Below are 41329 nucleotides of genomic sequence, written 5' to 3'. Positions count from 1 at the left end.
TCAATCATCTGTACTCCAATGACTAGTCTAAAAACTAGTATTAAGACTATCACTTATTTAAGTGATACTGGTTGTCTGGAGATTCAGGGGGCCAGTCTACGCGCCTGCTGCCAGAACTGTTTACAATATGGGCAGAACGGATCGGCGAAGACGTAGACAATGACCGGCGCATCTTTTTTACCGTCGAGGAGCCAGTGGGATTGTTCCATCCGTTGCCACATTTCGCGTCCGGCTGGTGCGTAAATTTCTTTTTCGATAAGTGTGTTACTCAGGTTTTCACCTTTCTCGTTGTACATGTAACCAGAGATAGCGTGCTTACCATCTGGAGTCAGGTAGATGGTGACGCCCATATCCTGATACTTTCCGAGATAACCTTTCATTCCTCCGGGGGCATCGAACGTTTTGATGATTGTAATGCCCTGTTTTTCAATCGCTTTTACTGGAGCAGGAAGTTCCTCTGCGAAGGCGATTGCAGGAAGCAGAGCCAGTAAAAGTATCTTTTTTAACATTAATTTGTCCTTTTCAGTCAGTGCAAAAGTCGAGTAAAAGGCATAACCTATCACTGTCATAGGTAAGAGCTTAGATCAGGTGATTGCCCTTTGTTTATGAGGGTGTTGTAATCCATGTCGTTGTTGCATTTGTAAGGGCAACGCCTCAGCCTGCAGGCAGGCGCTGAAGATACCAAAGGGTAGTTCAGATTACACGGTCACCTGGAAAGGGGGCCATTTTACTTTTTATCGCCGCTGGCGGTGCAAAGTTCACAAAGTTGTCTTACGAAGGTTGTAAGGTAAAACTTATCGATTTGATAATGGAAACGCATTAGCCGAATCGGCAAAAATTGGTTACCTTACATCTCATCGAAAACACGGAGGAAGTATAGATGTCCTTGATTAACACCAAAATTAAACCTTTTAAAAACCAGGCATTCAAAAACGGCGAATTCATCGAAATCACCGAAAAAGATACCGAAGGCCGCTGGAGCGTCTTCTTCTTCTACCCGGCTGACTTTACTTTCGTATGCCCGACCGAACTGGGTGACGTTGCTGACCACTACGAAGAACTGCAGAAACTGGGCGTAGACGTATACGCAGTATCTACCGATACTCACTTCACCCACAAAGCATGGCACAGCAGCTCTGAAACCATCGCTAAAATCAAATATGCGATGATCGGCGACCCGACTGGCGCCCTGACCCGTAACTTCGACAACATGCGTGAAGATGAAGGTCTGGCTGACCGTGCGACCTTCGTTGTTGACCCGCAGGGTATCATCCAGGCAATCGAAGTTACCGCTGAAGGCATTGGCCGTGACGCGTCTGACCTGCTGCGTAAAATCAAAGCAGCACAGTACGTAGCTTCTCACCCAGGTGAAGTTTGCCCGGCTAAATGGAAAGAAGGTGAAGCAACTCTGGCTCCGTCTCTGGACCTGGTTGGTAAAATCTAAATTTCCTTCGTCTTTCGCGCTACCAACTCCGGCGCGAAATACTTCGGAAATTCACCTAATTCTTCGGGTGCTGCGGCACCCGATTTTCTTCCCCGCACTATGATGCAAGCTGCATCCAGGTAGCCGTAGAGGCCGCTTGCATGATGATGTTTAAAGCCCAGGAGATAAACATGCTCGACACAAATATGAAAACTCAACTCAAGGCTTACCTTGAGAAATTGACCAAGCCTGTTGAGTTAATTGCCACGCTGGATGACAGCGCTAAATCGGCAGAAATCAAGGAACTGTTGGCTGAAATCGCAGAACTGTCAGACAAAGTCACCTTTAAAGAAGATAACAGCTTGCCGGTGCGTAAGCCGTCTTTCCTGATCACCAACCCAGGTTCCAACCAGGGGCCACGTTTTGCAGGCTCCCCGCTGGGCCACGAGTTCACCTCGCTGGTACTGGCGTTGCTGTGGACCGGTGGTCATCCGTCGAAAGAAGCGCAGTCTCTGCTGGAGCAGATTCGCCATATTGACGGTGATTTTGAATTCGAAACCTATTACTCGCTCTCTTGCCATAACTGCCCGGACGTGGTGCAGGCGCTGAACCTGATGAGCGTACTGAACCCGCGCATCAAGCACACTGCAATTGACGGCGGCACCTTCCAGAACGAAATCACCGATCGCAACGTGATGGGCGTTCCGGCAGTGTTCGTAAACGGGAAAGAGTTTGGTCAGGGCCGCATGACGTTGACTGAAATCGTTGCCAAAATTGATACGGGCGCGGAAAAACGTGCGGCAGAAGAGCTGAACAAGCGTGATGCTTATGACGTATTAATCGTCGGTTCCGGCCCGGCGGGTGCAGCGGCAGCAATTTACTCCGCACGTAAAGGCATCCGTACCGGTCTGATGGGCGAACGTTTTGGTGGTCAGATCCTCGATACCGTTGATATCGAAAACTACATTTCTGTACCGAAGACTGAAGGGCAGAAGCTGGCAGGCGCACTGAAAGTTCACGTTGATGAATACGACGTTGATGTGATCGACAGCCAGAGCGCCAGCAAACTGATCCCAGCAGCAGTTGAAGGTGGTCTGCATCAGATTGAAACAGCTTCTGGCGCGGTACTGAAAGCACGCAGCATTATCGTGGCGACCGGTGCAAAATGGCGCAACATGAACGTTCCGGGCGAAGATCAGTATCGCACCAAAGGCGTGACCTACTGCCCGCACTGCGACGGCCCGCTGTTTAAAGGTAAACGCGTAGCGGTTATCGGCGGCGGTAACTCCGGCGTGGAAGCGGCAATTGACCTGGCGGGTATCGTTGAGCACGTAACGCTGCTGGAATTTGCGCCAGAAATGAAAGCCGACCAGGTTCTGCAGGACAAACTGCGCAGCCTGAAAAACGTCGACATTATTCTGAATGCGCAAACCACGGAAGTGAAAGGCGACGGCAGCAAAGTCGTTGGTCTGGAATATCGAGATCGTGTCAGCGGCGATATTCACAACATCGAACTGGCCGGTATTTTCGTGCAGATTGGTCTGCTGCCGAACACCAACTGGCTCGAAGGCGCAGTCGAACGTAACCGCATGGGTGAGATTATCATTGATGCGAAATGCGAAACCAACGTCAAAGGCGTATTCGCAGCGGGTGACTGTACGACGGTTCCGTACAAGCAGATCATCATCGCCACTGGCGAAGGTGCCAAAGCCTCTCTGAGTGCTTTTGACTACCTGATTCGCACCAAAACTGCATAAGAAGAAGTAAGATTCACCTGCAATTGCTTAGCCGCCGGGGTCAAACCTAGCGGCTTTTTTATGGCATTAAAAAGCCCTGCCGGGATGTTCCAGGCAGGGCGGCATAAATACTTTTATCTGTTAGCGAACGACCAGTACAGGCAGATTGGCGTGGCGGATCACGCTCGAGGCGTTAGAACCTAACAGATGGGTCGAAATCGATGGGTTGCGAGAACCGATAACTACAACATCAGCCCCCAGTTCTTCTGCCAACTCATTGACTTCATCCCGCACGCTACCAAAACGGACATGTTGTTTAATGCGGGAAGGATCGATGGTGAAGTGGCTGACCATCGTTTGCAGACGTTCTTCTGCTTCATGTTGCAGATGCTCTTCAAAACGACGCACATCAGCGGCAAAACGGTCCAGGCTCAGGCTGGCTGACCCGGGTAGTACGTGAAGTAGATGAATAACTCCGTCATCCTGGGTGAGGAATTCAGCGTGGCGAACAGCTTTGTCGCTCAATTCCATTTCAAATACATCAACTGGCATAATGATTGTCTTATACATAACCCTTTCTCCCTGTTAATCATGAACAAATCATTCGCCATGATTATAATATTTATCCCTGATATTTGTCTGGTTCTTTTTCCTTACGAACGGTTTCTGTGATTAATATATTCTCACTGAACACCAGGAATTCTCCCAAAACCTGCGGTACCGCCCGTTTTCCCGCTGTGATAGCTACCCTTAAAGACTGACTCTTTTTTGAACTGTCTCTGGAGGTTGCATGAAAGCATTGACTTATCACGGCCCACATCACGTTCAGGTAGAAAATGTTCCCGATCCGGGCATTGAACAGGCAGATGATATTATTCTGCGTATTACGGCAACGGCGATCTGTGGCTCTGATCTCCATCTTTATCGAGGCAAAATACCCCAGGTTAAACATGGCGATATTTTTGGTCATGAATTTATGGGGGAAGTCGTTGAAACCGGAAAGGACGTAAAAAATTTGCAAAAAGGCGACCGGGTGGTAATTCCGTTTGTCATTGCTTGTGGCGACTGTTTTTTCTGTCGAATGCAGCAATATGCCGCCTGCGAAAATACCAATGCGGGTAAAGGCGCTGCGCTCAATAAAAAACAGATACCAGCTCCCGCGGCATTGTTTGGTTATAGTCACCTGTATGGTGGCGTTCCTGGTGGACAGGCGGAATATGTCCGCGTCCCTAAAGGGAATGTGGGGCCGTTTAAAGTACCGCCTTTGCTTTCAGATGATAAAGCCCTTTTCCTTTCTGATATTCTGCCAACGGCATGGCAGGCAGCAAAAAATGCGCAGATCCAACAAGGTTCAAGCGTTGCAGTCTATGGTGCCGGTCCAGTGGGATTGTTGACAATCGCCTGTGCACGGTTGCTCGGTGCGGAACAGATTTTTGTTGTTGATCATCATCCCTACCGCTTGAGTTTCGCCGCTGACCGCTACGGCGCGATCCCGATTAATTTCGATGAAGATAGCGATCCGGCACAGTCAATTATTGAACAAACGGCAGGTCACCGGGGCGTGGATGCAGTAATAGACGCCGTCGGTTTTGAAGCGAAAGGCAGCACTACGGAAACGGTGCTGACTAACCTGAAACTGGAGGGCAGCAGCGGTAAAGCGTTGCGCCAGTGTATTGCGGCGGTCAGGCGTGGCGGCATTGTTAGCGTACCGGGCGTCTACGCTGGATTTATTCACGGTTTCCTGTTTGGTGACGCCTTTGATAAAGGGTTGACGTTTAAAATGGGACAGACCCACGTTCACGCATGGCTGGGAGAATTATTACCGTTAATTGAGAAAGGATTACTGAAACCAGAAGAAATTGTTACCCACTATATGCCGTTTGAAGAGGCCGCCCGGGGATATGAGATTTTCGAAAAACGTGAAGAGGAGTGCCGTAAGGTGATTCTGGTACCCGGTGCACAAAGCGCAGAGGAGGCGCAGAAGGCAGTTTCAGGTCTGGTGAATGCGATGCCGGGGGGAACAATATGATCGTCAGGAGTGGTTTTCGAGGTAAAGGACAGCCATGACGATAATCGCCGCCATAATCAGAAATCCTATCAGGATGTAAAATGCTTCTGCCATGGTTATTCCCACAAACGAAACGGAATAATTTTGCAGCAAAAGTGAACAGTGAGAACCAGGAAAAATTGCTGATTTTGCGTAAAGAGGATGCGAGTGCATCCTCTGGGCAAAGCGAGTTATCGCTTGTGCAGATGGGATTAAAGCAGGTAGTCGCCAGCAGCTTCTGGCTGGTATTCGAGTTCCAGCACTTCAAGGTGGGTTGCAACGCCGCCCGGAAGTTCCCAGTGAATGGAATCGCCAACGCGCAGCCCCAGCAGTGCGGCACCTACCGGAGCCATAACGGAAAGCTGAGTATTGCTATCGGTCATTTTTGCCGGATACACCAGCGTGCGCACACGCACTTCGCCATCGCTAAGATTGCGGAATTTAACCCGGCTGTTCATTGTCACCACGTCGTGTGGCATCTCTTCTGGCGAACACATTTGGGCGCGATCCAACTCTGCGTTTAACGCGTCGGCGATTGGCAAACCAGCATAGGCGGGTTGCTCCAGCAGAATATCGATGCGTTCGGCATCCAGGTCGTTAATGATGATAGTTGGTCTGGACATTTTTACTCCATGTCGTCGGTACTGCGAGTGTCGCAGATAAACATACCCAAAAGAAAACCCTCACCGTCAGGCGGCGAGGGTTTAACTCACATGATGATACTGACTGTTGCTCACTCTTTGAAGTGATTTGCGTCACATTCAGGGAATTCCTCAATGCAGCGCATTATGTATAATTCTTAATCGTCACGGTTTATGGAAGACGAATTAGCGTGTTTTGTAAATCAGATGATTAATAACCCACTTTATCAATCACAAAGGTTTTGCCACAGTTGCTTGGGTGTGGTTGTGGCAAGAATGAGTTTGCAGAAAGCGGAGCGTTGATGGCGTCAGCTTTGATCGAGATCTGAATTTCAGTCAAATACGCAGGGTTACCCTGGCACGTTAGCTTAACTGCTTTCACGTTCTCTTTTCCCCAGCTTTTGGCAAAGGCGGCGTCAAAGTCACGGCGGCTCACTGTTTTACCGTAATTATCCGCAAGGAATTTTCCGGCTTCGCTCTCTTTAATTTCTTGATTCAGGCGTACCATCGTACCGAAGTATGCGTCCGGATCAAAACCAAAGCAGGCACCGTGTTTGGCATATTCGTAGCGTTCCAGGCAGGAACGTCCGCCAGCTCCTGGCATGACTTCACTTAGTTTAGCGGCCGTTTCCAGTGATAACCCGGTTTCCGGCGATGAACACATCCGGCTGGCGTGCGCTTCTGGTAGATTCGGGATTGGGCGAGTAGCGCAACCGAAGCGCATCCAGCGGCGTTCATCAACACCACGGGCAGCAACCGATTTAGGCAATCCTGGCCACAGACCATGTACGGTCAGAAAATCAGCTTTGTTGGTCGTTTCGGTTTGCAGGCGACATTCATCTCGTTCGTTACGATTTCGATCGTGTTGACTCTGGCAAAATCCGGTTTGCCAGGAGAGGGCCAGGACATAGCGATCAAAATCGCCATACTGTTTTGCCTGCAACGCTACGGCGTTGGCAGAAGAGAAGGGAAGCAGAGAAACCGCGAGCAACGCGGCGTTACGCCAGAATGCTTTCATAATGGGTGTGGAACTCATACATACACTGAATACTATCTATTAAATCATCACGCCCGCCAGGTGGGCTTACCTGGCGGGCGTGATGATTTATTCAGCGTTTGGCGAACGTATTAGTTCCACATGGCGAGAATCGGCCAGCCAACCAACAGCAACATAGAGATATAAATCACCCCGAAGATTGCGCCAAGACGCCAGTAATCTTTTGATTTCACATAGCCACAGCCGTAAATAATCACCCCAGGACCGGTTGCATAGGGCGTCAGACAGCCCATGATACCGATAGACAGCACCAGCAGGATACACAGTTGTTCCATTGGTACGCCCGGAATACCTTTACCGACGGCCAGAATAACCGGCAGCATGGTTGCGGTGTGCGCAGACAGGCTGGCAAACAGGTAGTGTGCAAAGTAGAACACCAGAACCAGTACAATCACCGTTGCGTTTGGTGAGAATCCTTCCAGGTGCGTACTCATGGTACCGGCGAACCAGTCAATAAAGCCAGAACGAGTCAGGCCGTTAGCCATCACAACCAGAGTTGCCAGGTTGACCAGCGTGTTCCATGCGCTGTTATAGCGGGTAATATCTTTCCAAGGCACAACGTGCAGGGCCAGCATTAGCGAAACTGCCAGCAGACCAACTGCAGTAGCATTAATGACTTCACTGCCAAAAACCCACAAACCTAAGCTGAGCAATACAAGGCCAATCAGTGTCCACTCTCTGCGTGTCAGCGCACCCATGGTTTTCAGTTCATCACCCGCCCAGGTTGCCACTTCTTCACTGTGTGTGATTTCCGGTTTGTACAGCACGTAGGAAAGCCACGGCGCAATGATAAGCAAGATAACCCCAACCGGCAGGAAGCAGAGGAACCACTGCAACCAGCTAATCTGGATACCGGCAATTTTGCTGACGAACTCCAGACCCAGCACGTTTGGTGCCGCACCGGTGACAAACATGGACGAACTCAGACTGGTACTAATGACCATCATCCACATCAAATAGCCGCCAATACGACGCGCGGACGGATCGTTGGGGAATGATTTAAACAACGGCGGCAGGTTTTTAATGACCGGAAAAACCGTACCCCCGGTACGCGCGGTGTTGGACGGTGTAAACGGCGCCAGCAGAATGTCGATAATGACAATCGCATAACCCAACGTCAGCGTGCGTTTGCCCATGAATTTCACCAGGAAAAGGGCAATGCGACGACCTAACCCGGAAACTTCATACCCTAATGCAAAAATAAATGCGCCAAATACCAGCCATACCGTGGTGCTGGAAAAACCAGCCAGACCCCATTTCAGCGCCTGTTTTTGCGCATTAAACGCTGGGTCAGCTAATTCTTTGGCATCAAAGAGCAGGTAATTACTGCCAATAACGCAAATAGTAACCGCAATAAAACTGATCGCTGTTGCCGGAATTGGCTCGAGGATCATGCCGACAATCATTGCCACAAACACAGCGAAGTAATGCCATGCCTGTGGTGGCATACCGTTGGGGACAGGGATAAGAAACATGACACCCATCACCACCAGTGGGGCCAATAGTTTCCATATATTATCTTTTGCTAAAGACATACGGGTTCTCCGAAAATTAATATTTCCAAATTTATCAAGTGCTTAAATAATTAAATCTGTGCTAAAAACCAGGTAAGGATCAGCAGGTCGGCACTGCCGCCTGGACTGAGATTTCGTTCGATACACTCCCTGTCGAACTGCCGGAGATAATCGAGATCGGCGGGGGTTCGAATGCCCCCTTTTTGCAATAATGTTTGCGCCTCGCGCTGTAGCCAGCGCAGGCCCCCTCGCCACCGCGCGAAGCAACGTTGGTATCGCCGTTGATCGCCATCAGTAGGAGCAAGGTATCGAGCAATGCCAGTTCAGGATCTAACCCCTGATCCAGCAGAGTGAGGTAATGCGGCAAGGCGTGGTTGATCACCAGTGGATAACCCGCTTCGGCTTCACCGCGTGCGCCGGTAAGGGCAAGCTGCTGGTACAACCGTTGACCTGCCGTCAGTTGTGAATTATTGGTACGCAGTTCGCGATCGGTCAGGCCACGGCAGAAACTTGCCGCCGTAGAACAAACGGTTGTTGGCGTTAGCGACTGGTTGAGCTGAAGCAAACGGCCAATTGCCGCACACAGTAGCCCTAAAGAAAAAATGCTGCCCTTATGCGTGTTTACGCCCGCGGTGGCGCGGAACATATCACCTTTGCAAGCCATACCAATTGGGCGTAATCCGTGGAGTACCGCTTCTGGTGCCATTTCCGCACTACAGGCACCAAATTCAATGAAACGGGGTAGCCAGCCCTGAATCGCCAGCGCGCTGCGGTGGAAATCTTCCAGCGCCATATCTTTATGCGCACCGCAGTTAATGCGATCCACGAGACCTGGTTTCGGTGACAGATTGACTTCAGTCAGCATGGCGCGCCAGCCCAGCAGGGCGTACTCATCGATTAATGACGTCGCAAGCTTTGTGGTTTTAGTTGACGTTGCAGGCATCGACATCGTTCAGCAGTGCCTCCATGCGGTTGAGTAAATCGGTCAGTTGATGGGTTTTCCACGCGCGCAGACGGCTGCGCTTTGCTCGCACAACAGGCAGCGGCGAGGCGGCAGTGAATAGTCGCGGCGGGAGAGAATTTCGCCTTCGGGCGTCAGGACATCGATATCCCATAACCGCCCGAGAGGATGACTATGTTCAAGCTCAATGGTGGCGAGCTTGAGGTCGCGAGCCGGGGCGGCAATGCTCAACATACCCTCCGGCCCGCTGGCGGAAACCAGTGCAGCCTGCTCCTGAATTTGCCAGCCCTGTTTTGCGGCTAAGGCACGCAAGGCTGTCACGCCATGATTAAAAATTCGGCGTGTGACCTCACTGTCTTTAATCGGCCTAGGCGCAACCACGGTAAAGGAGACCAGTGGAACAGGATGGCGCTTGAGCCAGACGTGTTGCCGTGCTTGCCTTTCATCCCGGCTGACGAGCAGCTCGGGAATTGACACCGCATGGTGGCTGGCGAGTTCAGGAAGCAGGTGCATGGCTTATTCCTTCACCTGATGTACAACATCGATCACCGAGCCATCGCGGTAACGCACAACGGCAACGACGCGGTCGGTGAATTCAATCGGCTGTGGTTCACCGGTCAGCAGACGCGCACGTTCACGCAGCCACTCAATGGAAACCACTTTAATGCCCGCTTCCTGCAGACGTTCTGCCAGCTCCGGACGTGCCGGGTTAACTGCGATACCGTGGTCTGTGACCAGAATATCGACACTGGAGCCCGGGGTGATGCAGGTCAGCACGTTATCCACCAGAGTCGGAATACGACCGCGTACCAGCGGCGCGACGATGATGGAAAGCGCAGAGGCAATCGCGGTATCGCAGTGACCACCGGAAGCACCACGCAGTACGCCGTCAGAGCCGGTCAGCACGTTAACGTTGAACTGGGTGTCAATTTCCAGCGCGCTCAGTACCACCACGTCGAGACGATCAACCGATGCGCCTTTCGAACCCCAGTTAGCGTACTGGTTGGCGCTGATTTCGATGTGATTGGGGTTACGGGCCAGCGATTGCGCAGCATGGCTGTCAAAGCTCTGCACATCCAGCAGTTTGCGGATCAGACCTTTTTCGTGCAGATCAACCATCGTTGCAGTAATACCGCCGAGGGCGAAGTCGGCGCGAATATCGCGGCTACGCATTTTGTCTTCCAGGAAACGGGTTACCGCCAGCGAAGCGCCGCCGGTGCCGGTTTGCATGGAGAAACCTTCTTTGAAGTAGCCAGAGTTGACAATCACATCCGCAGCGCTACGGGCAATAAGCAGTTCGCGCGGGTTAGTGGTCATACGGGTCGCACCAGCGCCGATTTTTGCAGCATCGCCAACGCGATCAACTTTGACGATCAAATCAACCTGCTCTTGCTCAATGCTTGCCGGATTATGCGGATAAGGCAGCAGTTCTTCGGTAAGCATCACGACCTGTTTTGCGTTGTCGGCATCAACCATTGCATAGCCGAGGGAGCCACAGCAGGCTTTACCGGTGTAACCGTTGGCATTACCGAATTCATCACAGGATGGGACGCCGAGGAAAGCCACGTCGATATTCAGTTCGCCGCTCTGTACCAGATGCACACGTCCGCCGTGAGAGTGGATTTGCACCGGTTCCGCCAGCAGACCACGGGAGATTTCTTCCGCCAGTGGACCGCGCAGGCCAGAGGTATAAATGCGGGTAACCACGCCCTGGCGAATGTGTTCTACCAGCGGCGCATGGCAATCACTCAGGGAGCTGGAGGCCAGAGTCAGGTTTTTAAAGCCCATCTTCGCGATGACGTCCATCACCATATTGACGGTCAGGTCACCGCCACGGAAAGCGTGATGGAAGGAAACCGTCATGCCGTCCTGTAAACCAGAGCGATGAATCGCTTCTTCCAGGTTGGCACACAGTTTGCGATCGCGCGCTTTTTCAGCCTGGTAGGTTTGCTTTGGTGAGTTCTGGAAAGCGGCAAGATCGCATTCAGCGCGACGATTCCAGGCCGCTACCCGTTCTTGTCGTTGAGATTGTTCAATTTTCTGCGTCATTTTGATTGCCTTATTCTTCGCGGATGCCGGAAAGTTCTGCACGGGAGAGCACCAGACGGGCGCGATCGATAACCGGACCGTCCACCATCTTGCCGTTCAGGGAAACCACGCCGAGGCCTTCGCGAGCGGCGGCTTCAGCGGCTTCTACGACGCGGCGGGCGTGATCCACTTCTTTCTGGGTCGGTGCGTAGAGGTTGTGCAGCAGATCAATCTGACGCGGGTTGATCAGCGATTTGCCGTCAAAGCCCAGCTGTTTGATGTGGGCGGCTTCTTGCAGGAATCCGGCTTCGTTGTTAGCGTCGGAATAGACGGTATCGAACGCCTGAATACCCGCAGAGCGCGCGGCCTGCAAAATGGAACAGCGTGCGAACAGCAGTTCAGTTCCTTCCGGGGAGCGTTCTGTACGCAGGTTGCGCACATAGTCTTCTGCACCGAGGGCGATACCGATCAAACGCTCGGAAGCGTGAGCGATTTCCACTGCGCGGGTAATGCCCAGCGGAGATTCAATCGCCGCCAGCAGGCCGGTGCTGCCGGGTTCACGACCACAGGCTTTTTCGATACGCAGGATCTCTTTTTCAATATCCAGAACATCCTGAGCGGTATCGGTTTTCGGCAGACGCACAACGTCCGCACCACCGCGAACGACGGCTTCCAGGTCGTTAACACCCCATTCGGAATCCAGCGCGTTGACACGCACAATGGTTTCAATATCGCGATACAGCGGATGTTGCAGCGCGTGATAAACCATGCGGCGGGCGGTGTCTTTTTCACGTAATGCCACGGAGTCTTCGAGGTCAAACATCAGGGCATCAGCCGGGTAGATGAAGGAGTTGCTGACCATCGCGGCATTGGCACCAGGCACAAACAACATGCTGCGGCGGGTGCGAGTTTTACGTTGTTGCAGCGAAGCGGAAATCATTGGCAATCCTCCCATGGCAGAGTCGGGATACCGCTGGCGCGTGCCAGCAGGGCTTCCAGTCGTGCACGTAAAATGCAGTCCAGTGTGCCTTTGTCATCGACATTCAGCTGTACGCCGCGCACGTTGTAGCGGGCGAGAACGTCCAGAATGGTGGTGCGAATTGCATCGCCAAACTGTTTCTCAACGCTGCTGTTGATTTGCAGGTCGATATCCTGCGTATCGAGTGGGGCGATGCGTATCATCACATCCCCAGACTCAAGGGTGCCTGCAACGGCGGGCTGGTTTATTTTCATTTTTCACCTGTTTCTCATGCGGGGGTCTTTTGACGAGCTGCCGCGTCCTGGCGGGAGTGCTCAAGCAGGTTCTGCAAATAATGCAGCGTGACTGCAGGGACCAGCGGCGCGATAGCCGTGAGATCGTTTTTCGCCAGCAGTTGACGTACCCGGGAAGCGGATATCGGCATCTCCTGGTAACGCAGCCGCTCAATTTCAACCAGTTCGATGGGCGGTGCGGAGATAGTCGGCGTTTTCAGCCAGTAGCGCATATCCTGGTTGTACTGGGCGGTAACGCGACAAAAGGGTTCAGTACCGACAAAGCGGTGAGTTACACCCAGTGCGGGAGCGAGGTACTGACGGAAAATCTTCAGATCAATTTCGGTGTAACAATGGTTAATGACGCTCTGTTCTTTAATGAAGTAGCAAGGGAACGTAGCGCGGGAGATGATGTATTCGGAGCCGCGATGCACAGTCAGGCGTGGAATATCGGCGGTGCCTTTTAACACCAGATCCAGCCGGTCTTCATAGGGGAAGCGTGAAGAATCTTCTTTGACTAAAAACAGATGCAACCAGTCGCACTGTGCCGCAGCTTGTTGAATCAGATAACGGTGACCATTCGTAAAGGGATTGGCGTTCATCACAATGCAGCCAATCTTGTTCCCTGGATGACGAAATTTTTTCAGCGATTCGGCATAGCGTTTCAGTCGCGTGGCGCTGTTTTCCATCAGCACCATCACGCCGGGTACGCTGGTCAGCGTGGAAAAACCGCACTGGCGGAACAGCGCCTCGTATTCGGTTTTGGTATAAATAAACAGATGCGTGCTGTGCCGCTCATAGGCGAGGTTTATCAGTTCAGTGGCTAATGTCAGCGCCAGTCCTTCACCGCGAACGGATTCACTGATAGCAACGCATTTAATAATATTTCCGGCAATTCCACCGCACGCGATAAGCTTTTCATCGCGGGTTACGGTAATAAATACTTCGACTGTGGTGTCAACGCTCAAATCATTTTCATGCAGGAATTGGGCGATTTCCGCCATTTTTTTATTTTCTGAACGTTTTACGCGGGTGAAAATATCATTGCCGAACATAATAAATAGTATCCTGAAGGTGCATGTTGTTATCGATTTGCAACGAATGTTGTTCAATGTTGCAAACTGATAACCTTTTATTTTCACTTGGGAGAAAGGGGGGTGATCGAGGTATATCTTTTTCTCCTTTCGCTATACATCCTAAGGAGTATTTCGGCGTGAAATTTTTATTTATTTAATGGTTTAAGTTTTTTAATTAATGTAATTACGAAATGACCTGCAGGTTTAAGTGATTTAATTGATTTAATGAATAAAATTTGCCACGATCATAATTAATATCTATGTATTTTGATTCAACATTTTAATTACATCTGTCAAAGAGGCTCGGGATAACCCGCAAGGAAAACAATGTTGCAGCTTAACGAGAATAAACAGTTTGCATTTTTCCAAAGACTGGCATTTCCGCTGCGTATCTTTTTGCTGATTCTGGTGTTCTCAATATTTGTCATTGCAGCCTTGGCGCAATATTTTACGGCCAGTTTTGAGGACTATTTAACGCTTCATGTACGCGACATGGCAATGAATCAGGCGAAAATTATTGCCTCCAATGACAGTGTCATCTCTGCGGTGAAAACGCGTGACTACAAACGGCTGGCGACCATCGCTAACAAATTACAAAGAGATACCGATTTTGATTATGTGGTGATGGCGACCGGCACTCGATCCGCCTTTACCATCCTAATCCGGAGAAAATTGGTTATCCTATGCAGTTCACCAAACAGGGCGCGCTGGAGAAAGGGGAGAGCTACTTCATTACCGGGAAAGGGTCAATGGGGATGGCGATGCGCGCCAAAACGCCAATCTTTGATGACGATGGAAAAGTCATCGGCGTGGTGTCGATTGGCTACCTGGTGAGTAAAATCGATAGCTGGCGGGCTGAGTTTTTATTACCGATGGCAGGTGTGTTTGTCGTGCTGTTAGGGATTCTGATGTTGCTGTCGTGGTTCCTGGCCGCGCATATCCGTCGGCAGATGATGGGCATGGAGCCAAAGCAAATCGCACGCGTGGTCCGTCAGCAAGAGGCGCTGTTTAGTTCGGTTTATGAAGGGCTGATTGCGGTGGATCCGCACGGTTACATTACCGCCATCAATCGTAACGCAAGAAAGATGCTGGGGCTGAGTTCCCCCGGACGGCAATGGTTGGGTAAACCCATTGCTGAAGTGGTCAGGCCCGCCGATTTCTTTACCGAACAGATTGATGAAAAACGTCAGGATATGGTGGCTAACTTTAACGGTCTGAGCGTTATTGCCAATCGGGAAGCTATTCGTTCAGGTGATGATTTGCTGGGGGCCATTATCAGCTTTCGCAGTAAAGACGAAATTTCCACCCTCAATGCGCAACTGACGCAAATAAAACAATACGTTGAGAGCCTTCGTACATTGCGACACGAGCATCTCAATTGGATGTCGACGCTCAATGGTCTGTTGCAGATGAAAGAGTATGATCGCGTGCTGGCGATGGTGCAGGGGGAGTCTCAGGCCCAGCAACAGCTTATTGACAGCCTGCGCGAGGCGTTTGCCGATCGCTAGGTGGCGGGGCTGCTTTTTGGTAAAGTGCAGCGCGCCCGGGAACTGGGGCTAAAAATGATCATTGTCCCCGGTAGCCAGCTTTCGCAACTGCCGCCAGGACTGGATAGCACCGAGTTTGCAGCCATTGTGGGCAATTTACTTGATAACGCCTTCGAAGCCAGCCTGCGTAGCGATGAAGGAAACAAGATCGTTGAATTATTCCTCAGCGATGAAGGCGATGATGTGGTGATTGAAGTCGCCGATCAGGGCTGCGGCGTTCCAGAGTCTCTACGAGACAAAATATTTGAGCAGGGGGTCAGTACGCGTGCTGACGAGCCCGGTGAACATGGCATTGGGTTGTACTTGATTGCCAGCTACGTAACGCGCTGCGGTGGTGTTATCACTCTCGAAGATAATGATCCCTGCGGTACCTTATTTTCAATCTATATTCCGAAAGTGAAACCTAATGACAGCTCCATTAACCCTATTGATCGTTGAGGACGAAACGCCGCTGGCAGAGATGCATGCGGAATATATTCGTCACATTCCCGGATTCAGTCAGATATTACTGGCGGGAAACCTGGCGCAGGCCCGAATGATGATCGAGCGTTTTAAGCCGGGGCTAATCTTGCTCGATAACTATCTTCCTGACGGCAGAGGGATTAATTTATTGCATGAACTGGTGCAGGCGCATTATCCCGGCGACGTGGTGTTTACCACTGCAGCCAGCGATATGGAAACGGTGTCTGAAGCCGTACGTTGTGGTGTATTTGATTATCTCATTAAGCCCATTGCCTATGAACGGCTGGGGCAAACGCTAACCCGTTTCCGCCAGCGTAAACATATGCTGGAAAGTATTGATAGCGCCAGCCAGAAGCAAATTGATGAGATGTTTAATGCCTATGCTCGCGGTGAACCTAAAGACGAACTGCCGACCGGCATTGATCCCTTGACGCTAAACGCGGTGCGAAAACTGTTTAAAGAGCCTGGTGTGCAACATACGACAGAAACGGTGGCGCAGGCACTGACCATCAGCCGCACGTCTGCCAGACGTTATCTTGAATATTGCGCCAGCCGCCATCTGATTATTGCTGAAATTGTTCACGGCAAAGTTGGCAGACCACAACGCATATACCACAGTGGGTGACATGATAAAGCCGGAGGAAACTTGCCTCCGGCATTACTATTTACTTGCCTGTGACCGCTGCTGCTGTTCCTGGCACCATCAGCTCTGTAGCAACGATAACAATCACCAAACCAACAAGCACCGGTACCGAGGTGCGTTTTACGACTTCAAACGGCGAGATCTTCGCCATCCCGGCAACCGCAACGACTACGCCAGAAACGGGCGAAAGGGTACGGCCAAGGTTTGACGCCTGCAGCATCGGGATAGTCAAATACGCCGGGTTAATGCCGGAAGAGTGCGCTAGTTTCGGGATCATCTCAACAAACGCATAAAACGGCGCATTGCCTGAACCGGTCGTGACTGCCGCCAGCATTGTCAGAATCACCAATACCAGCATCAGGATGATACTCGCCGAACCAAACGAGGTAGCGATAGAAATCAGACTTTGAATAAAGCCGATGGTGCTAAGCCCCTGAGCGAATACCCCAGCGGCAACCAGCAGCATCACCACGTTAGCAAACGCATCTGCCATCCCGCGATAAGCCACTTCCAGACCAGAGAAAACTTTCTGGGTATTAAAGCTGCGGAGGAACTCCAGAATGGAGGCAATCAGCATACAAATCACCAGAATAGTGATGATGTGTAATTGCGGACCCCATTTACCGTCAAAAATCAGTACACCGATGATCGGCGTGAACGGCAAAATGGCATAAAACGCAGGAGCAGTGGTGGTGATTTCACTGACATCTAACATTTCATGAGAGATGTGCTCTTTTTTATCCAGATAACGTTGCCAGAAGAAGTGGGCGATCGCCATGCCGATAATTGCAGCAATTGAGATAGGCAGCGTCGTTTTGAAGGCGAAGTCAATCAGCGACATTTCGGAAGCTTGCGCCGCCAGCACCACATCCCCTGAAGTCGGTGCGAGAATAATCGCCGCCGGGGAGGCACAAATGGCAGCAGCTGCGCCACGACTGATACCAACGTTTACCATCACCGGAAATAGGGTTGCCATCAGCAAAACACCCAGACCGGTTGCGGAAGAGACGGCCAGAGACATCAGACAGGCGACAAAATAGGCGGCAATCATCAGCAGGTAAGGGGAGTTAATATACTGCAATGGTTTTGACGCCAGCTTGACCACCATATCATTCGCGCCGATATGGGTCATGTAAGCGGCAAATCCACACAGCATCATAATCATCATGCCGAGGTCGCCGCCGCGGCTCATTAGTAATATTTTAACGTATTCAACGATATCCGTGGCGCTGTAGCCTGTTGAAGCCTGGCTGGACGGTAACACTTTGTGCCCCATAATGGCACTGATAATCAGCAATAACAGGCCACCGACAAATAACACACCAGTGGCGGAATACCCTTTAATGATGTAGCGAGCTACACCCACAATAACCACAACCCCAATAAGGAGTTCAATGAATGTCAGCATAATTTTTCCTGTCTCCAGGCCCCAAAGTAAATAATAAAAAATTCCTAAAGCTTAAGGAAAAAATATGCCCAATAAATTGGCGATGAATGCTGATTAAAATCAAGAAAAACTGCCATTAAGACATTGAAGTTACTGTTTTTATACATAGATAACAAAACGCATATTTAGCGGTTGGCAATTATCACATAATAATGTGTGCAAATTGATGGTGGATTGATGCAAATTTGTTAATTGCAATGGTGTTAGCTGCGGCTGTGCGCTCAAAAAATAATCTAATATGAGCATAGGTTGACGATATATATTATATACTTTGTTAAGGTGATTGTTGTATCTCGTTAAAAAATAAAATAATTTTTCCTTGATTGCATTTTGTCATCAAAAAAGACTTGGTTTTTCTTTTTTGACTATTCCCATCGCAGAAAACGACGCATCATCTTTAATCGATGCGCGGAAATATTTAACTTGAACAAGCGGAAATAAATAGAGCAGCTATTCAGATTATTCTTTATGTTGGGTCTATTAAGGTTATGTTAATTGTAGCTTTGCTATGCTAGTAGTAGATTTTTGATAAATGTTTTATGGTCACAAATGAACGTGAGTAAATATGTCGCTATCTTTTCCTTTGTTTTTATTCAGTTAATCAGCGTTGGTAAAGTTTTTGCTAACGCAGATGAGTGGATGACAACGTTTAGAGAAAATATTGCACCAACCTGGCAACAGCCTGAACATTATGATTTATATATTCCTGCCATCACCTGGCATGCACGTTTCGCTTACGACAAAGAAAAAACCGATCGCTATAACGAGCGACCGTGGGGTGGCGGTTTTGGCCTGTCGCGTTGGGATGAAAAAGGAAACTGGCATGGCCTGTATGCCATGGCATTTAAGGACTCGTGGAACAAATGGGAACCGATTGCCGGATACGGATGGGAAAGTACCTGGCGACCGCTGGCGGATGAAAATTTTCATTTAGGTCTGGGATTCACCGCTGGCGTAACGGCACGCGATAACTGGAATTACATCCCTCTCCCGGTTCTACTGCCATTGGCCTCCGTGGGTTATGGCCCAGTGACTTTTCAGATGACCTACATTCCGGGTACCTACAACAATGGCAATGTGTACTTTGCCTGGATGCGCTTTCAGTTTTGAGACAAATGAAGTTTTAGTAACTTCTTTAAAATCAATAGCTAAAATAAGTAACATCAAAAATAACGCGACTTTTATCACTTTTTAGTAAAGTTGCACTGGACAAAGCGTACCACAATTGGTGTACTGGTAACCGACGCAGCATTTGTGTCTATTTTTCATGTAAAGGTAATTTTGATGTCTAAGATTAAAGGTAACGTTAAGTGGTTTAATGAGTCCAAAGGATTCGGTTTCATTACTCCGGAAGACGGCAGCAAAGACGTGTTCGTACACTTCTCTGCAATCCAGACTAATGGTTTTAAAACTCTTGCTGAAGGTCAGCGCGTAGAGTTCGAAATCACTAACGGTGCCAAAGGCCCTTCTGCTGCAAACGTAATCGCTCTGTAAGATACGTCAGCAAGAATTCAAAACCCGCTTAATCAGCGGGTTTTTTTTGGGTCTTTAGTGTGCGGTTGAGGCCGAAAACAGCCAGAAAGCCAGTGCTGTCATGGCAAAAGACCCCAGAAGGTTGACGAAAACGTTCAGTAATGCCCAGCCAAAGCGACCCTCTTGTAACAAAAACACCACTTCTGCCGAAAATGTTGAGAAGGTTGTTAGACCGCCACAAAATCCGGTGGTGATTAATACTTTCCACACTGGATCAATGTTCGTCATCCTGCTGAACCATGCGAATCCCATTCCTATGATGAATGCCCCAATCAGGTTTGCTGTCAGCGTCCCCAACGGAATCGCCTGATGCAGTGGGTTAAATCGCATACTTAACAGCCATCTCGCCACGCTTCCCGTACCACCGCCAATAAAAACTGCTAAAAGAAGTTGTAACACTGCAAAATCCTGCTATTTGATTTGTATGAGTGATAAGTGTAACGCCGAATAATCGTCGTTGGCGAATTTTACGACTCTGACAGGAGGTGGCAATGCTGGTTGCTGCAGGACAGTTTGCTGTTACATCTGTGTGGGAAAAGAACGCTGAGATTTGTGCCTCGTTGATGGCGCAGGCGGCGGAAAACGACGTATCGCTGTTTGTCCTGCCGGAAGCATTGCTGGCACGCGATGATCATGATGCAGATCTATCGGTTAAATCAGCACAGCTGCTGGAAGGCGAATTCCTCGGACGTTTACGGCGAGAAAGTAAACGTAACATGATGACGACAATTCTGACGATTCATGTTCCTTCAACGCCGGGGCGCGCATGGAATATGCTGGTGGCACTTCAGGCAGGAAACATCGTCGCCCGTTATGCCAAACTGCATCTCTATGATGCATTTGCCATTCAGGAATCACGCCGTGTTGATGCTGGTAATGAAATCGCTCCGTTACTGGAGGTGGAAGGGATGAAGGTCGGTCTGATGACCTGTTATGACTTACGCTTTCCAGAGCTGGCGCTGGCACAGGCATTACAGGGAGCTGAAATCCTGGTACTTCCTGCCGCCTGGGTTCGCGGGCCGCTCAAAGAGCATCACTGGTCAACGTTGCTTGCCGCTCGTGCGCTGGATACCACCTGTTATATGGTGGCGGCGGGCGAGTGCGGGAACAAAAATATCGGGCAAAGCCGGATTATAGATCCCTTTGGCGTCACCATTGCGGCAGCGTCAGAAATGCCTGCACTCATTATGGCGGAAGTGACGCCCGAACGTGTGCGTCAGGTGCGCGCGCAACTGCCCGTCTTAAACAACCGTCGCTTTGCGCCGCCGCAATTATTATGATGTTTTTTTACTCGGCGCTTGATTCACCTTGTTACAGATTGCTATTGTGTGCGCGCGTCGAATGACCGTTAATATTCTCTGGTTTTTAAGGCGCGTTCTGTTGCCGGTTATATGTCAAGAAGGTATCTATGGGTGAGATTAGTATTACCAAACTGCTAGTAGTTGCGGCGCTGGTCGTTCTGCTGTTTGGGACTAAGAAGTTACGTACGCTGGGCGGAGACCTTGGAGCGGCCATTAAAGGGTTCAAGAAGGCGATGAATGATGATGATGCTGCGGCGAAAAAAGGCGCAGACGTTGATCTTCAGGCTGAAAAGCTCTCTCATAAAGAGTGACGTGGCGAGCAGGACGCTCCCTCAATATCTTGTTCGATACAAAAAAACCGCTTCAAAAAGCGGGTTTTTTATCAGACAGATGTAAGTAATTATTACAGGATTACTTAACTTCCATCCCTTTCGCCTGCAAATCGGCGTGGTAAGAAGAACGGACAAACGGACCGCATGCAGCATGGGTAAAGCCCATCGCCAGCGCTTCGGCTTTCATTTCGTCGAACTCATCCGGGCTAACGTAACGTTGAACCGGCAGGTGATGGCGGCTTGGCTGCAAATATTGCCCCAGCGTTAACATCGTCACACCATGACGGCGCAGGTCGCGCATTACCTCAATAATTTCTTCATTGGTTTCACCCAGTCCCACCATTAGACCAGACTTGGTCGGGATTTCCGGATGCGCTTCTTTAAAGCGTTCCAGCAGCTTCAGCGACCAGTTGTAATCTGCCCCAGGCCGTACCTGACGGTAAATACGCGGTACGTTTTCCAGGTTATGGTTGAACACATCTGGTGGCGTTGCAGTCAGAATATCCAGAGCACGATCCATACGACCACGGAAATCCGGCACCAGAGTTTCAATTTTGATTTGCGGGCTTTTTTCCCGAATGGCAGTAATGCAATCCGCAAAGTGCTGGGCACCGCCATCGCGCAGGTCATCACGGTCAACGGAGGTGATAACCACATAACGCAGCGCCATATCGGCAATGGTCTGCGCCAGTTTCACTGGTTCATTGGCATCAGGAGCTACCGGGCGACCGTGGGCAACATCACAGAACGGACAACGGCGGGTACAAATAGCGCCGAGGATCATAAACGTTGCTGTGCCGTGGTTGAAGCATTCCGCCAGGTTAGGGCAGGAGGCTTCCTCGCAGACAGAATGCAGGCCATTTTTGCGCATTGCGGCTTTGATGCCCTGGATACGTGTAGAGTCCGCTGGAAGCTTGATTTTCATCCATTCCGGCTTGCGCAGCAGGGCTTCGCGCTCTATTGCCACGTTTTTAACCGGGATAAGGGCCATCTTATCGGCATCGCGGTATTTAACACCGCGTTCCATCACAATGGGTTTACTCATAGCGTGCGTGTTCCAGTTGCGAATTACGAAGGAAAGCGTTTCAATTCAATAGATTGTTGTAATTATCAACTATTTTTGAATTAACGACTGGCAGTATATCATTGAAACGGACCTGAAAGCAGCCAAAGCGGTCGCGAAAATGTAAAATTGTTGTTGGATTGTGCCATTTTATCGTTCTGCGCTGTGATCTGGCTGTAACAATACTTTTTCAAAATGCATTACGGATAACATCTATTACTCCGTGCAGGATGGGATCACGCAGGCTGAATTTGTTGTAGTGGATAGAGAAATCTATTTGCTCCTTATTTAAGGACGGAAAAGGCAGTTTTTCCAGCGGCCAGCAGCGGCTAAACAGGTTATAAAAACGGCTGGGAATAATCGCTAACATGTCACTGTTGGCAACCAGTGCAGCGATTGTCAAAATGTTGTAGCTGGTGAAATTGATTTGCCGGTCCGGAAACATTTCTTGAACTCTCTGCCGCAGACCGCTGAAATTTTGCTCTTCCGGTAACAGAAGTACATGCGCAGCGTTGTCGATAGTCTCTCTGTCATCTTCTAAAGAGAGTAGTGGATTTCCCTCGCGGCAAATTAACACCATATTGTCGGTGAACAGAACATGATGTTGCACCGTACGATTGGTGCAAAACATGTTATCGATGATGAGATCGGTTTGAAACTGACTGAGTTGGTTTTCCGCGTCGCTGATGGGCGGGTTGCGCAGTAAAAGCTGCGGATAGTGAGTTTTAATCGCCCGATAGATGACAGGAAGGACCAGGGCTCCGACCGAGGGAGTGGTCGCAATAGTTATCGTTCGTTGCTTATCATAGCTTCCTTCGATATCCAGCGCGCCAAGAATGGACTCAAGGCCCTGACTGATATACTCATGTAGATGCATCGCAAATGCGGTAGGAGTGACACCTTGGCCTTTGCGAATAAACAATGGGTCAGGGAATATAACGCGCAGTTTCTGAATAGACTGACTGATTGCCGAGGGGGGCAGATTAAGCACTTTCGCTGCATTAACGATCCCTTTATGTACATATACAGCTTCAAAAATAGTCAGAAGGTTAAGAGCAATATTTCGTAAGGTTGTAAATATTTGTGGTTTACCTTCTGACGACTTTCTGCTTAAACAGGGTTCAATTTGATTATTACTATCCACGCACTTACTCCAATTTTATTCATGGAAAAATAATATTTAAAAAATTACAATAATCTTATGTCTAATTGGAACGGAACGCTTTTGCTCACCATAATCAACTATTTCAATAGGTTAATCAATGGGGTGAGTTACGGAGCAAGGCGTGGCACCGCATTTCTGCAAGTGATAAAGAAAATATACAAACGCGAAGGAGATGTAAAGCATTAGCAGGTATTATGAGTAATGACCCAGTGTAAATTGGGCCATTGATGTATGGAATTAAGCGGTAATATATTCGAAGTCCGGATTGTTTAGTAGCGCTAAAATATTTTCCAGTAAACGTGGAGCAATATTATTAGTCGTCGCTTCGGGTTTCCATTGTGATATTTTAGCCATTTCCATTCCGGCATACCCACAAGGATTAATACGTAAAAATGGTGAAAGATCCATATTGACGTTTAATGCCAGACCGTGGAATGAACAACCGCGTCGAATTCGTAAACCCAGTGAGCAAATTTTCTTTTCCCCGACATAGACACCAGGCGCGTCAGCCCGAGGATGCGCTTCTATACCCAGTTCAGCCAGGGTATTCACCACTGTTTGCTCAAGCAAGGTCACCAGTTCACGCACACCGAGTTTACGGCGTTTCAGGTTAAGCAACACATACATCACCTGTTGTCCCGGCCCGTGATAAGTCACCTGCCCACCGCGATCGCTCTGGATCACCGGAATATCACCCGGCATTAAAATGTGCTCCGCTTTTCCTGCCTGACCTTGGGTGAATACCGGATAGTGCTCGACCAGCCAGATTTCATCAAGGGTACTATCATCGCGGGTATCGGTGAATTCATGCATAGCCTGGGAGATTGGCTCGTAAGGCTGAAGACCGAGCTGGCGGACAAGAATTTTATCCTGATACAAAACGGCATCTCCGTGGAGAATGAGTAAAAGTGGGGGAAAAGTATATCACAGCGAGGAGAGGGGAGTTACCCGACCAGGAGCCGGGTAACGGAGAAGCGAGTTACAGAACCATGCGGACAATATCGATTTTGCCCAGTTCTTCATACAGTATTTCAACCTGCTCGATATGAGTGGCGTTGATAGTGATAGATACCGAGTGGTAGTTGCCTTTGCTGCTTGGTTTTACCGTTGGGGTGTAGTCACCTGGCGCATGGCGCTGTACCACTTCAACCACCTGATCAACCAGCTCAGGTAACGCCTGCCCCATAACTTTGTAAGTAAAAGGAGTAGGGAATTCAAGCAGTTCGTTAAGTTTGGTTTTCATGTCAGCTCCGGCGTAACGTAATTAAATAGCAACTCCCGCCAGAAGGCGGGAGTTTTTTTACTGATGCTTAGTATATGGGGACGGAAATTACACTTTCAAGTGTTTAATTTTCAACCAAACCAGTGATGGAACATTAATTTAATGTAATCAATGATTTTGCCGAAGAAGTTACCTTCCGGGATTTCTTGCAACACAACCAGCGGGCGTTGCTCGATCGTTTTGCCATCAAGCTGGAAGTTGATAGTTCCGACGACCTGATTCTTTTGCAGCGGCGCATGCAATTCACTGCTGTTCAGCACATAGCTGGCTTTCAGATCTTTCATGCGACCACGCGGAATGGTCAGGTACATGTCTTTATCAACCCCTAACGAAGCGCGATCAGAATCACCAAACCAAACCGGTTCAGAGGCGAACTCTTTACCTACTTTCAGTGGGTTAACGGTTTCGAAGAAACGGAAGCCCCAGGTCAGCAGTTTTTTACTTTCGGCTTCACGGCCTTTAAAAGTACGTCCGCCCATCACCGCAGAGATCAAGCGCATCTGGCCTTCAGTCGCAGAAGCAACAAGGTTGTAACCTGCTTTGTCAGTGTGTCCGGTTTTGATGCCGTCGACATTCAGGCTGTTATCCCATAACAGGCCGTTACGGTTCAGCTGGCGAATACCGTTAAACGTAAATTCTTTTTCTTTATAGATCGAGTATTCATTCGGTACGTCACGGATCAACGCCTGGCCGATCAGCGCCATATCGCGCGCGGAGCTGTACTGACCATCAGCATCCAGACCATGTACCGTCTGGAAGTGGGTGTTTTTCAGGCCCAGGGCGTTAACGTAGCTGTTCATCAAGCCAACAAAAGCGTCCTGGCTACCAGCGGCAAAATCAGCCATGGCGACACAAGCATCGTTACCCGATTGCAGGTTAATACCGCGGATCAGCTGAGAAACCGGAACCTGCATGCCCGGTTTGAGGAACATCAGCGAAGAGCCTTTAAACACCGGGTTACCGGTGGCCCATGCGTCGTTGCCGATAGTGACTAAATCAGTTTCTTTAAATTTACCGGCTTTCATTGCTTGGCCGATAACGTAACTGGTCATCATTTTGGTCAGGCTGGCAGGATCGCGGCGGACATCTGCGTTCTGTTCGGCGAGCACTTTGCCGGAGTTATAGTCAATCAGGATGTAGGACTCCGCATCGATCTGCGGTACACCCGGGATCATAGTTTTGATATTCAGGTCATCGGCATGTGCAGCAGAGATAAAGGCTGTGCAAAGAGCCGTGGTGAGCGCCAGGCGCTTCATGATACGAGCGGAAAAAATGGTATTCATGGTCTGAACTACGACATCCGTGATGGAATTAAAAAAAGTGCCCTACTATAGCAAATGCACTACCGGCAGGCATCTGACTTTCCGCGTGACTTTGTTAACGTCATTTACAGAAATTGACACATCAGATGCCTGCTTTACGCTACTGCGCGGTGGTAATAAATGACTGTAATTGGGCTTCGGTTTGCAAACGTTGCTGCAAGGTACTGGCTTCGGCTTTGCTGGCGAAGGGGCCAAGCTGGATCCGCCAGACCGCGCCATTTTGAGTTACGCGACCGGGGACGCCGAACTTCTGTCCCAGTTGCTGTTGGTACTGTTGCGCACGAGCCTGATCGCTAACGGCCCCGACTTGCACCATAAAGTTGCCGCTGGCGCTTTGCGAGGCGGCTTGCGGTGTCACCATTGCAGGCGAGGTTGCAGGCGTTGTCGACGGAGCTGTAACAACGGGCTGTGGCGCAGGCGTCGGTTCGCTGCCTTCCAGTACACCAGGCGCTAAGGTCGTTGGTGCGCCGAGGAAACCGCTACTGGTTACCGGCGCGCCGGTCGGATCTTCGCTTTTTAGCGTCGAATTACTGACCGGAAGAATGTCACCCTGCGGGCCAGACACTGAACTTGTTCCCGCGCCACCGCTTAAATCGGGAGGTGCAGGCAGGGCGTAAGTCTGTTTGGCGACTGTGGTACAAGCCATACCAGGACCAGAAAGCGAACCATCCTGGGCGACAATAATCGGATCGATACGAACTTTGGTGTTGTTTGACGTGTTAAGACGGTCAGCTGCCGCGCGAGAAAGCGAAATAACGCGGTCGTTGCCGTAAGGGCCGCGATCATTAATGCGCACCACGATCATTCGCCCGTTAGCCAGGTTAGTGATTCTGGCGTAGCTGGGGATCGGAAGCGTTGGATGGGCCGCCGTCAGCTGTGTCGGATCGAAAGCTTCGCCAGAGGCCGTCAGGTTACTGCCTGGTTCGGCATCATAGATTGCCGCCAGTCCCGCCTGGCTAAATCGAGACGGATCCTGCACGATTTTGTAGCTTTTACCGTCGCGCTGGTAATCCTGATTTGCCGTCGCGTTCAGTGGTTCGAAACGCGGGTCCGCCCCGCTAATTTCAACTATGGGGCCGTTACATACCGCAGGCTGCGGTACACTTACCGTCTGTTGCTGACCATCATCGCTTGTACATGCCGCGAGCATTCCTGCCGCGATGCAGATCCCGAGCCACTGCTTACGCATTGCGCACCTCTTACACGCTTTTCGACAACATTTTCCTGTGGGTGTGGATTGACATTACAATCCCGAACCCAGCCATCAGCACAATTAGCGCTGATCCTCCATAACTGACCAGTGGGAGCGGAACCCCTACAACCGGCAGAATACCGCTTACCATACCAATATTTACGAAGACATAAACGAATAATATCAGCATTAAGCCGCCAGCCATGACGCGACCAAAGGTGGTTTGCGCTCTGGCGGCTATCCACAGCCCGCGCATGATCAGCAGAATGTAGAGAGCGAGCAGAATCAAAATGCCCACTAATCCCAGCTCTTCCGCCAGTACCGCGAAGATAAAGTCGGTATGGCGTTCGGGTAGAAATTCAAGTTGTGACTGAGTGCCATGCAGCCAGCCTTTGCCGCGTAATCCGCCGGAGCCAATAGCAATTTTAGACTGAATAATGTGATAGCCCGCGCCGAGTGGGTCTGATTCCGGGTCTAGGAGCATCATTACGCGCTGGCGCTGGTAATCATGCATCAGGAAGAACCACAGAATAGGAATGAACGCCGCCACCAGCACTACTGCGACGCCAATCAGACGCCAGCTAAGGCCAGAGAGGAACAGTACAAACAGACCGGAAAGCGCAACGAGGATTGATGTTCCCAGGTCAGGCTGTGCAGCCACCAGCAGCGTGGGCATAAATATCAGCACCAGCGCGATGCCTGTGTTCTTCAACGACGGTGGGCAAACGTCGCGGTTGATAAAGCGCGCAACCATCAGTGGTACGGCTATTTTGGCAATTTCCGACGGCTGAAAACGAACAATACCGAGGTCCAGCCAGCGTTGAGCACCTTTAGAGATGGCACCGAAAGCATCTACCGCCACCAGCAAAATAATACAGATGATATAGAGATAGGGGGCCCAGCCTTCATAAACGCGTGGAGGAATTTGCGCCATCACCACCATGATGACCAGACCCATCGCGATTTGGCCGATTTTACGCTCCATCATGCCAATATCCTGACCGCTGGCGCTCCAGATAACTAGGGCGCTGTAAACCAGCAATGCCAGTAAGATCAGCAGCATTGTGGGATCGAGATGGACTTTATCCCAGAATGTTTTTTTATTCGGATTATCCGTCATGATTAATGGTCCTCCGCTGCGGCAACCGCTGGATTTTCCGCAGGCAGATCGGTGTTGTTATCACCCAGCATAATGTGGTCGAGGATCTGACGCATCAGCGTACCAACCGCCGGACCCGCGCCGCCGTTCTCCAGAATCATGGCGACAGCCACTTGCGGATTGTTGTATGGCGCAAAGGCGGTCATCAGTTTGTGGTCACGTAAACGCTCGGCAATTTTGTGCGCATTATAGGTTTCGTTCGCTTTCAGACCGAAGACCTGAGCGGTACCAGATTTCGCCGCAATTTTGTACGGTGCGCTGGCAAAGTATTTATGCGTCGTACCGTTAGGGCGGTTAGCAACACCGTACATACCGTCTTTCGCCAGCTCCCAGTAACCGGAATGAATATCGCCGACGGGCGGTTCATGCGGTTGTACCCATGGCACCTGTTTGCCGTCTTCGGCGGTGCTCATCAGCAAATGCGGAACCTTCACGATACCGTCATTAATCAGGATCATCAGTGCCTTACTCATCTGGATTGGGGTCGCTGTCCAGTAACCCTGACCGATACCAACCGGAATGGTGTCACCCTGATACCACGGTTTTTTAAAGCGTTTCTGTTTCCATTCGCGGGTAGGCATGTTGCCGGAACGTTCTTCCGCCAGGTCGATACCGGTGTAATGACCATAACCGAATTTACCCATCCATTCGGAGAGGCGATCGATCCCCATATCGTAGGCCACCTGATAGAAGAAGGTATCCGCAGATTCTTCCAGCGATCTTGTGACATTCAGACGCCCGTGGCCCCATTTTTTCCAGTCACGATAACGTTTTTCCGAACCTGGCAGTTGCCACCAGCCTGGGTCAAACAGCGTCGTATTGCGCGTGATCACCCCGGCGCTCAATGCCGAAACCGCCACATAGGGTTTAACTGTAGACGCGGGAGGATAAACCCCCTGTGTGGCGCGGTTCACCAGCGGTGTATTCGGGTCGTTCAACAAGGCGGAATAATCTTTGCTGGAGATACCGTCAACAAACAAGTTTGGGTCATAACTAGGCGTGGAAACCAGCGCCAGCACCCCACCTGTACGCGGATCGGTGACTACCACAGCTGCGCGGCTACCCGCCAGCAGCGTTTCAATATATTGCTGGAGTTTGAGATCCAGCGTCAGGTAAATATCGTGTCCGGCTTGCGGTGGTACTTCTTTTAACTGGCGGATAACACGCCCACGGTTGTTAACTTCAACCTCTTCATAACCGGTCTGACCGTGCAGCACGTCTTCATAGTAACGCTCAATGCCCAGCTTACCGATATCATGCGTTGCCGCATAGTTGGCCAGTTTGCCGTCATTATTCAGGCGTTCGACGTCTTTATCGTTGATTTTCGACACATAGCCGATGACGTGGGTCAACGCCGAACCGTAAGGATAGTAACGACGTTTATAGCCTTTAACTTCAACCCCCGGAAAACGGTACTGATTGACGGCAAAGCGAGCTACTTGTACTTCGGTCAGGTTAGTTTTCACGGGAATAGAGGTGAAACGGTGTGAACGTGCGCGCTCTTTTCGGAATGCAGCAATATCGTCATCGGTCAGATCAACCACGCTGCGCAAAGCGTCCAGCGTTTGCTGCACGTTATCGACTTTCTCTGGCATCATTTCTATCTGGTAGATAGTGCGGTTGAGGGCCAGAGGGATACCATTACGGTCGTAAATAATGCCGCGGCTGGGCGCGATAGGCACCAGCTTAATGCGGTTTTCATTAGAGCGGGTCTGGTAGTCGGTAAAGCGAACAATTTGCAGATTATACAGGTTGGCGATAAGCACGCCGGTCAGCAGCAAAATCCCCAAAAAGGCGACCAGCGCCCGGCGCACAAACAGCGCGGACTCTGCCGTATAGTCGCGAAAAGAGTTCTGTAGTTTCATCCGCTGCGTTTTCTACTCAAAGCTCCCTTATCACTCACGGTGATAAGGATGGTTGGTGGTGATGCTCCACGCCCGGTACAGACTCTCTGCGACCAGCACGCGAACCAGCGGATGGGGGAGGGTAAGCGCCGACAGCGACCAGCTCTGCTCCGCCGCCGCTTTACAGGCAGGCGACAACCCTTCAGGCCCGCCAATCAGTAGACTGACGTCGCGACCATCCAGCTTCCAGCGTTCCAGCTCAGCGGCTAACTGCGGCGTATCCCAGGGCTTGCCTGGAATATCGAGGGTGACAATGCGGTTTTTGCCTGCGGCCGCCAACATCTGCTCACCCTCTTTGTCGAGTATGCGCTTGATGTCCGCATTCTTGCCGCGTTTTCCGGCCGGAATTTCAATCAGCTCGAAGGGCATATCTTTCGGAAAACGACGCAGGTACTCGGTAAAACCGGTTTGTACCCAGTCCGGCATTTTCGTTCCCACGGCGACAAGTTGCAGCTTCACGCATTAACTCCAGAGTTTTTCCAGTTCATACAGGCGACGGCTCTCTTCCTGCATGACATGGACAATCACATCGCCCAAATCCACGACAATCCAGTCGGCGCTGTTTTCACCTTCTACGCCGAGCGGTAACAGGCCCGCTGCGCGAGACTCCTGCACAACGTGGTCAGCAATGGACATAACATGACGGCTGGACGTACCCGTACAGATGATCATGCAGTCGGTGATGCTGGATTTGCCTTGAACGTCTAAGGCGATGATGTCCTGACCTTTGAGGTCATCAATTTTGTCGATAACAAAATCCTGGAGTGCTTTACCCTGCAAGTTTTCCCCCTGGGTGAATCAAATAGATAAAAATGGTCTGTCAGTATACCTGAACCAGAGGCGATTTCGGGACAATTGTCGCCGAATCGGCTTTCGAAAGTGGGCTATCATCCCACCCCGCGCCGCAGATTGCATCGCCATTTTTGTAAAACAATTTCTACAAAGTCGTGTCTGGCGAAAAAAGTCTGGCTGCGGAGAATATCAGCCTGCCCGGGTCTGTCAATGGTCGTTGCGGCTTACCCGTAAAAAAACAGAAAAGTCATGCATTATCGACCCCGATGGCACGGCTATTGAGGACGCGTAGCGTCGCGAATTTTTGGTTGATATCAATGGCGCTCCAACACCCCTGGTCAACGCGAAAATGCCACATAGCCTCGGCAGGCATGCCAATTAAACGGGCGATTAACAGACTCAGTACACCCTGATGGCTGACGACTAAAATATTCTGATAGTGCTGAAATTCACTAAGCCTTGCGATAAAGCGTTCCACACGTTGCGAAAATGCCTGAAATCCTTCACCGTTCGTGGGGATTGCATGCTGCCAGTCATTGCACCACGCGCTATAGTTTTCGGCATCTTCTTGCATGAGGTCGCGATGATGTCGCATCTCCCAGTCGCCAAAAAACATTTCGTTGAGTTCAGGGATGATTTGCACGGGGAGCTGGCGGTCACTGAGAACCAGTCGCGCGGTATGCTGTGCCCGTTCCAGTTCACTGCATAAAACCAGATCAAAGGAAACACCATGTAGCAGCGTATGCAGATTTTGCGCTTGCTCAATACCGCGCGCGGTCAGGGGGGGGGCGCATGACCGCTGTAAAGACCATCGATATTCGCTTGCGTTTCACCATGACGAATTAACCACAGTCGCATCATGCCCTCCGTAACGACAGGTATCAGCGATACAAGCCTTGTTGGTTAATGTAAGTCAGTACCGGTTCCGGCAATAAATCCTCACACGATTCACCGTTTTGCAAACGTTCGCGGATGATGGTCGCCGAGATGTTAAACCACGGCGTTTCAGCCAGATAAATTTTACCGGCAGGCTGAAGGTGAAGATCTTCCTGGTTATGTGTCAAATGATCTTCCAGCCATTGCTGGTATTGCGGTTGCGCCATTTCAAGTGGGTAACCTGGACGCCGACAGACGATCAAATGTGCATTGTCGAGTATCGTTTCGTATTCGTACCAGGTCGGAAAGGTCAGCAGTGAATCCTGACCAATAATAAACGCCAGCGGCACGTCCGGTCCTTGTTCCTGCCGCCACTCTTTCAGTGTTTGCGCAGTGTAAGAGGGGGCATTGCGCTTTAGCTCGCGTTCATCAAGAGTAAATAATGGCTTGTTGGCAATCGCCAGTTCAAGCATGTGTTTACGCTGCACGCTGTTCGCTTCCGGCTGGGGACGATGCGGAGGAACATTATTAGGGATGATTGTGACCCGCGTCAGACCAATCAAATTCGCCAGCGTTTCCACGGGTTTTAGATGACCATAGTGCACCGGATCAAAGGTGCCGCCAAACAGAGCCTGTAAAGATTTCATATCAACCGTCGATAAATACGTCCGCCAGGGGTTTATGGCACAACAGAAGAGATAACCCTTCCAGCTCTGCCCACACTGACTGACCGTAATCTTGTTTGAGGGTGAGTTCCGTTCGTGTCAGGAGTTGCACGGCCTGACGTAACTGCGTCTGACTTAAGCGATTTAACGCCTCGCCCATCATGCCCCGGCGGTTCTGCCATACCCGATGCTTATCAAACAACGCACGCAGTGGCGTATGGGCAGACTGGCGTTTCAGGTTAACCAGTAACAACAGTTCACGTTGTAATGTGCGCAACAAAATAACCGGTTCGCTGCCTTCCAGACGCAGTTGCTGAAGAATATGCAATGTGCGCTTACTTTTTCCCATCAACAAAGCATCAACCCAATGAAAAGGGGTGAAATGCGCGGCATCATTCACCGCCTGTTCAACGCGCGGTAATGTCAATTTGCCGTCTGGCCAGAGCAGCGATAAACGCTCCAGTGCCTGAGCCAGCGCCAGCAGGTTACCTTCATAACAGTAGCAGAGCACCTGATTTGCCGCGTCATCCAGTTCTAAGTTGAGCTGTTTTGCGCGCGCAGCAACCCAGCGGGGAAGCTGAGCCTGCTCCGGTGTCTGACAGGTCACCTGCACGCTGCGATTCGCAAGCGCAGTAAACCAGGCGGCATTTTCTTGCGCTTTGCTTAATTTATTACCGCGGACGATCAACAGCAGGTCGTCATGCAGAAGTCCGGTGAGTGTGAGAAGTTGTTCATTGATCGCCGCATTCGGTCCGTTTTCTGGTAACAACAGCAATAGCGTTTGTCGACTGGCAAACAGACTCATAGCCTGGCATAACGAAAAGATCGCATTCCAGTCAGTGTTGGGATCAATGGAAAAAGTGTGGTGTTCTTCGAATCCTTGTGCCGCAGCTACCTGACGAACAGCGTCCTGGCTTTCCTGCAATAACAGAGGATCGTTACCAAGTAAAAGATACGCCGCGCGCAGCCCTTCATTGAGCTGCGCGCGGAGTTGTTCCGGGTACAACCGAATCATCAGTTACCCAGCGTGGTGGAGACGCGTGCAGGCGTTGCCGGAGTATCCGTTGTGGTCGACGTCTGTTCTTCGTCGGAACGAATATCCGCAGCACGGATGCTTGGCAGCTTACGAATCAGCTGTTCGGCAGCACGGTCGTACATCTCTTTTACGATCATGTCTTGTTCGTTATCTTTCGCTAACGCCATTTGCGGGTTATCAAAGAACGAACGGAAGACTTTGGCGCTAATCGGGTAGATATCATGGCCGGGGATCAACACGGTCGCATTCACCGTCATGATCATCTGATACTCTGCTGTTTGACCGTTACGGAATACCGATGCGGTATCTTTCGTGATGCTCACTTTACCCAAACGCAGGGATGGAACGTCCTTACGCGTGGTTTCTTTATCAAGCAACTCGACACCATTCAGACGTAACTGGTTACGCACCGCACGGCTTAATGGCCCGTTCGGATCGCCTGAGTCCAGGATCATGACCTTCATAGTGGAAGGAACCTGCGTGGTATCACGCAGATGCCAGCCACACCCGGCGGTGATTAACACCGCCAGAGATAACAACAATGTTGCCAGATATCGCACGCTTCCTCCCGCGCTTAGCCAACGACCAGATTGAGGAGTTTACCTGGTACGTAAATCACTTTACGCACGGTAACGCCATCAAGATATTTTGCTACCAGATGTTCCTGGCCAGCACGTTCGCGAACCTGTTCTTCCGTTGCGTCCACCGGAACGGTGATTTTGGCACGGACTTTACCGTTAACCTGCACCACGACCAGCGTGGAGTCTTCCACCATCGCTTTTTCGTCAGCAACCGGCCACGGCGCGTTGTCGATATCGCCTTCGCCTTTCAGTTCCTGCCACAGCGTGAAGCAGATGTGCGGGGTGAACGGGTTAAGCATACGGACAACGGCCAGCAGCGCTTCCTGCATCAGAGCGCGATCCTGCTCGCCATCGGTTGGTGCTTTCGCCAGTTTGTTCATCAGCTCCATAATCGCCGCAATTGCGGTGTTGAAGGTCTGACGACGGCCGATATCATCGGTCACTTTAGCGATCGTTTTATGCACATCGCGACGCAGCGCTTTCTGATCTTCAGTCAGCGCATCAACGTTCAGTGCCGCAACATCACCTTTTGCTGTGTGCTCGTAAACCAGTTTCCAGACACGTTTCAGGAAGCGGTTAGCCCCTTCCACACCGGATTCCTGCCATTCTAGAGTCATATCAGCCGGAGAAGCAAACATCATAAACAGACGAACGGTGTCCGCGCCGTAACGTTCAACCATCACCTGTGGGTCGATACCGTTGTTCTTCGACTTGGACATTTTGCTCATGCCGGTATAAACCAGTTCATGGCCTGCCGCATCTTTCGCTTTCACGATACGGCCTTTCTCGTCACGTTCAACGATAGCATCAACCGGGGAAACCCAGTTACGTTCGCCGTTTTCGCCAACATAGTAGAAGGCATCTGCCAGCACCATACCCTGACACAGCAACTGTTTCGCTGGTTCGTCAGAGTTCACCATGCCTGCATCACGCATCAGTTTGTGGAAGAAGCGGAAGTAGAGCAGGTGCATAATGGCGTGTTCGATACCACCAATGTAGATATCCACCGGCAGCCAGTAGTTAGCCGCTTCGGAATCCAGCATACCTTCTTTGTACTCTGGGCAAGTGTAGCGCGCATAGTACCAGGAGGACTCCATAAAGGTGTCGAAAGTGTCGGTTTCACGCAGCGCTGGCATACCGTTAACGGTAGTTTTTGCCCACTCCGGATCTGCTTTAATCGGGCTGGTAATGCCGTCCATCACCACATCTTCCGGCAGGATCACCGGCAGCTGGTCGTCCGGGGTCGGCATTACGGTACCGTCTTCCAGCGTCACCATCGGAATCGGCGCGCCCCAGTAACGCTGACGAGAAACACCCCAGTCGCGCAGGCGGTAGTTCACTTTACGCTCGCCAACGCCCATCGCAGTCAGTTTATCGGCGATGGCGTTGAAGGCCGCTTCATGGTCAAGACCGTTGAATTCGCCAGAGTTGAACAGCACGCCTTTTTCAGTCAGGGCTTGCTGAGAAAGATCTGGCTCAGAGCCGTCAGCAGCCAGGATAACTGGTTTGATGTTCAGGCCGTATTTAGAGGCAAACTCGTAGTCGCGCTGGTCGTGACCCGGAACCGCCATAACTGCGCCCGTGCCGTACTCCATCAATACGAAGTTTGCTGCCCAAACGGGAATTTCTTCGCCCGTTAATGGGTGAACAGCTTTAAAGCCAGTATCGACGCCTTTTTTCTCCATCGTCGCCATTTCAGCTTCGGCAACTTTGGTGTTACGGCATTCGTCAATAAAGGCCGCCAGTTCAGGATTATTTTCCGCCGCTTTCTGCGCCAGCGGATGACCCGCAGCTACCGCCAGGTAGGTACAACCCATAAAGGTGTCCGGGCGGGTAGTGTAAACGGTCAGCGTGTTGTCATAGTCGTTAACGTTGAAGGTGATCTCCACGCCTTCGGAACGACCGATCCAGTTACGCTGCATGCTTTTAACGGTGTCTGGCCAGTGATCCAGTTTATCCAGATCGTTGAGCAGCTCGTCAGCGTAAGCAGTGATTTTGATAAACCACTGCGGGATCTCTTTACGTTCAACTTTGGTATCGCAGCGCCAGCAGCAGCCGTCGATAACTTGTTCGTTCGCCAGTACGGTCTGGTCGTTCGGGCACCAGTTGACCGCAGAAGTCTTCTTATATACCAGGCCTTTTTTATACAGCTCGGTGAAGAATTTCTGTTCCCAACGGTAGTATTCCGGCGTACAGGTTGCCAGCTCGCGGCTCCAGTCATAACCAAAGCCCAGCATTTTGAGCTGGTTTTTCATATACGCGATGTTGTCGTACGTCCACGGTGCCGGAGCGGTGTTGTTTTTCACCGCCGCGCCTTCCGCAGGCAGACCAAACGCGTCCCAGCCGATCGGCTGCAGGACGTTTTTGCCCAGCATACGCTGGTAGCGGGCGATCACGTCACCGATGGTGTAGTTACGTACGTGGCCCATGTGTAGTCGACCAGAAGGATAGGGAAGCATAGACAGGCAGTAATACTTCTCTTTGCTCTCGTCTTCGGTTACTTCAAATGTGCGCTTCTCATCCCAATGAAGCTGTACTTTGGATTCTATCTCTTCCGGGCGGTATTGCTCTTGCATGGCAGCCAGTGGTCCTGTTTTCAATACGGCTACAAATGTAGCGTTGAGGTGGTTTTTCAGATCCGCATAGCATAGCCCAAACGTCCGCGTCAAAACAGCCTTTCGCGCACTCGACGTTGAAATGATGCCCGGATTATTCATACATTAATTTACAGAGTTTGTGGGCGTATTAGCAAAGCAAGGAACAAAGAACGTCTATTATTATAGTCAGTTAACGACCCGGGAGATGAAACGATGAACAAGGTTGCTCAATATTACCGTGAACTGGTCGCGTCACTGAGCGAACGCCTGCGCAATGGCGAACGTGATATCGACGCACTGGTGGAACAGGCGCGCGAGCGCGTAATAAAAACAGGGGAGTTAACGCGAACCGAGGTCGATGAGCTGACGCGAGCTGTAAGACGTGACCTGGAAGAGTTCGCCATGAGCTATGAAGAGAGCCTGAAAGAAGAATCTGACAGCGTCTTTATGCGGGTGATTAAAGAAAGCTTATGGCAGGAGCTGGCAGATATCACCGATAAAACGCAGCTTGAATGGCGCGAAGTTTTCCAGGACCTCAATCATCATGGGGTTTATCACAGCGGAGAAGTGGTCGGGCTGGGAAATCTGGTCTGCGAGAAATGTCACTTCCATCTCCCGATCTACACACCGGAAGTGCTGACGCTATGCCCGAAATGTGGTCATGACCAGTTCCAGAGACGCCCGTTTGAGCCGTAATAGTCTGATTTCGCACAGCAATAAAGAGAATATGGGCCGAATGAAATTCCCCGGCCCTTGTTTTTATCTCTACAGTAAATCTTCAGTCTCACGAATTTCCTGACTGACATCTCTGGTTCCGGATGACTGAACTTTACGATACAGGTCGAGAGCCTGTCGGAGATCGACAGGTCTTCCTTCTCCGTAGTGATACATAATGGCCAGGTTATACCAGGCAGTGGCGTCATTGCATTCAGCGGCTTTCGTAAACCATTCAAAGGCAGCCTGATAATCTTTCTCAACGCCTTGTCCGTGTTTATACATATAACCGATGTTGACGTAAGCGCCGACGCTTTCCTGAGCGGCAGCCTTCAGATACCAGTACATCGCTTGCTTATAGTCCTGGTCCACCCCTTCGCCAGCGTTATAATCCCATGCAATTTGAAACTGGGCGTGCCGATTACCCTGCTGTGCGCTTTTCAAATACCAGAATGCGGCGAGTGTCTTGTTTTGAGCAACGCCTTTTCCGTCTTCATAAAGATCGGCCAGATTGTTTTGCGCGTCACTATGGCCTTGTAATGCAGCTTGTTTGTACCAGAAAAATGCCAGCGCATAGTCTTTTGCGACTCCGTTGCCATTTCTGTACATCCACCCAAGATTATTTTGCGCATAAGACATTCCGCTCTCCGCGGCTATCTGATACCAGACAACCGCTTCTTTATAATTGGGGTCTTCTCCACGATCCAGTATCCAGCCAAGGGCGTTGGAAGCGAAAGTATGGCCTTGTAGGGCAGTTTTTTTCAGCCAAAAGATGGCATGCTCATTATCTTTATGACGGCTTTTATCCTCAGTATACTTTTGTCCTAAGGAATATTGTGCTTCACAATGACCTTGCTCGGCGGCCAGCTTCAGCCAGTAAAAGGCCTTTTCGTCGTCCGGAGAGTCAATTGCGCTATCGCGATTATAATAAAACCCAACAATATATTGAGCCTCGCAATCGCCTTTTTCAGCACGTTCGATAATCTCATCTATTGATAAATTATCGCAGCAACTTGACGTAAAAATCATTATCATTTCCTTATGGTTGTAGATAAAACATATTATATTTTATGTGTTCCATTTTTGCGTAAGCCTTATTTTATGCGTATTATGTCGCGTCAGAAAAGTATAAATAACTGAGTCTCGAAATGTAGTTTACATTCATTAAATGAATGTTTAAGGATAAATTATATGGACATGGGGTCGCAAAAAATATTGTTTGCACTTTCCACTCCGATGGAAATACGCAATGAATGCTGTTTACCTTCGCATTCATCCCCCAAAATGTATTTAGGTACATGCTTTTTTGACCTTTCTTCCTCATGGGGAATTGATGACCGTGATGACCTGCTGCGCACAATTCACCGAATGATCGAGAACGGTCATGCCGCTCGGTTGGCAGGGTTTTATCACCGCTGGTTTCGTTATTCTCCATGTGAATGGCGTGACTATCTTGCTGAATTAAATGAGCAAGGTCAGGCTTATGCGCAATTTGTCGCCAGCACAGCCGAATGCTGTGGTGAGGGAGGAATTAAAGCATGGGATTATGTCCGGATGGGTTTTTTAAGTCGAATGGGCGTACTTAATAACTGGTTGAGTGAAGAAGAAAGTCTATGGATCCAGTCGCGTATTCATCTACGGGCTCTACGTTATTATAGTAACTGGCGGCAATACTTTGCCGGTTATACCTTTGGTCGGCAATATTGGCAGTCTCCCGAAGATGATCATCTGCCTTTATTACGCGAATTCTTAGCGCGTAAAGAATACGACGATTCCGGCAATGATATGTTTTATCAATTATTTGCCAGTGATGATGCGTATTACCCTACCTTGTCCTGGCAACCACTGGCTGACTACCCCACATGCCCGGAAACGCTTAAGGATATGAGCGACTTATGAAAAATTGCTGGAAGATCCTCGATATAGAGGAAACGACTGACGTCGATATTATCCGCCGCGCTTATCTGGCGCTGTTACCGTCCTTTCATCCAGAAACCGAACCGCAGGGTTTTAAACAACTTCGTCAGGCGTATGAGGAGGCGCTACGGATTGCGCAGTCGCCTGCTAAATCTGTTTGGCAACCAGAAGAATATGAGGTAGCAGAACATGAAATTCTGCTCGCCTTTCGCGCGTTACTTGCCTCTGATAGCGAACGTTTTCTGCCCTCCGCCTGGCAGCGATTCATTCAGCAATTAAATTATTGCTCGATGGAAGAGATTGATGAATTACGCTGGTCGCTGTGCACAATCGCCATGAACACTGCCCATTTATCCTTCGAGTGCGTGGTGTTATTAGCAGAAAGATTGCGGTGGTTGCAGGAGGAAAACGTCGGGGAAATAGACGAAGAAGAACTGGAATCCTTTTTATATGCCATTGCGAAGGGGAATGTTTTTAACTTCCAGACCATTCTGCATCTGCCCGTTGCCGTGCAAAATGACACCATCGATTTTTACCAAATGTTCGCTCGGATTTGGTCATCGCATCCAGAATGGCTGACATTGTATTTAGCGCAACATCGCGCAGTGATCATCCCCGATGATGCAAAACTGCACAGAAATTTACTCCGCTGGTATAGCGCAGGTCGCCTGGATATCCCCGAACTTCTGGATTACGCCCGGTCGTGGCGGGAAGCTGAACCTGATAATGAAGATGCGCGTTATTATGAATACGCGCAACGCGTCTATTGTGGAGAAGGCGAAAGCTTGCTGGCAGAACTTTGTGACTACTGGCGCGAGTATCCCTCCACCCAGGCGGATGCTTTAATATTGCAATGGTGCCGTCAGCATCGGGTCGATTATTACCCGTTAGTGGTGATGATGATTGAAGCTCGTGAACTGGTTAACGATCAGGGTAAACAGCTACTTTATGTCCCCGGCGACAGCGCCCGTACGCGTTTTCATTTATACGAAATACTCAGCGATGAAAAACTCTCTGCGCTGGGGCGTTCACTGGTCGAGATGGTTTTGCACAAAGGACGTAAGCCGCGGATCTCACTCACGCGTGATACAGAACATCTCTTATGGCCATTATATTTAGTTGCCAAACAATTAGTGCAGGCCAGCCAACCGACAGAAGAATCATTAATGCCGATCGTAAGCCGTCTTGATGCAGAAGATCGTTGTCCACTGGAAGCATTAATTATTCGTCGATTATTAATTCAGGCGGCGAATTTTACCGAGAAGCAAACTGTTGAACCGGAGCCGCAACCGCAGCCAATGCCCGTTGACGATGGTGGGCCGGGCTGTCTGGGCGTCATCAAAATTATTTTCTACATTTTTATCTTTGCCGGTTTGATAGGGAAAATACTCCATCTGTTCGGGTGACAGTCGACGTTAATGTGCGGAAAGCCCGGCAAGTAATATAAAAAAGTAGTCAGTTAATGCACTTAAGGGATTATTAACAAATGAATAAGGAAGAACAATATCTTCTTTTTGCGCTTTCTGCGCCCATGGAAATACTTAATCAGGGTTGCAAACCCGCGCATGACTCGCCAAAAATGTATACCGGTATAAAAGAATTCGATCTCTCATCATCCTGGGGAATAAATAATCGTGATGATTTAATTCAGACTATTTATCAGATGACTGATGATGGTCATGCCAATGATTTAGCTGGCTTATATCTGACATGGCATCGCTCTTCCCCTGAAGAGTGGAAAGCATTAATTGCTGGTGGCTCGGAGAGAGGGTTGATTTATACCCAATTCGTTGCCCAAACCGCTATGTGCTGTGGGGAAGGGTGAAGTGGTCAACAAAAACTGGCCACCGAGTTAGAGTTTTTCCAGTATCGATTTTCCGATTCGTTTGGGGGTAACCCACCGTTATATTCGTGCGGTCTTAGTGCGCTGTAATATCCAACGATATAGTCCGTTATGGCGTGAGCTGCCTCGCTGAAGCTTACGTAACCCACCACCGGCATCCATTCGTTCTTCAGACTCCTGAAGAAGCGTTCCATTGGGCTGTTATCCCAGCAGTTTCCGCGC

38 protein-coding genes and 6 pseudogenes are annotated in these 41329 nt (G+C 50.1%); 13 read left to right on the top strand and 31 right to left on the bottom strand.

The annotated features are described in order from the left end of the window. Positions 1-98: 98 nt before the first annotated feature. A pseudogene (gene dsbG / locus BHE85_RS02955) lies at positions 99-509 on the bottom strand (thiol:disulfide interchange protein DsbG); the annotation flags it as partial. A gap of 371 nt (positions 510-880) precedes the next feature. Here dsbG and ahpC point away from each other — a divergent pair. Both ahpC and ahpF read left to right on the top strand, forming a co-directional pair. Continuing rightward, the gene (ahpC, locus tag BHE85_RS02950; protein ID WP_000052796.1) at positions 881-1444 is read left to right on the top strand and encodes an alkyl hydroperoxide reductase subunit C; all 564 of its coding nucleotides are present in this window, start codon (positions 881-883) and stop codon (positions 1442-1444) included. Between the two features lie 170 nt (positions 1445-1614). Continuing rightward, positions 1615-3180: an alkyl hydroperoxide reductase subunit F gene (ahpF, locus tag BHE85_RS02945; protein ID WP_000887629.1), complete on the top strand. Its 1566-nt coding sequence runs from the start codon at positions 1615-1617 to the stop codon at positions 3178-3180. Between the two features lie 120 nt (positions 3181-3300). Here ahpF and uspG read toward each other — a convergent pair whose 3' ends face one another. Beyond that, a complete protein-coding gene (gene uspG, locus BHE85_RS02940) occupies positions 3301-3729 on the bottom strand; it encodes a universal stress protein UspG (protein WP_000278510.1) in 429 nt (142 codons plus the stop codon). A gap of 220 nt (positions 3730-3949) precedes the next feature. On the opposite strand from uspG, the gene BHE85_RS02935 reads away from it, so the two are divergent. Beyond that, entirely contained in the window at positions 3950-5188 is a 1239-nt protein-coding gene (locus BHE85_RS02935) for a zinc-dependent alcohol dehydrogenase (RefSeq protein WP_000646155.1), read from the top strand. Positions 5189-5191: 3 nt separating this feature from the next. Here BHE85_RS02935 and BHE85_RS28325 read toward each other — a convergent pair whose 3' ends face one another. The 10 genes and pseudogenes from BHE85_RS28325 to citC form a co-directional block, all read right to left on the bottom strand. After that, on the bottom strand, positions 5192-5242 hold the full coding sequence (locus BHE85_RS28325) for a hypothetical protein (protein ID WP_349809465.1): 51 nt from the start codon (positions 5240-5242) through the stop codon (positions 5192-5194). A 176-nt stretch (positions 5243-5418) separates the two neighbouring features. After that, positions 5419-5829 (bottom strand): nucleoside diphosphate kinase regulator, encoded by a 411-nt coding sequence (gene rnk / locus BHE85_RS02930; protein ID WP_000089731.1) that lies wholly within the window; start codon positions 5827-5829, stop codon positions 5419-5421. 229 nt (positions 5830-6058) lie between these two features. Beyond that, on the bottom strand, positions 6059-6865 hold the full coding sequence (gene rna / locus BHE85_RS02925) for a ribonuclease I (protein ID WP_004981259.1): 807 nt from the start codon (positions 6863-6865) through the stop codon (positions 6059-6061). Positions 6866-6975: 110 nt separating this feature from the next. Further along, the gene (gene citT / locus BHE85_RS02920) at positions 6976-8439 is read right to left on the bottom strand and encodes a citrate/succinate antiporter CitT (protein ID WP_000050343.1); all 1464 of its coding nucleotides are present in this window, start codon (positions 8437-8439) and stop codon (positions 6976-6978) included. Between the two features lie 50 nt (positions 8440-8489). Continuing rightward, a pseudogene (gene citG, locus BHE85_RS02915) lies at positions 8490-9367 on the bottom strand (triphosphoribosyl-dephospho-CoA synthase CitG). Next, positions 9342-9892: pseudogene (citX, locus tag BHE85_RS02910) on the bottom strand (citrate lyase holo-[acyl-carrier protein] synthase). Before citX ends, citG begins: the two co-directional pseudogenes overlap by 26 nt. A gap of 3 nt (positions 9893-9895) precedes the next feature. Then, positions 9896-11428 carry a citrate lyase subunit alpha gene (gene citF / locus BHE85_RS02905; RefSeq protein ID WP_004981384.1) on the bottom strand — a complete coding sequence of 511 codons (1533 nt, stop codon included), beginning with the start codon at positions 11426-11428 and terminating at the stop codon, positions 9896-9898. 10 nt (positions 11429-11438) lie between these two features. Further along, positions 11439-12347, bottom strand: a complete 909-nt coding sequence (gene citE, locus BHE85_RS02900; protein ID WP_000622357.1) for a citrate (pro-3S)-lyase subunit beta — start codon at positions 12345-12347, stop codon at positions 11439-11441. Beyond that, positions 12344-12640, bottom strand: coding sequence for a citrate lyase acyl carrier protein (citD, locus tag BHE85_RS02895; RefSeq protein WP_000700705.1), 297 nt, complete (start codon positions 12638-12640; stop codon positions 12344-12346). Before citD ends, citE begins: the two co-directional genes overlap by 4 nt. A gap of 14 nt (positions 12641-12654) precedes the next feature. Further along, a complete protein-coding gene (gene citC, locus BHE85_RS02890) occupies positions 12655-13713 on the bottom strand; it encodes a [citrate (pro-3S)-lyase] ligase (RefSeq protein ID WP_000467708.1) in 1059 nt (352 codons plus the stop codon). A gap of 348 nt (positions 13714-14061) precedes the next feature. On the opposite strand from citC, the pseudogene dpiB reads away from it, so the two are divergent. Further along, a pseudogene (dpiB, locus tag BHE85_RS02885) lies at positions 14062-15719 on the top strand (sensor histidine kinase DpiB). Further along, positions 15688-16368 carry a two-component response regulator DpiA gene (gene dpiA / locus BHE85_RS02880; protein ID WP_039064001.1) on the top strand — a complete coding sequence of 227 codons (681 nt, stop codon included), beginning with the start codon at positions 15688-15690 and terminating at the stop codon, positions 16366-16368. The pseudogene dpiB and the gene dpiA overlap by 32 nt, the downstream one beginning before the upstream one ends. Before the next feature lie 40 nt (positions 16369-16408). On the opposite strand, the gene dcuC is transcribed toward dpiA, so the two are convergent. Then, complete coding sequence (gene dcuC, locus BHE85_RS02875) at positions 16409-17794, bottom strand: anaerobic C4-dicarboxylate transporter DcuC (RefSeq protein ID WP_000955063.1); 1386 nt, start codon at positions 17792-17794, stop codon at positions 16409-16411. A gap of 588 nt (positions 17795-18382) precedes the next feature. Between dcuC and pagP the strand changes: the two genes are divergently transcribed. Together pagP and cspE are read left to right on the top strand one after the other, a co-directional pair. Continuing rightward, the gene (pagP, locus tag BHE85_RS02870) at positions 18383-18943 is read left to right on the top strand and encodes a lipid IV(A) palmitoyltransferase PagP (RefSeq protein ID WP_005004882.1); all 561 of its coding nucleotides are present in this window, start codon (positions 18383-18385) and stop codon (positions 18941-18943) included. 174 nt (positions 18944-19117) lie between these two features. Beyond that, complete coding sequence (gene cspE / locus BHE85_RS02865; RefSeq protein WP_000034825.1) at positions 19118-19327, top strand: transcription antiterminator/RNA stability regulator CspE; 210 nt, start codon at positions 19118-19120, stop codon at positions 19325-19327. A gap of 54 nt (positions 19328-19381) precedes the next feature. On the opposite strand, the gene crcB is transcribed toward cspE, so the two are convergent. Beyond that, entirely contained in the window at positions 19382-19765 is a 384-nt protein-coding gene (gene crcB, locus BHE85_RS02860) for a fluoride efflux transporter CrcB (RefSeq protein WP_000939749.1), read from the bottom strand. Between the two features lie 92 nt (positions 19766-19857). Between crcB and BHE85_RS02855 the strand changes: the two genes are divergently transcribed. Together BHE85_RS02855 and tatE are read left to right on the top strand one after the other, a co-directional pair. After that, the gene (locus BHE85_RS02855; protein ID WP_000959109.1) at positions 19858-20646 is read left to right on the top strand and encodes a deaminated glutathione amidase; all 789 of its coding nucleotides are present in this window, start codon (positions 19858-19860) and stop codon (positions 20644-20646) included. Positions 20647-20774: 128 nt separating this feature from the next. Further along, the gene (tatE, locus tag BHE85_RS02850) at positions 20775-20978 is read left to right on the top strand and encodes a twin-arginine translocase subunit TatE (RefSeq protein WP_000503931.1); all 204 of its coding nucleotides are present in this window, start codon (positions 20775-20777) and stop codon (positions 20976-20978) included. A gap of 100 nt (positions 20979-21078) precedes the next feature. On the opposite strand, the gene lipA is transcribed toward tatE, so the two are convergent. From lipA to leuS, 15 genes and pseudogenes are all read right to left on the bottom strand, one after another. Continuing rightward, positions 21079-22044, bottom strand: a complete 966-nt coding sequence (gene lipA, locus BHE85_RS02845) for a lipoyl synthase (RefSeq protein WP_000042617.1) — start codon at positions 22042-22044, stop codon at positions 21079-21081. A 208-nt stretch (positions 22045-22252) separates the two neighbouring features. Then, positions 22253-23206: a YbeF family transcriptional regulator gene (locus tag BHE85_RS02840; protein WP_000378013.1), complete on the bottom strand. Its 954-nt coding sequence runs from the start codon at positions 23204-23206 to the stop codon at positions 22253-22255. A 258-nt stretch (positions 23207-23464) separates the two neighbouring features. Continuing rightward, positions 23465-24106: a lipoyl(octanoyl) transferase LipB gene (lipB, locus tag BHE85_RS02835; protein ID WP_000284027.1), complete on the bottom strand. Its 642-nt coding sequence runs from the start codon at positions 24104-24106 to the stop codon at positions 23465-23467. Between the two features lie 100 nt (positions 24107-24206). Continuing rightward, a complete protein-coding gene (ybeD, locus tag BHE85_RS02830; protein WP_000850549.1) occupies positions 24207-24470 on the bottom strand; it encodes a DUF493 family protein YbeD in 264 nt (87 codons plus the stop codon). 110 nt (positions 24471-24580) lie between these two features. Beyond that, positions 24581-25792: a D-alanyl-D-alanine carboxypeptidase DacA gene (dacA, locus tag BHE85_RS02825; RefSeq protein WP_001092079.1), complete on the bottom strand. Its 1212-nt coding sequence runs from the start codon at positions 25790-25792 to the stop codon at positions 24581-24583. Positions 25793-25931: 139 nt separating this feature from the next. Next, a complete protein-coding gene (rlpA, locus tag BHE85_RS02820; RefSeq protein ID WP_001231428.1) occupies positions 25932-27020 on the bottom strand; it encodes an endolytic peptidoglycan transglycosylase RlpA in 1089 nt (362 codons plus the stop codon). 10 nt (positions 27021-27030) lie between these two features. Continuing rightward, positions 27031-28143, bottom strand: a complete 1113-nt coding sequence (gene mrdB, locus BHE85_RS02815; protein WP_000131719.1) for a peptidoglycan glycosyltransferase MrdB — start codon at positions 28141-28143, stop codon at positions 27031-27033. Between the two features lie 2 nt (positions 28144-28145). After that, a complete protein-coding gene (mrdA, locus tag BHE85_RS02810; RefSeq protein WP_000776195.1) occupies positions 28146-30047 on the bottom strand; it encodes a peptidoglycan DD-transpeptidase MrdA in 1902 nt (633 codons plus the stop codon). Positions 30048-30077: 30 nt separating this feature from the next. Continuing rightward, positions 30078-30545 carry a 23S rRNA (pseudouridine(1915)-N(3))-methyltransferase RlmH gene (gene rlmH, locus BHE85_RS02805; protein ID WP_000776104.1) on the bottom strand — a complete coding sequence of 156 codons (468 nt, stop codon included), beginning with the start codon at positions 30543-30545 and terminating at the stop codon, positions 30078-30080. Between the two features lie 3 nt (positions 30546-30548). After that, on the bottom strand, positions 30549-30866 hold the full coding sequence (gene rsfS, locus BHE85_RS02800) for a ribosome silencing factor (RefSeq protein WP_001161664.1): 318 nt from the start codon (positions 30864-30866) through the stop codon (positions 30549-30551). 259 nt (positions 30867-31125) lie between these two features. Continuing rightward, a pseudogene (locus BHE85_RS02795) lies at positions 31126-31736 on the bottom strand (adenosylcobalamin/alpha-ribazole phosphatase). Positions 31737-31759: 23 nt separating this feature from the next. Then, on the bottom strand, positions 31760-32401 hold the full coding sequence (nadD, locus tag BHE85_RS02790; RefSeq protein WP_000838895.1) for a nicotinate-nucleotide adenylyltransferase: 642 nt from the start codon (positions 32399-32401) through the stop codon (positions 31760-31762). A 1-nt stretch (position 32402) separates the two neighbouring features. Then, positions 32403-33434, bottom strand: coding sequence for a DNA polymerase III subunit delta (gene holA, locus BHE85_RS02785; protein WP_000620542.1), 1032 nt, complete (start codon positions 33432-33434; stop codon positions 32403-32405). Further along, entirely contained in the window at positions 33434-34015 is a 582-nt protein-coding gene (lptE, locus tag BHE85_RS02780) for an LPS assembly lipoprotein LptE (protein ID WP_039064002.1), read from the bottom strand. The genes holA and lptE overlap by 1 nt, the downstream gene beginning before the upstream one ends. Before the next feature lie 14 nt (positions 34016-34029). Then, positions 34030-36612: a leucine--tRNA ligase gene (leuS, locus tag BHE85_RS02775; RefSeq protein WP_004981279.1), complete on the bottom strand. Its 2583-nt coding sequence runs from the start codon at positions 36610-36612 to the stop codon at positions 34030-34032. A gap of 234 nt (positions 36613-36846) precedes the next feature. Here leuS and BHE85_RS02770 point away from each other — a divergent pair, with 234 nt between their 5' ends. Next, a complete protein-coding gene (locus BHE85_RS02770; protein WP_001044880.1) occupies positions 36847-37329 on the top strand; it encodes a zinc ribbon-containing protein in 483 nt (160 codons plus the stop codon). Between the two features lie 69 nt (positions 37330-37398). Here BHE85_RS02770 and ybeQ read toward each other — a convergent pair whose 3' ends face one another. Further along, a complete protein-coding gene (gene ybeQ / locus BHE85_RS02765) occupies positions 37399-38376 on the bottom strand; it encodes a Sel1 family TPR-like repeat protein YbeQ (protein ID WP_000578164.1) in 978 nt (325 codons plus the stop codon). Between the two features lie 162 nt (positions 38377-38538). On the opposite strand from ybeQ, the gene BHE85_RS02760 reads away from it, so the two are divergent. The 3 genes and pseudogenes from BHE85_RS02760 to BHE85_RS02750 form a co-directional block, all read left to right on the top strand. After that, on the top strand, positions 38539-39246 hold the full coding sequence (locus tag BHE85_RS02760) for a DUF1266 domain-containing protein (protein WP_000367147.1): 708 nt from the start codon (positions 38539-38541) through the stop codon (positions 39244-39246). Then, entirely contained in the window at positions 39243-40670 is a 1428-nt protein-coding gene (locus BHE85_RS02755; protein ID WP_000786589.1) for a J domain-containing protein, read from the top strand. The genes BHE85_RS02760 and BHE85_RS02755 overlap by 4 nt, the downstream gene beginning before the upstream one ends. An 80-nt stretch (positions 40671-40750) precedes the next feature. Further along, a pseudogene (locus BHE85_RS02750) lies at positions 40751-41086 on the top strand (DUF1266 domain-containing protein); the annotation flags it as partial. An 8-nt stretch (positions 41087-41094) separates the two neighbouring features. On the opposite strand, the gene BHE85_RS02745 reads toward BHE85_RS02750, so the two are convergent. After that, a partial coding sequence (locus BHE85_RS02745) for an integrase core domain-containing protein (protein ID WP_146627965.1) occupies positions 41095-41329 on the bottom strand: 235 nt, incomplete at its 5' end.

Origin of the sequence: Shigella sp. FC1567, assembly GCF_001743015.1 — a bacterium.
Classification (GTDB): Bacteria; Pseudomonadota; Gammaproteobacteria; order Enterobacterales; family Enterobacteriaceae; genus Escherichia; species Escherichia coli.
The sequence above is the reverse complement of the archived record's forward strand: the minus strand, read 5'-3'. Positions and strand labels throughout refer to the sequence as shown.

Excerpts from the sequence above, each read along its gene's own strand:
- ahpC (WP_000052796.1), top strand. The coding sequence starts at position 881 with ATGTCCTTGATTAACACCAAAATTAAACCTTTTAAAAACCAGGCATTC.
- ahpF (WP_000887629.1), top strand. The coding sequence starts at position 1,615 with ATGCTCGACACAAATATGAAAACTCAACTCAAGGCTTACCTTGAGAAA.
- uspG (WP_000278510.1), bottom strand. The coding sequence starts at position 3,729 with ATGTATAAGACAATCATTATGCCAGTTGATGTATTTGAAATGGAATTG.
- BHE85_RS02935 (WP_000646155.1), top strand. The coding sequence starts at position 3,950 with ATGAAAGCATTGACTTATCACGGCCCACATCACGTTCAGGTAGAAAAT.
- rnk (WP_000089731.1), bottom strand. The coding sequence starts at position 5,829 with ATGTCCAGACCAACTATCATCATTAACGACCTGGATGCCGAACGCATC.
- rna (WP_004981259.1), bottom strand. The coding sequence starts at position 6,865 with ATGAAAGCATTCTGGCGTAACGCCGCGTTGCTCGCGGTTTCTCTGCTT.
- citT (WP_000050343.1), bottom strand. The coding sequence starts at position 8,439 with ATGTCTTTAGCAAAAGATAATATATGGAAACTATTGGCCCCACTGGTG.
- citF (WP_004981384.1), bottom strand. The coding sequence starts at position 11,428 with ATGACGCAGAAAATTGAACAATCTCAACGACAAGAACGGGTAGCGGCC.
- citE (WP_000622357.1), bottom strand. The coding sequence starts at position 12,347 with ATGATTTCCGCTTCGCTGCAACAACGTAAAACTCGCACCCGCCGCAGC.
- citD (WP_000700705.1), bottom strand. The coding sequence starts at position 12,640 with ATGAAAATAAACCAGCCCGCCGTTGCAGGCACCCTTGAGTCTGGGGAT.
- citC (WP_000467708.1), bottom strand. The coding sequence starts at position 13,713 with ATGTTCGGCAATGATATTTTCACCCGCGTAAAACGTTCAGAAAATAAA.
- dpiA (WP_039064001.1), top strand. The coding sequence starts at position 15,688 with ATGACAGCTCCATTAACCCTATTGATCGTTGAGGACGAAACGCCGCTG.
- dcuC (WP_000955063.1), bottom strand. The coding sequence starts at position 17,794 with ATGCTGACATTCATTGAACTCCTTATTGGGGTTGTGGTTATTGTGGGT.
- pagP (WP_005004882.1), top strand. The coding sequence starts at position 18,383 with ATGAACGTGAGTAAATATGTCGCTATCTTTTCCTTTGTTTTTATTCAG.
- cspE (WP_000034825.1), top strand. The coding sequence starts at position 19,118 with ATGTCTAAGATTAAAGGTAACGTTAAGTGGTTTAATGAGTCCAAAGGA.
- BHE85_RS02855 (WP_000959109.1), top strand. The coding sequence starts at position 19,858 with ATGCTGGTTGCTGCAGGACAGTTTGCTGTTACATCTGTGTGGGAAAAG.
- tatE (WP_000503931.1), top strand. The coding sequence starts at position 20,775 with ATGGGTGAGATTAGTATTACCAAACTGCTAGTAGTTGCGGCGCTGGTC.
- lipA (WP_000042617.1), bottom strand. The coding sequence starts at position 22,044 with ATGAGTAAACCCATTGTGATGGAACGCGGTGTTAAATACCGCGATGCC.
- ybeD (WP_000850549.1), bottom strand. The coding sequence starts at position 24,470 with ATGAAAACCAAACTTAACGAACTGCTTGAATTCCCTACTCCTTTTACT.
- dacA (WP_001092079.1), bottom strand. The coding sequence starts at position 25,792 with ATGAATACCATTTTTTCCGCTCGTATCATGAAGCGCCTGGCGCTCACC.
- rlpA (WP_001231428.1), bottom strand. The coding sequence starts at position 27,020 with ATGCGTAAGCAGTGGCTCGGGATCTGCATCGCGGCAGGAATGCTCGCG.
- mrdB (WP_000131719.1), bottom strand. The coding sequence starts at position 28,143 with ATGACGGATAATCCGAATAAAAAAACATTCTGGGATAAAGTCCATCTC.
- mrdA (WP_000776195.1), bottom strand. The coding sequence starts at position 30,047 with ATGAAACTACAGAACTCTTTTCGCGACTATACGGCAGAGTCCGCGCTG.
- nadD (WP_000838895.1), bottom strand. The coding sequence starts at position 32,401 with ATGAAATCTTTACAGGCTCTGTTTGGCGGCACCTTTGATCCGGTGCAC.
- holA (WP_000620542.1), bottom strand. The coding sequence starts at position 33,434 with ATGATTCGGTTGTACCCGGAACAACTCCGCGCGCAGCTCAATGAAGGG.
- leuS (WP_004981279.1), bottom strand. The coding sequence starts at position 36,612 with ATGCAAGAGCAATACCGCCCGGAAGAGATAGAATCCAAAGTACAGCTT.
- BHE85_RS02770 (WP_001044880.1), top strand. The coding sequence starts at position 36,847 with ATGAACAAGGTTGCTCAATATTACCGTGAACTGGTCGCGTCACTGAGC.
- ybeQ (WP_000578164.1), bottom strand. The coding sequence starts at position 38,376 with ATGATTTTTACGTCAAGTTGCTGCGATAATTTATCAATAGATGAGATT.
- BHE85_RS02760 (WP_000367147.1), top strand. The coding sequence starts at position 38,539 with ATGGACATGGGGTCGCAAAAAATATTGTTTGCACTTTCCACTCCGATG.
- BHE85_RS02755 (WP_000786589.1), top strand. The coding sequence starts at position 39,243 with ATGAAAAATTGCTGGAAGATCCTCGATATAGAGGAAACGACTGACGTC.